Raw genomic sequence first — 57,671 nt, 5'->3', positions numbered from 1 at the left:
CCCAATAACTATTGCCATCAGAAGGATGCCGATAAGCACTCTTGCTTTCCATAGCTCTTTTTTGCGTTTTTTAAAACGCTCATAAGCTGCTGATGATTCTTTTTGTGCTTTTTCTAATAATGAATTCACCAACGGGTTCTCTGAATCGTTGAATGATAATACTGTAACTAGCTCATTATGAGGATAAAAAGCATCTAACCGGTGTAATGCGTCCTTTTCACGGACATGTTTCCACCAAATAAAGAATATAGTTGCAATGAGTACAGCAATGCCAACTACAATGGCAACCTCATCATAATGCGGAAAAACAAACAGCCTAGAAACAATTAGGATCACCGTACTCATACTAAGCCCAAGTAAAATTCCAAATTGCAATCTCGGCAGCATGTATTCAAAATTTAAGCTTCTTTTTGCTTTCCGCACAAATTGCCTTAATATTTTCCTCTGATCCATTATTGCTTCTCCTATCTGTTCGTTTTCATATTAGCGCGCAGCTTACGAATTGCTATTGCTAAGCAGCCTACTGTTATTAATAAATAAAAAATCAAATAAACAACCCAAATAGGGAAAGATATGCCGACTAAAGAATCAATAGTATTCGTTATTTCAGGATAAAGGATTGACAGCATCAATGCCCCTGGATTTATGCTAACCCAGAAATAAGTAATAGGTGAAAACGGCATTAAATTCTGTGTTCCAGCATATCCAGTCGCCATTTGATCCATTGAAACACCGATAAAGAAGAAGAAAGCTGTAATGCCTCCTAAAAATATCATTGCCCCATAAGTTGCAATCATCGATACAATTGTTTTCTTTGTAATAGTTGAGAACATAATTCCGATACTACCAATTGCAATCAAAGTTACTAGGTAGAAAAGGAAAATTGTTACGTATTGAGAAGGTGATACACCACCAAATAAAAATACAAGACTATATAGCGGCAACCCTGCAACTAACATTAGAATTAAAAACACTACAGATGATACGAGTTTTCCTACAATTATTTGTGTAGAGCTTTGTGTTGTAGTTAATAATATATTTAGTGTTTGCTTTTCTCGTTCCGTACTAATAGCACCCGCTGTTAAACCCGGTGTTATAAACATAACAAGAGCCATCTGAAGTACACTTAGAACAGAAAACATTGTAAAGCTGTCACTTGGTCTAAAAAAGGCTGTTCCTGAAAATTGCGTATAAATCATTAAAAAGCCTACGACGAAAATACATAAAACAGCCAAATAAAACATTAACCCTGAAAAGCTTTTAAAGGCGCGGAAACGCAATTTTAATTCTTTCATTAATACCGGGTTTGAAAAACGATTCATCATTTAACATCCGCTCCTTTCGTAATCGCCATAAAGACATCCTCTAAATCCTTTTCTTCCTCTGTTAATGAATAGATTGGAATGTCTGCTAGCATCGCTTTACGTAGAAGGTTCACCTGGTCCTCTGTAGTACCCCGATAATTAAAGGCGATTTCACCTTTTTCATCTGCAACTTCTATGGAAGAAATATGTGGATTTTCCTCAAAAAATACACGTGCCTTTTCCAATTGATGCACCACTTTTACAATAATTCGTTTTTCGCCCTGCAATTGTTCTTGAATTGTTTGTACATTACCATGGGCAATCAATTTTCCATTATCAATAACACCAATTTCATCACACATTTCTGCAAGCTCTGGTAGAATATGCGATGAAATCAAAATAGTTTTGCCCATCGATTTTAAATGCTTAAGTATATCTCGCATTTCCACTCTGGCACGTGGATCTAAACCTGATGCAGGTTCATCTAAAATTAATACCTTCGGATCATGAATGAGAGAACGCGCTAGGCATAGGCGCTGCTTCATTCCCCGGGAAAGTAAATCTACGTATTCATAACGTTTATGCGTCAAGTTAACAAGCTCCAATAACTGTGGGATTAATACTTGTCGTTCTGAATAAGATATTCCATAACTTGCACCATAAAAATCTAAATATTCATCTGCTTTTAATTGGTCATAGACACCGAAAAAGTCTGGCATATAACCGAGCTGTTTGCGGACCTCTTTAGGTTCCCGCACCACGCTTTTACCGTTAATGAACGCATCTCCTGAAGTAGGAGAAAGAAGAGTGGCCAATATTGAAAAGGTTGTAGATTTTCCAGCACCGTTTGCCCCTACAAAACCGAACACAACCCCCTCATCTAACGATAAATTCAAATTATCTAAAGCTGTAAAAGAACCGTACTTTTTTGTTAGTCCTTGAATTTCAATCATCATTATTTTGCCACCCCCTTAATTTCAACATCAGGCAGTCTGACTTGAGTGCCCATATCATTATTCGTTAAACGTACAAGCACTTTCAACTGGCCATCCTCTGAAATATATTGATCCAAATTTGTTGTAAATGATTTATTGTTTTCACTGATTTCTTCATATTGAGACGTATTTATATTCCAAATAGCCATTTCAATACGATTAGAATCCTTATTTGAAATATTAATTTCTGTCCAAGATGACTCTTCTAGAAGTTCTTCAGGTAGATAAACCAAATAATCATATTCTCCTTTGTCTAAATACCATTCATTAGTCGCTTCATTGATTAATTCCATATAACCCGATGACACTGGCTCTACATATTCTTGTAATGCATCTTTATCTAATGTAAATTCCCCTGATAGTTCCATACTAGGTTTAAATGTTTGAATTAAATATGCTACAGGCGATACTTCCGCATTCCCGTCTAGTTCAATTCCTACAAGGGCTTCTTCTGTCCAGGCAACAATTGCAGGTAGACGTTCGCCTTCTGTTAAGCCTGCTGCACCATACTTTAATTTCTCTAAGCGCATCGGCAGAATGTCTTCTTTTGATTGTGGTGTAGAGTAATTATAGTTTGAAGTGGAAGGCGCTAGAAGGACCGATCCTTTCACCTCTTCTGAGACCTCTAATGTACTATTTGGCTCGATATCTCCTAATTGAATTTCACGTGAACCAGACCAAATTGCCACATCATTTAATTTAAATGGGAAGTTATTTGTTACCGTACCTTCCACTTTTCCATTTGTTAACTTTAATTGAATATCCATATTTCCCGCATCTTTAATTTGTGATTGCCCAACAATCGATTGAACAGACCAATAGTTTAAATTTTGCAGATTAATAGTTGAATTATTTGCATGCTGTTTTACGTAGGACTTCTCGTGCAATACAGCAGTGGATTCACCCATATAGTTTCTATTGCGTGTTGCAACAGCAGTTGTATTTTCATCTGTTGTAAAAGTAAAGTCGCCACTACGGTTAGTTAGGATCGTTTCAATATAGTTACCCGACAAATTGGTACCTTCCACTTTATAAAAAGCAGATTGCTGTATTTGTGATTGCATTAAACGATCTTTTGCCCCGAAAATAAACATACATAGTGATAAAGAAATCGAAACAACTGGAATTAGCCACCATGCATGCTCCCGTTTATCCATCCGTTTTAAAACAAGATAAAGAATTGGGCCAATAAATAAGATATAAATAATAACGATAATAACTAGCACTGTTGTTGAAACTTCAAAGGAAGGAAACAACTCATTGACGCTGCCAACCTCATAAGGTAAATAATCGTTATAGTTGCCATAGTAAGCTCCATACGATGGCATTTGCAGTGTTTGTAAGCTTAAAATGTTGGTCATTAACTTTGAGTATCCATCCATTGCAGATAAAGGCTGGTCTCCCAAAGAAAACGTTGTTTGAATAATACGACCGCTTCCTAGCTCTGTTGCTGATGCAAGAATTGTTTCACCATCTGCCAAGATTCGAACACTGTCCTCTTTTTCCTGAGCTCGATATACTTCAATTCCTTGTGTAAAGATTCCGTCATTTGATAATGTTCTTAAGCTTTCTTTAGATACTCCTACCCTCTCTGTCGAAAGCGATAACGGTAGATGCTCTTTAAAAATTCCAGATGAAGCCTCTACTTGATCTGATGCACCAATTAAAAGTGTTCCACCTTGTTCAACCCAGCTTAAAATTGCTTTTTGTTGCTCTTCTGAAAAATCCGCTAAACTTATTTCATCTACTGCTAAAACATTCGCAATTTCCAACCCTTTAGCATCTGAAGGAAATTCAAAATCTTTAATTTGATTTAAATGGAAAACTTCAACATTGTATGTAGCATTTTGTCTTAAACGTAAAAATGCGGCTAAACGGTCGCTATTTTCAGTTAATGTATAGATAAATGTTGATTCCATCTCATAAAATTGCGGTCTTACTGATTTATCTCCAGAAAAACCAATAGCTTTCCCTTCCTCAATGCCGCCTTCATAGAAGTAAAATAAATTTGGTTGTTGAACTCCTGAGTACATAAAATCATCTGAAAGTCCATTTAAGTAAAGCTGAACGGTTTTCGTTTCACCTTCTGCAATATCAAGTGGATACACTAGTCCGGATCCAACTGCATAGGATTCAGCCGCATCAATGACTAAGTCTCCCGAAAACGCCGATCCATTATTAGTAATTGTCAGCTTTAATGGCAACGGTGTATAATACTTTACTTTATTTGATATTCCGACTTCGGCTTTTACGTCTAGCTTTGGTGCTGCACTGGCAGTTTCAATATGAATAAAACAGCCGATAAAAGCTATTAAAAAAGCAATGATTAAATTTCTTTTAAACAAAATCTCAACCCCTTCAAATTTCCGCTTTATAATTGGTACGTTTTTATGCCAATTAAGTTCCAATTTTACCAAATAATAAGGATTTCTTCAGAAAGTGTTCGTGCTGTTCGTATAAAGCTTCTAAACAAAGATGTTGAACAAGGTTTTTAACATCACTATCTTCTTTATAACTTTTAATAAAAAAGAATACACATTTTGATTGGCACAAAAGATTTTACCATAAAAAACCAAGTTTAAAGAGCAATACTTTACTTAATCAAAAATTGCTGTAACAATTTTTCGTGGGAGAAAATCCAATAATAATCCAAAATCTAAAACTGAATAGTATACCGCATTTTAAAGTGGATGAAATTTGAAAGCAAAAATTCTTTAGTTTTAAAAAGAGAAAAAAATCGGCTTATGTAAACTAAGGGGGTGATTATTTTAGTAAAAAACCGCCTAGCTATTATTAATGTATAGGGGAAAGACTAGCTTATTCTCGGAGGTATGTAGGGAAGAATTAGTTCAATTGTTTTAATTTATATCTCAAAAATGCTAAAGTACCTTACTAAAAATTTTAAAGACAAATATTAAATTAAAACTCAAAGTTTAAAACAACCAAAATTAATTATAAAAAAAGTGACCGCAAAAGCCGTTTATTCAACGACCTTTTGCGGTCACCATTATTACTTTAATGCCCTTTCAAGGCAATTTTATATGCACAATTAAAGCCGTGCACCTTTCTTCGACAGCCGCACATAAGCGTTACTCTTGTCGCCAGCTCAGGTTAGGCTACCCCGCGGCACATGGGTGAAACCACTTAATGCTGCTTCCTTCCGGACCTGACATGGTTCATGGGTACCCATTGCGCAGGACCCAACCGTCAACACTACGTGCAAGAGGCAGGCCAAACATACGGACAGCCTCAGAAAGGACTTCAGTCTCGCTAGAGCGGATTGCGAGTTACAGGGCACCGCTACCTCCCCACCTAGCACGGCATAAACTAGTATACTTTATATAACGGTAAAAATGCAATGTTTAGTTATGGTAATAATGGAAATTAAAAAAAGTCTTTCAAAAATAGAATTTTAGTTAGTCTATTTTAGCTTTTTTATTGACCTACTTTAGATTACATGTTATATTATTTTTTGTCGAAACGGAGGAATACCCAAGTCCGGCTGAAGGGATCGGTCTTGAAAACCGACAGGCGGGTTAAACCGCGCGGGGGTTCGAATCCCTCTTCCTCCGCCATTTTTATTTTAATACATTTAACGCACTCGTTACGTTTATTCTGTAACGTTTTTTTATTTTTAAAAGCTTATTATACAATGCTGAAGGTACTTTAAACAATACTAGTTAAAGCGCGTTTTATTTTCCCTAATAATTCTTATTAGAGATTATAGGTCATAAATAAAAAAATTGAAAAAGTAAATCTACAAATTCAATTAATTCATTAGGAAACTGATAAATATTTTTAAAGCCGCGAAATGTTTTCGCGGCTCTTCTTTTATTTAGCCAATACCTTTGCTAAGTAGGCTCGAATAGATTCTTCTCCGTTTGCAAGTGCTTCTTTTTCTCGTGCTTCATCTTTTGTTAATTTTGCCTCAGCAGCTTCAGCTATTTGCTCAGCTTCCTCCTGCTGTACGACAACGACTCCATCTATATCACCAATAATAAAATCTCCTGGGTGAACTGTTACACCGCCAACTGAAATCGGTACACCTACAACACCGCCACCATGTTTATGTCCTGCAGCAACTGTTGTGCCTAATGAAAACACTGGGTAATCAAGCTTTCGAATTGCTGCAATATCACGAATTACTCCATCTACAACAAAGCCTTGTACACCTAATCCCTTAGCAAGAGAAATAACAAAATCCCCCGCTACCGCTCTGTTTTTATTACCTTTTGCATCAATGACTAATATATCACCTTTTTGCGCTTTACTTATCGCTTCTAGCACTGCACCGTTTTCCCCATCAGGCAATCGAACCGTAACAGCTCGTCCAGCAATTTTAAAATGATCTGAGAGAGGTTTTATACTTGAATCAATATTTGTATGTCCACCTGTTGCATCAGATATTGCTGTTGTTGGTAAAGCAAAAAAACGTTCTTGAATTGTTGCCATATTCACACCCCTTAATTCTTAATATTGTAATAATTTAGATAATATATGAATAATAAAATAAGTTAAATAGGTTTTTATTATTTGATTTATAATTCTCGATTTTCAAGCTTTTATATTACGATTAAAAATAAATGAAATGGTTACAATGTCGTTATAGAAAAGGCTCTTCTACAAAAAAATTATTTTACATTAAAGATGAGGAGTGACATTGATGAAATTCAATCGACTAATTACACAGTACCAGAAAGAAAATGGTGAAATAGGATATAAAATGGCAACATATGATATTGAAGTTATTGCGAAATCAACAGGCGGGCTCGCCCCAACTATTCTTTATTTCCATGATAATCAAGATGTTACAGATGATGTTCGTGCCATTCGGTTTGGGTTAGAATCGCCATATTCATATATAGAAGATTATGATAAATTTCAAAAAATGCTATATAAAAAAGAGCAGCGAGCGGTAAATGATTTGTATGATACAATTAGCATTCGACCTAAAAATATGTCTACTACAAAACAAATATTATGGAGCTTCGGAGTATTGCTTTTAATGACGATTCCATTATTAGTAGCTATTATTTTAAATTAAATTTATTTATACCCCTGTATAGATTTATTTCTCACCTAACAGGGGTATTAATCATTAATGCTTCTTCATTTTATAACTTACATAATTTACATTTATATCTCCAGCTATTATTTGAATAAGTCAGGATACATTTCCTTCGCTAAGATTTCCATCCCCTCAATCATGTTGTATCCATATCCAAACATATAGTTGTAATCTACTGCATAAATTTGTTTGTTTTTGATTGCCTTCATACTAGATAGCTTTGGATTAGAATAAAGGGCTTCTTTTAACTCTTCTGCACTTAAATTATCGTGCGAAGTCCAATCCGGAATGATTAAGACATCTGGATCAGCCTGAATAAGCATTTCAATGTTTGCCTCTCCCGTTGCATCCTTAAATATATTATCTAGCTTCACCATATTAAACACATCATTAAAGAATGTTTCATCTTGGGCTGCGTAAACATTTATTTCATTTGGATCACTTATATGTAAATAAGCAAATGTTCTTTCCTCTTTAATACTTGATAACTTAGTAGTAATAGCTTCTTGTCGTCCCTTCAATTCTTCAATAAATTTTTCTGCTTGATCTTGTACATTAAAGATTTCCCCTAAATTTTCGATATCTTTATAGACAGAATCGTATGTTCCCCCAGGTACAGAAGATTCAAGGACATATGTTTTAACTCCCATTTCATTCAGCGAGTCTACTGTCCCGACTCCCCAATCTTCATTCTCAAACAATCCCCCTCTACCGAAAACTAGATCCGGGTTAGTTCCTAATGTTACTTCTTTTCCAACATAGCCATCACTTAAGATATTTAATTTTGCATATTCTTTTTCTACTGTTTTGTCCGGTGCCCCAAAGTCTGCAGCAACCCCAACAATTTTATCTCCTAAACCTAAACGCAATAATAATTCTGCTGCTGGTCTAGTATTTGCCATAATTCTCTCTGGTGCTTTTTCGAACACCTGATCTTTTTCTTCCCATGTAGTGCTGCCTTCAGCTTTTGTATAATTTTGAATCGTTAGCGGATAATGTTCTTTCGATTTTGAAGCTTCTGTTGAACTCGTATTACTTGTGCCTCCACACGCGGTAAGAATTAAGATTGCTGCTATACTGAAGCCAAACAATAATTTTCTTTTCAATTTCTTTTCCTCCTTATTAAAGTCCAAAGGCAAAGCCTAAATTCTTCGTTACTGGATTGATATATGTTTGACATTTAATTTGATACAATGCTTCAATCGTTTCCGACGTAAGCACCTCGTTGGGTGTACCATGGGCATACACTTCTCCATTTTTAATTGCATAAATATAGTCACAGTAATGTGCGGCCATTTCTAAATCATGTAGAGCTGCCAATACTCCAATATTTAAGCTCTTCACACAAGATAAAATTTCAATTTGATAACGAATATCCAAGTGATTAGTCGGTTCATCCAAAATCATAAATTTAGGCTGTTGTGCAATGGTCCTTGCTAAAATTACTCTTTGCTTCTCACCGCCAGATAACGATAGGAAACTACGATTTTTATAATCAATTAAATTAGTTCTTACTAAAGCTTCCTCCACAATTTGAAAATCCTCCTGGTTATCTGACTCCAACATTTTTTTATGAGGGGTTCTTCCTAACATGACCATTTGCTGTACAGTCAAGTCAAAATTCATTTCATTGAATTGACCTACGACTCCTAAACGCTGTGAAACTTTTTTTTCAGAAGTTTTCAACACATCAACCTCATTTAAAAAGACGCTACCCTTATGAGGAGTTAAGCTTTTATAAATACTTTTCAACAAAGTTGACTTTCCACACCCATTTGGTCCTATTAAACCTACAAATTGTTGTTTTTTTACGTGAATGGACATGTTTTTTATAATTTCTTTTTTTCCAATCCTGATTTCCATTTCTTTTGCAACAAGTTCCATTTTTACCCTCCAAAGTTGTAGCCTTTTTTAACTATCATGTAGATAAATAAAGGTGAGCCAATTACAGATGTAATAATCCCAATAGGCAATTCTACATTATGTATTAATATCCTAGACAAAATATCAGCCCAAATTAAAAATAGACCTCCTAGAAGAAGTGCTCCTGGCACTAATCGTTTATGATCAGCCCCAAAAATGCCTCTTGAAATATGTGGGATTATAAGACCAACAAAGCCAATCATCCCCGCGTAGGCAACCATTGTACCTGTAATAAGGGCTGTAATAACCATATAAAGTTTACGAAAAGCACTTAAGTTAATACCAAGCGTAATCGCGGATTCATCCCCTAGCAGCATCGTGTTCAATACTCGATGTTGAAATAGAAACATGCCGCATCCAAGGAGAACAATAACCGCCATAATAGGCGTTCGATCCCAGCTTGATGATGCTAAGCTTCCCATTGACCAGAAAGTAACGCTTTTTATTCCCTCAGCATTATTGGCAAAAAAGATAATCAGACTCGAGAAAGAACTGCATAATGCTCCAAGTACAACCCCCGATAAAACGAGCTTCACTGATGTTGCCTTGCCGCCTATGCTAGATAAAACTAGAACTGCAATCGAAGCGAAAATGGCACCAACAAATGCTCCGAATGCTACTCCAAACTGAGATAAAAATGCCCCACTTCCAAACCCAACTAAGATAGCAAATGTGGCTCCTAAAGAAGCCCCTGACGAAATACCAAGAATATATGGATCAGCGAGTGGATTTTGTACAACTGCTTGCATAACAGTTCCACAGAGTGAAAGCCCCATCCCTATTAAAAGTGCATAAATAACCCTAGGCATCCTTACTTGTAAAATAATATTAAGATAGGATTCGCTTTCTACTTGATCGAGCGACCCCAATCTACCATTTGTTAAGGAATGCAATAATATATCCATAGTTTGCTTAAAGGGAATATTCACTTGTCCGATTGATACGGAATAAACTGCTGATAAAATAATGGCACCTATTAATAGAAAGATAACAACATAGTAGATGTTACCCGTTCTCCCAATTTCTTTACTTTTCAAGAACACGCCCCCAATTTACAAAACGGATTAGCTAATTGATAATAATTATCATTATCAATGATTTTAGAATATGATCTAAAAAAATACAATAACAATTTTGGAAATAGTATAAATATTTGTAATTAATGTATCAGTCCGGTATTTGCTCAACTTGGTCTTGAGTTCATTCACTTCAAAAATATAAATATAGACTTTTTTCTTTAATCCCATAAGGCAATTAAAGGTACATATAAAAAAGGATGAAACCATTTTGATTTCATCCTTTGTTCTTAATATTTAGTTCATTATTCTATCGTTACTATTCCTCTACTTTACCTTCTACAACTACATCATCCGCAACAATGTTTTCGCCAAATGCTGGTTTTAAAGTTTCATCGTAGGCTTTATGGAAGAATTGTTCCTTACCTAAAGCTTCAAGTTCAGTATTTAGCCATTCAAGTAATTCTGTATTCCCTTTTTTTACAGCAGGTGCAATGTAATCCTGTTCTCCTAGTGTTGGCAATGCAACTGAGAAACCTGGGTTTTCATTAGCCCAACCAAATAATAATGCATTATCTTGAGCCATTGCATCGCCGCGTCCATCTTTTAATGCTTCAAAAGCTTCTGTAATTTGATCATATTTTACAAGTTCAATATCTGGGTGGTTCTTCATAAAATAAGTTTCTGCAGTTGTACCTTTTGGAACTATTAACTTCTTCCCTTTTAATTGTTCTACCGATTCAATTGGCGCTGAATTTGGCGAAACAACGCCAACTGCTACCTTCATGTACGGATTTGCAAAATCAACTTGCTCTTGACGTTCTGGTGTTACAGTAAAATTCGCTAACACAATATCAACTTTATCTGATTTTAATAAATCTACACGTGCTTGAGGTTCTGTTATAACATACTCTATTTTTGACTCATCGCCTAATAAATCCTTTGCAAGACGCTTAGCAAGTACAATATCATACCCTTGATTTTCACCGTTTGAATCAACATAACCAAATGGTGGTTTATCGCTAAATACAGCAACGCGCAATGTACCTCGTTCTTTAATTTCATCAATTGATGAAGTCGTATCTGATTGTGAATCACCGGAATTTGATTCGCTGCTTCCGCAAGCTGCCAAAGCTAGAGTTAAAACAGCTAGAAATAATAATAATAAATAATTTTTCTTCATACTTTTCTCTCCTAAAATTGTAATATATTTAGAAACTGCTGTGCACGTTCAGTTTGTGGATTTGAAAAGAATTGCTGTGCAGGGGCTTTCTCATGTATGCTTCCTTTATCCATAAATATAACTTCATCAGCCACCAATTTAGCGAAGTTCATTTCATGCGTTACAATAAGCATCGTCATGCCTTGATCTGCTAATTGAGCAATTACATCCAATACTTCTCGAACCATCTCTGGGTCTAGTGAGGCTGTTACTTCGTCAAACAGCATAATGTCTGGATTGATGCACAAGGCTCTGACAATAGCAATACGTTGCTTTTGCCCACCAGATAGCTGTCTAGGATAATCATTTGCTCTATCAGCTAAACCGACACGTGCAAGTAATTCTTTTGCTTGTGCTTCAACTTCTTCACGCTGACGTTTTTGCACTTTCAACGGAGATAATAAAATATTCTCCATTACGGTTAAGTTAGGGAATAAATCGTAACTTTGAAAAACCATTCCGATTTTTTGACGTACATCCCGCCATTTAGTGGTTTTACTAATAAGACTTTTGTTTTCTAATAAAATATCTCCACCCTGCACTTCTTCCAAGCCGTTAAGACAACGCAGGAACGTACTTTTTCCACAGCCAGAGGGTCCTAATATTGCAATAACCTTTCCCTTTTCAACCTGTAAATCAACACCATTTAAAACGACTTTATCGCCGTATTTTTTCACGAGACCCTTTACTTGTAAAATAGGAACCTGTTCAGCCATTTTACTTACAACTCCTTAAGTTGCCCATTTTTGCTCCAGCTTTCTTGAAAAACGGGATAATGGGAAACAAATGCAAAAATATAAGAAAAAGATAAAACCATATATCCAAAATGAAACGGTTGGATGCTCTAAATTATTTACATTAATAATTTGCTGACCTACTTTAATAACTTCCACGAACCCAATCATTGTTAAAAGAGCAGTCGTTTTGATCATTCGTGTTATTAAATTAATCATAGGTGGTATGGAACGCTTCGTTGCTTGCGGGATGAGCACGTAGCGATACATTTGAACTACACCGAGCCCAAGCGCCTTGCTTGATTCTACTTGATGCTTTGGCAGTGAAATAATTGCACCACGTACAATATCGCTAATTTCCGCTGCCCCCCATAAGCTAAATACAATAAGTGCAACTAATTCTGAACTTAATTCCAGGCCAAAATTTGCTGGAACAATATAATAAATAACAAATAACCAAACTAGAATTGGGATGATTCGGAACAATTCTAGATAAATTCTAAATGGAATTTGAACTAGCTTATTTTTTGATGTTCTAATAATTCCAATAATGATTCCCATAACGATTGAAATAACAACTGCTATGAGCGCGACACGTAAAGTTTCGAAAAGTCCTTCTAATAATCGAAGGAAATTTGTACCCTCAAACAGGACACTAATTCCCGAATTCAGCATGTCTAACTCTCCTTTCTAGCCAAGTTAAGAACAATGTTAAAGGGAGTAAAATGATTAAGTAACCAATAACAAGCATTAATAACGCTTCATTCGTTTTATAATAGATCCCCATTAGGTTTTTCGTTGTGTTTGTAAGCTCTAAAATTGCAATACCACTAAAAACAGAAGTTTCTTTTATAAGAAAGATACAGTTTGCACCAAATCCAGGAACACTATAGGAAAATGCTTGTGGGATAATGACATAGCGCATTAATTGTAGATTGCTAAGACCAATTGCTTTCCCTGTTTCTATTTGGGATTTGGAAACAGCCTCCATTCCAGCCCGGAAAACTTCAGCCATATAACTCCCACCTAGAAACGTAAGCCCGATAATCCCACAAAGCTCACCACTTAAAGTGATCCCGATTTTCGGCAAGCCATAGTATAAAAAGAATAATTGTATTAATAGCGGTGTGTTGCGAGCAACTTCTAAATACACCTGTACAATTTGATTAAGAACCTTAACCTTGAAATACTGAATAACACTACAAATCATTCCGACTACTATAGCAAACAAGATTCCAATCGCTGCAAGCTTCACCGTTAGCCATAGCGCTGTTTTATAGTGCGGTAAAACCTCTACAAAGTATTGCCAATCTATCGTCAATTTTCCCACCAGCTAACAATTAATTATTTACGAAAAAGTTTTGTCCAGGTTGAAGTGTTTGAACACCCTCGATTTCAACGGTTTCAGGATATTTTAAGCCCAATCCTGTATTAAGACATACGACATGTTCATCTTCTTGTATCCAGCCTTGTTCACGTAAAATTTTTGCAGCTGCAAATGTTGCTGCACCTTCTGGACAAATAAAGTTTCCTTCTAATGCCGCCACTTGTTTTTGTGCTTGTAATAAATCCTCTTCTGAAATTGCAATGGCACAGCCATTCGTTTCATAAACTCCTTCAAGGACTAAGAAATCTCCCAATGCTTTAGGTACATTAATTCCAAATGCACATGTTGTCGAATTTTCAAAGAAAGTAGATTCCTTTTCACCTTTTTTCCATGCCTCTACGATTGGTGCACAGCCTTCAGCTTGAACAGCAACTAAGCGAGGGAATTTTCCTTTTTCAATCCATCCTAATTCCTGCATTTCTAGAATTGCTTTATAAATACCGATGATGCCTACACCACCGCCAGTAGGGTATAAAATAACATCTGGAACTTTCCATCCAAATTGTTCAACAATTTCATAGCCCATCGTCTTTTTACCTTCAATACGGTATGGCTCTTTAAGTGTAGAAGCATCATATACTCCTTGGTTTTGAACCAGGTTAGCTACTACCTTACCTGCATCACTAATTAACCCATTGATTAGATGTAAGTCACCACCAGCAACATATACTTCTTTTCGAGTAATTTGTGGCGCATCTAAAGGCATAACAATCGTTGCCTTAATATTTGCTTTTGCAGCGTATAAGGCCCATGCAGCACCTGCATTGCCATTTGTCGGCATCGCCAGTTGCTTCACACCTAGCTCTTTAGCTTTTGAAATTCCGACACTAGCTCCGCGAGTTTTAAAAGATCCAGTTGGAATAATACCTTCATCTTTGATATATAAATTTTTTAATCCGTACTCTGCTCCTAGTGATAGAAGCTTTTCAAATGGTGTCATACCTTCACCAAGTGTTACTACATTCTCTTCATCATGAACAGGCAGCAACTCGTGATAGCGCCATAAACTATTTGGACGTTTTGCTATATCTTCACGCGTTACATTTGCTTTAACTTTTTCTAAATCATAACGAACTAATAATGGTGAACCACATTTACATAATTGTTGTACTTTATTTTCCTCATATCTTTCACCGCACTTTGGACATTCTAAATGTGAAACATAACTGTAGTCTTTCATTTTTTATCCTCCTAATTAAGAAAAGTGGAAGCGCCCCTGTGCTTCGTCCTTGCAACAGGCAGCAGTCAGATTCTGTAAATCAGAAGACCCGGATAGAAAGTATCCTTTCAGCTTTCTATCGAAGACAGACCGCGACCTAGAGGGACTGTATCTTGCACTAACACTAAAAAATAAAAGACCACAATAATCCCCTTTCTTTTAAAAAAGAGAAAAATTGTAGTCTTTGGTTTTTCCAATCAACTATTATTTATTAAATTAATAATATCTTAATCTCACTTTTCCGATTAGTCAACTATGTTTTTAATGTTTTGAAATTTTTTATTATTTTTTATAACCCTTGAACGAAAAAAGTTAGAAGATGGGAAATCATCAACTAACTTTTTACTTAAAATTAATTTCATTAACTTTTCTTCAAAATGGATAAAATCTCATCAGGCTTTGTAGCGATTTGTAAAATATCTTTTTGCTCCGGTCTAATAAAACCTTCGTCAAACATTTTTTCGAAATGAGCAATGATTGCATCATAAAATCCATTAATATTATATAAAATCACTGGATTACTATGTAAGCCAATCTGTGCCCATGTAAACACTTCGAAATATTCATCCAGTGTACCGCAGCCACCCGGCAACGCAATAAATGCATTTGATAAATCAATCATCTTCTTTTTTCGAACATGCATTGAATCAACAAAATGAATTTCTGTTAAATTCAAATGAGCAATTTCACGCTTTTGTAAATGCTCTGGCATAATTCCAATTACTTTTCCATTATGTTCTAATGCTGCATCTGCAACAGCGCCCATTAGGCCTACATTTGAACCGCCATATACAATACCAATAGAAGCTTTCGCTAATTGTTCCCCTAATTCTTTTGCTTTTTCTATATAGATTTTATCTTTTCCTGTTTGTGAACCGCAGTAAATGGCAACGTTCATTTTTATTCCCCCAAATTAGTTTGATACAATTAAAGAAATGCATATAATAAAATAATTATTCAATGACAACTCTGATTTCGCATTAATCTTACCATTATTTTACGATATGAAAACAAATTTAATAAGGAGTACTTAATATGAAAATTTATCCCTTAGGTGTTGGTGGCGCTTTTACGAAAAGCAATTATCATAATAACTATATCATTCATTTAGACGAAAAATACATGTTAATCGATGCAGGGACTACTTTGCGTTACAGCTTATTTGAAGCTGGATTTAATTATGGTGATATACATTTTGTCTTTATTTCACACCTTCATTTTGACCATGTAGGAGGTCTAGAGGAATTAGTGCTGCAGCGTTATTGGCAGTTTGAAGAGGGCAAGCATGCACCGAAAAAAACAACTGTCATCGTTCATAAAAAATTACTTCCCTCTTTAAGAGCATTATTGCGAAACGGATTAGAAAATCAAGGGCGTACTGTAGATGATTTTTGTAATTTTATTTGTTTAAATGACAACGAAACTTACAAAATTGGAGATTATGCATTTTCGATTTTTGACACAAGTAATGCACATGTTGAAGGTATGCTAAGTTTTGGCTTTAAACTAGCTTGGAAGGATTTAAATATTGTCTTTTCAGGAGATGTAAAGCGATTACAGGATGCGAATCTCCTTGGACAAGTCGATCAAAACACGGCTGCCATATTCCAAGATGTGAGCTTTACTTTTAACGGTGCACATGCGACATTGCAGGAAGTGCTTGACTATTACCCAGAAAATCTTCGTAGAAAAATTTATGCCATGCATTATAACGATGATATAGAGAAATTTATCGATATGATAGAGCAAGCACAAACAAAACTTGTAAGAAAACAGGAAATGATTGAATTTTAATTGAGTAGTTGAATATTTTATAATTAAAATGAGACAATTCTAAATAACGTTTGGTTCTTCTAAAAGGAAGGTCCTACTTTGCGGTTCAAGAATACCTCAAAATGCCCAATCTATTGGCGAGGTAAAAAAATTATGTTAATATCTTTTCTGTGGCTTACCTGATTTTTCAGGGAAAGCGGGTAGGGAGAGGGCTAATTGAATAGTTAGGTAGTAGCATCATGAAAGGAAACTGGTTTAACAAACTGTTTCAACTTGAGCAAAATGCGACAACCATGAAACGTGAAGTATTAGCGGGGATAATCGGATTTTTTACAATCGTTTATATTATTGCCGTAAATTCATTGATTTTATCGGAAGCTGGAATTCCACTAGAAGCAGCTATTATAGCGACAATTGTCTCGTCCGTCGTTGGCTGTTTAATTATGGGATTTTGGGCTAATGTCCCAATTCTTATTGTGCCAGGTATGGGGATTAATGCTTTATTCTCCTATACCATTGTTCAATCTATGGGCATGACTTGGCAGGAAGCATTGGCTGTTGTTTTTGTTTCAGGTTTAATTTTTATGTTTATCGCGTTTTCTCGGTTTTCGACTGTCTTAAGTAATTCAATTCCCCAGTCCTTAAAAGAGGCCATTACAGTGGGGCTTGGACTATTTTTAATGTTAATCGGACTTGAAAAGGGTGGAATTGTTGTCAAGGGGACAAACTCGATTATTGCTCTTGGTGATTTAGGGGAACCCCAAGTAATTGCAACCATTTTAACTTTCCTTATTGCCATTTTCTTGTTTATTCGCAACACTCCAGGTAACTTTTTGATTACTGTGATTGTGGGTACTTTCATTGCATGGCTATTTGGTTTGGTAAACTTCCAACAAACGCAAGAAGAGACATTCTCATTGTCTGATTATATGGGTGTTTTCGGTGCGATGTCATTTGATAGTATCCTATCATTAACTTTTTGGACTGCCGTCTTTTCTCTAACCATGGTACTTGTCTTTGAAAACATTGGACTTGTATCAGGGCATGTATCGTTTATCAATCGTTCGGAAAAATTCCCACGTGCTTTTCAAGCTACTTCCGTGTCGTCCATGCTTTCTGGTTTATTTGGGACAAGTCCAACCGTTTCAGCAGTTGAAAGTACAGCAAGTATGGCAGCAGGCGGAAAGACCGGTTTAACAGCAGTTACAACGGGACTTTTATTTTTACTTTCTGCGTTTTGCATCCCGATTATTAAGCTTATTCCTAATAGTGCGATTGCACCGATATTAATTATTATCGGAGGATTAATGCTACAAAATATCCGTCATTTAAATTTGGAAGACTTAAGTGAAAGCTTTCCGGCCATTTTCATCATTGCTCTAATTCCTTTTACTTACAGTATTGCAGATGGAATTGCAGTAGGTTTTATCCTATATCCAATTTTAAAAATTGCAATTGGTAAGGCGAAAGAAATTACACTTCCAATGTATGTAATCGCTGGTCTATTTCTTTTTAATTTCGTCTTTCATGTTATAAGTTAATATTTTTGAATTTGTTGCTGTTCAGAAAGTTCAATTTCTGGACAGCTTTTTTATTAATAATTTGTTTAGTAGACCTTCTAAAAGGTCCTTTTCTAAACTTTCCTTATTTTATTAACATAGCTTTGCTAAAAAATCCAATACTAACTTTAAGATAAAAGGAGTGATTTGGATTTGGCAGTATGTCCTTTATGCAATTCATTAAAAGTGCTGGAAATTAATTGTCCAAATTGTCATACACGACTTGAAGATTCAGGAAAGGTATCCGACTTTTTAGATCCTTATGGTCATTATAATGATGAGGAAACAGTAAAAATGGGTGATGGCTATCCTAATACTGCAAAGGATCAAATTTGCCCGCACTTAATGGTCTGTAAAGAATGCGGTTATGATGAGGTTAGGTTTATACAAGAGGAATAAGAAAAAGAAGGGGCTGGGACATAAGTGGATTTTTTGTAAGAATTCGCTTTTATCATTAATAATAATTTGATATTTTTTGAAAATTGATTGGAGTGAAGGGGCGAGTGTAGCTGCCGGCTGCGCCTTTCGCTACAGAGCAATGTTTTTCTGTACCGAAAGCGAAGCGTCAGGTACAAAGCTTCCTGCGGGAACAGCCCGTGACTCGAGACCCCGCAGGAGCGTAGCGACGAGGAGGCTCTGGGCCAGCCCTGGATGCGCGTCCCCGGAACGGAAATCAGTTTTCCACTTAGCAAAAAAACGTCATTTTTCTCATCAAGAAAAATGGCGTCTTTTAGTTTTGTCCCAGCCTCTATTTTAACTTAATGAATATTCTTTTCATTATTCTTTTGCGAAATTTGTTTATTAGCCTTTGGTTTTTCATGTTGTTTTGCAATTGTCGTATTCATTTGTAAAGTGGCTGCATCCAAATTATTATTTAATGCTGCCTGGTCATTAACCTCATGTAATCTCTCTTCCTTTTTCAAACACGTTCACTCCAAATCAATTAGGATAATTTATTTTACCCTTGTTTTTTTAGATTAATGCTCGTATATGAAGCATTATCTAGTTTAAGTCTAGTAAGCCACAGAACGTCTAAATACAGCTCACTATACATATAAAAATAAATGTTTTTTTAATCGGATGATTGCTACATGTATCTACATAACTAAAATAGCACGGGAAGTGAATTATTATTTTATTATAGAGGTTATCTCTTTACCTGAAATTCAAACCTCTTATACATTTACATATATGGTAAAATAAGTAGTAACTATATTTATTTTTAGTAGGGATTTATCATGTCTTATTTTAATGACTTAATAGATTTGATATCCGATACTAGTTCTTTGGGAATTATGCTCGAACTTTTGTTGGTTATCATATGTATTTCAACAATAATTTTCATCTTAACTAATAATAGATATATTTCATTGCTTCTTAAGCACCAATTTTCTATATCTTTTCATACTTATTTTTTACACATCACACTTAATGTTTTTAATCCTAACTATCTATACCCACCCTTTAGTCTGATCCATATAATTTGACAAAAAGAGAGGATGTTTAAATGGACTACAAATTGTTTAATAAGAGAATTGAAACAATAGTTGAACGAATACGTGACATAGGTGGAGAAATCTCAGAGTTAACCATTGGACCACCTGCATCACAAGAAAAAATTGAAAAGTGTGAAAGACAATTAGACTTAATTTTACCCAAAAGTTTTAAGAAAGTTCTTTTGGAGTTTTCATCAGAATTTAACTTTCGTTGGTTCTTCCCTGAAAACTACAAACTTGAAGGTGAATTTAGCGAAATTTTTTGTGGAACACCTAGCTGGAGTCTGGATTTTTTAAAACAAATTAATGATGGTAAAAACCTTAGCGTTGAAGGACTTTTTTCAAATCCAGATGATCCGTACGATAAAGTATGGCATAACAAATTAGCTTTCTATGAGGTCGGCGATGGAGACTGCATAGCCTTTGATTTAATAGATCACTGTGATGATGCCCCAGTCGTCTATTTAAGCTATGGAGATGGTGAAGGACATGGTTTTAAATTAGGAGATAATTTCATCGATTTTATAGACAAATGGTCAAGAATTGCTTTTGTCGGTGGTGAAGACTGGCAATGGATTACTTTTACTGAAAATCCTCAGAGCGGTTTTTTACCAGAAAGTAAATCAGCTAATCAATTCAGAAATTTATTAAAGTTAGATATATAATTTTTAAAATACAGCAATCACTTTTTTCGCCAATGATTAGAAAAGTTTAAACAACTTAATGTACATACGATTTTAACAATATCTCCAACTTCGGACATTATATAAAAAGAAGTTGCTCATAGATAATAAACAACCTCTTTTTACTAATATCTATGTATTCAAAAGCTTTCGTATAAAGAGCTGTTTCATGTTATTTAACTAAGCCAATAAATAGATATATAGCTGTTCCCCAAATAAATAAGGCGGAGCATTTGTTGAAAAGTTTCATTAATCCGCCTTTACCATCTAACTTCTTCATAACAGCACCCACGAGCGTTAAACCAAAAAACCAAATCCAAGATACTGCAATACAAGCAACGGTAAATAGTATTTGTTCAACTCCGACATATTTTAATGCACTTGTCCCAATAACACCAACAGTATCTAAAATCGCATGAGGATTTAAAAATGAAACCGATAATGCAAAAATAATTTGCTGCTGGATTGGCAATGCTTTTTTCGTTTCTGTTGTTGGTTCAGATCGCCAAATGGCATAGCCCATGTAAAGTAAAAATAATATTCCGGCAATGATTAGGCCAAGTCGCAGCCATTCAAATTGCAGTACGATAATTGACAACCCAAAGACGGCTAGGAGGATTAACAGTGTATCGCACAGTGCAGCTGTTATAGTCGCAGGAAAAGCTTGAAGTAGTTTAGGCTGTGTAGCTCCTTGTGAAAAAACAAATACATTTTGTACTCCCAAAGGCAAAATAAGGCCAAATGCTAGGATTATCCCATGAAGAATGGCATCCATATTATCAACTCCCTTTTAATTACTATCGTACTATGATACAACTAAAAGAAAACAACCAATTGGATGGTTTTTAATCCATCCAATTTAGGAGAAGATTAAATGAAGTGGAAACCGAGTCGTCTTTCTCATTTAACTATTCAAGAACAAATTGTTGATTGGATAAAATCTCGTATAGAATGTGGGGATTGGACTGTTGGAACAAAGATTCCAACACAGCGCCAACTAGCAGCGCAATTTAATGTGAATAGGAGCACCGTGCAACTTGCAATTGAAGAATTAAAAGCGGATGGTATGCTCGAATCTAAAATGGGTTCTGGTGTATTTGTCGCCAACAATTCTTGGAATGTACTATTGGATAGATCTCAGCCTAACTGGCAGCAGCATATTGAATCAAGTATTTATAAACCAAACTACCGTACGATTCAACTCATTAATGAATATGAGCAATATGACCATGTCATACGTCTAGGAACAGGTGAACTATCGCCAGAACTACTTCCAACAAAGCAAATTGAACAGTCATTAAAAGTAATTTCTCTTGACGCAAAGTCTATCGGCTATTCTTCACCACAAGGAAGTTTAAAACTAAGGGAAATATTATGCAATTATTTAAAAAAACGTGATATCCAAACGTCCCCGGAGAACATCCTTATCGTTTCAGGTGCGCTTCAAGCACTTCAATTAATTGCAATGGGACTATTAGAAGAAGGCTCAGTAGTATTCCATGAACAGCCATCCTATTTAAATTCTGTCCATCCATTTCAGTCGGCAGGAATGCATATGATTCCGGTTTCACGTAATCCAAATTTAAGCGACAACATGAGAACTTTAAAAAGAAAAAGACAATCTTTATATTACTGTGTACCAACATTGCACAATCCAACCGGGTATAACTGGTCATTAGAAGAAAAGAAAAATTTATATAATGTGTGCAATGAGTTGCAAATACCGATTATAGAAGATGATGTATACCACGAACTATTATTTGAACCTACTTCACCAGCCATAAAGTCGTTTGATGCATCAGGACAAGTACTTTATATTGGGAGTGTATCTAAAACACTAAGTCCTGGGTTGCGTATCGGCTGGATTGTAGCTCCTTCACCTGTAATTGAACGGTTAGCTGACATAAAGATGCAAACGGATTATGGTTCCAGTGCCTTTTCCCAAGAAATAGTGGCACATTGGATCTCAACTGGTTTATATGAAAGACACCTAGTTACACTTCGGGAACAATTGAAAAGACGGGCTATATTCGTTGAGAATATACTGGACCAACAATTCAAAGAAATCGCTACTTGGAGAAAGTCAGAGGGTGGTTTCTATATATGGCTAAGATTTAATGAACCTATTGTAAATAAGAGATTATTTCTGGACCTACTTAATCAGAACGTTTTAATTAATCCTGGGTATATTTATGATTCAGGTGATTTACATCATATACGTCTTTCCTATGCCTATGCTTCTTTAGAAGAATTAAATATAGCATTAACTTATTTACTAGAACATGCCCGATAGCTCTAATATAGTACTTTCAAACAAAACAACTAACAATTCCGATGACCATAGCTCCCCAATTAAATTATGAAAGAAGGCTGTCCAAAAAGTAAAAATTTCTGGACAACCTTCTTACATAATCACGTCCTCTGCATAATCACACCTCTTCGCAATTGAAATGCCTTAAGCTTGTGGATTATACATCCCCTCGTCATACCAAAGTAATGGACGCCCTTTTACGTTTAAAGTCTTAATAAATTGAGAAAACTAAGAAATCCTAAGAAGAAATAATTGACTATTAAACATAATCATCATCTCATTCTTTACCTTATCTAACTCTAGAAATTCTCCTCTAATAATTAACTTTCAATATTACATATTTACAGAATAAATTTATAAATGGTGGAAACTATGTAAAATATAAATTCCCTTTGGAATGAGATATGAAGAAGGTCGTAAAATACAAAATTTTAATGCTTAAAGCTGAAGAGATGGTGAAATAGTGAAAAAATTACAAATTGATCGTAGTCAAATGTTTAACGCTTCACTTCTCTTTTTTATAACAACTGCTGTTCAAATTGGCGTAGAAGTCCATGGATTTCAGAGCATCATTTTTAAAGATGCAAAACAAGATGCATGGATATCCATTATTTTAAGTTTTCTTGCTGCACATATTGTGGTTTTTGTTATGTTTAAAACGTTAGAGATGTATGATTCAGATGATATTTATGGGATACATCTAGACGTATTTGGTAAGTATATCGGTAATTTAATTAATTTAATCTTGATTATTTATTGTTTTTTGGTTTATTTTGCCATTATCGAAAATTATACGGAAGTAATTAATACATGGGTATTCCCTTTTTTAAGTCCATCATTTATTACTATTACATTACTCATTCTCGTAATTTATACTTTTACTGGTGGGCTTAGGGTTATGATTGGCATTTGTTTCTTTAGCTACATTCTTCCACTTTGGATTCTAATTGTACTCTTATATCCTTTAGAATATTCTAACGTCAACTACCTTTTGCCAGTATTTGATAATGACTTTATTAGCATACTAAAAGGTGCTTATTCCATGACGTTTACAATCGTAGGATTTGAAGTATTTAACGTGCTTTACCCATACGTTAAGGAAAAAAATAAAGCAAAAAAATATGTTCATTTAGGATTATTATCAACCTTGTCGATTTATCTTTTCGTTATGTTAATTTCCCTAACTTTCTTTAGTGGGGAGCAACTTGAGAGAGCCGTATGGGCAACATTAACTTTGTTTAGTATTGTTCATCTTCCCTTCTTTGAAAGAATTGAACTTCTTACGATTTGTTTTTGGATGCTTATTATTTTACCAAATCTCTGTCTATACGCATGGTCTGCTTACCGTGGCTTAACTCGAATGATTAATATAACCGAAAAAAAGTTTATCATTATTTTCGCAGCCATCGTTTTTATTGGATCTTTGTTTATAAGAACTCGAACACAAGTTGAAGAAATGACTTATCTTTTTGGAGAAATTGCATTCTGTTTAGTATTTGTCTATCCATTCATCTTAAATATAATTGTAAATATCAAAAAATTATTCTCCAAAAAAAAGGCGAAGAAAAGCGGAAGTAATTAATTTCATTAATAAAACATTAGCCATTAGTCAATAGACGCTAACTTCAGCTTTTAGAATATTTAAAAAGAAGGTGCCCAAGAATGCATTAAATAAGCATTTTTAGGCACTTCCTTTATTGTTATTCTGCTAATGAGCGAAGCAGCTTGATTAATGGAGCTTTTGTTTCAAAGCCGATACCTGGAACATCAGGTAAACCAACATAGCCGTTTTCAACAGGAATGTGATCAGCGAAGCCTCCAAATGGTTCAAACACACCCGGGTAAGATTCGTTTCCTCCTAATCCTAAGCCAGCAGCAATATTTAAAGACATTTGATGTCCACCATGTGGAATACAACGGCGTGGAGACCAGCCATATTCCTTTAACATATCTAAAATTCTCATATATTCGACTAAACCATAGCTTAGTGCACAGTCGAATTGTAAATAATCTCGGTCAGATTTCATTCCTCCATAGCGAATGAGGTTGCGGGCATCTTGCATAGAGAATAGATTTTCGCCAGTTGCCATTGGATTTTTATAGTGTTTAGAAAGCTCAGCTTGAAGCTCATAATCTAGTGGATCTCCTGCTTCTTCATACCAAAACAGATTGTAAGGTTCTAGTGCTTCCGCATATTTAATTGCCGTTTCTAAATCGAATCGACCATTTGCGTCAACTGCAAGGGATTGACCTGACGGAACTACTTCTAACACTGCTTCAATTCTTCGAAGATCTTCCTCTAAAGAGTTCCCAATTTTCATCTTAACAACCGAATAGCCTAAATTTAGATATCCTTGCATTTCATTCTGAAGTTCTTTATATCCTTTTCCAGGTTGGTAATAGCCACCTGCTGCGTAAACGAATACTTTGTCATCGGGCTGTTCACCTCTATATCGTTCAGCAAGAAGTTGATATAGCGGCTTTTCTTCAATTTTTGCTATGGCATCCCAAACAGCCATATCGAGAGTCCCCACAGCAACAGACCTTTCTCCATGGCCGCCAGGTTTTTCGCCAGTCATTAAAATATCCCAAATTTTATGAGGATCTAAGTTAGTTCCTTCCTCATTTAAGTAATCGTTAGGCTCGGCCTCTAATAAGCGTGGGATAAAACGTTCACGAAGAATTCCACTTGGTGCGTAGCGGCCATTTGAATTAAAACCATATCCTACTACTCTTTTTCCATTCTTAACTACATCCGTTACGATAGCAACTATGGAAGCCGTCATTTTAGTAAAGTCAATGTATGCATTACTAATGCTAGATTTAATTGGTACGGCTTTCTCTCTAATCTCTAAAATTCTCATAAAATTACCTCCCTAACATATGATTGAAGTTTCCAACTATTGTCTAAAGTTTATATTAACGTATACATTAATGTCAATAATATTATGAAAAAACTTAAAATCATTATAATATTATTAATAACGTATACATTAAACTCGAATACATCTACCTTGAATCGAGTAGAGGAAAAATAAGTTGACTTATTTTCGCCCCTCTCACAACACCGTACGTACGGGTCTCGTATACGGCGTTTCAATTTATATCACAGTGTGAACTTCTAAGTAACGTTCTAAAGCAGAGGGTATTCCCCTCTGCTTTAGTCTTTTATTAGAGATTGCTCTATGAACAACTTTCGATAATCCGATAAATCGATAACCTTTCCTACAGAATGTTAAGCCTTTGGCTTCTTCTTCGGGTATACCTAATTGGATTAGCGACCTTATCTGTCTTCTTGGTACCTTCCATTGTTTCCAAATGATTACCCTTATTCTTGAGCGTAGTTTCTTATCAATTTTACGCATAGCCGTTTTCATGTTTGCAGTTCTAAAATAATTTACCCAACCAAATATTACTTGTTTTAGTTTCAGTATTCGGTAGTCTAACGGAATGCTCCAGTTTCGTTTTGTTAGTTGTCGAAGTTTCCTTTTAAATTTCTGTACTGAAATTGGATGTGGTCGGACTTGATATTTCTTATCTTTTGAATCGTAGTAATATCCAAACCCCAAAAATTTCAAGTCTTTTGGACGAGCGATTTTACTCTTTTCTGTATTGACAATCAACCCTAATTTCTTTTCTATAAATTTCACGACTGATTCCATTACTCTGTTTGCAGCTTTCTCACTCTTCACAAAGATAAGAACGTCATCCGCATATCTCACGAATTGGAGTCCTCTATTTTCTAGTTCCTTGTCCAGTTCATTCAACATTATGTTACTTAGCAGTGGGCTAAGGTTTCCTCCTTGTGGGGTTCCAATCGGTGTTTCTTCATATTTCCCCTTTACCATGACCCCACTGACCAAGTATTTTCTTATTAAAGAAATGACATCTCCATCATCGATTGTTTTGGATATAATTCGCATGAGTTTATCATGGTTGACTGTGTCGAAAAATCTTTCAAGGTCAATGTCCACTATCCAATCATATCCATCGTTCAGAAATTCGAGGCTTTTTATGATTGCCATCTCACAACTTCTATTTGGTCTAAAACCGTAACTGTATTCACTGAACTCTTTTTCAAATATCGGACTGAGTACTTGATGAATTGCCTGTTGAACTACCCTATCCACTACTGTTGGTATTCCCAGTTTGCGCATCTTTCCATTTTCTTTTGGGATTTCCACTCGTAAGGCAGCTTGTGGTTGGTATTTTTTGGTTCTGATGCGCTGACGTAGCTCATCCTTGTTCTCTTTCAGATACTTTTTAAGTTCATCAACCGTTATTCCGTCGACTCCACCTGCACCTTTATTTTTATAGACACGTAAGTAGGCTTCATTCATATTTTGATTGCTTAGAATCTTTTCTAATAGTTGCACACTCGTTTCTCCTTTCCTCTTACGTAGTAAGTAATATCTCCATTTTGGTTATCATTTGAGATACGCTCATACTTTCACCATTAACACATTCGGAGTCCGTTACTTACGCATTTGTGGCGTTGAAACACTATAAATTGTTCAGCCCTTCATGACCAAAGGTCATTACTATGGCTTCTGCTGACTTCTTGCGACTAACCGTTTTCGACTGTAACTATGTACATCCGCAAGACCTCCCAGGGTAAGACAACTATCTTTCCTCTTTTACTCGCCTGATTTACTCTGCAAAGTTACGCACATCTTTTGGACTTTAACTTGTTATGGAGTCTTATCCCTTTGTAGAGCCTTGGTATCAGATTTCTGTTCGTCGAGCCAAGATTTTATTCCACGCTTCCTCCAGCCCTTATCTCGCGATAAGTACCTTGCGCTTCCTTAGTGGTTGGTCGATGTGTACCTCCACAGTGGACTTTCACCACCTAGATAGTTGCCATGCCTGGCACACATAAAAAAAGACATTTTCAAAAAGAAAATGTCTCGGATTGCCCAATAATAGATTTTTTTTTAATAACTAGAGCCGCAATTTGGTCTTTCAAAAAAATCCAAGTATATATTCACATGTTTAATTTATAAGATGACGTTAGCTAGCTCTAAAAGAAATGCTCGTATTTTTTAATAACGATTATTTTTTGACTTTCTTTCTAAAATCGCTAAAATTTCTTCACTGCCCCGTTTGCGGTGCGAATGCATTAAAGTTTGTGCTGCCTTACTATCTCGAGCTTTCATAGCAGCAACAATCGCTCGATGCTCGATAATTGAGCGGGCAGGTAATTCTCTATCATTAATGGTATATACTCTTGCACGATAAAGCTGATCAGAATGGCTATCCATTACACTTTTCAGACGTTCATTTTGGGAATAGTCGATAATTAAATTATGAAATTCATCATCTACATCCGCCCAATCTTTTAGATTACTCTCATATAATAAACTTTCCTGTAAATCAATGAGCGACTCCAATTTTTTTATGCTTGCCTCATCAATATTTAAAGTTGCAAGTTCAGCAGCAACACCATCCAGCGCCTCGGCTATTTGACATATTTGCTGAATACTTTCTTTCATAATTGGTTCAACACTAAATCCTTTTCGAGGAATGAGTCGAATCCATCCATCCATTTCTAAACGAACCAGCGCTTCTCTTACAGGTGTCCTGCTCATATCCAGCATTTCAGTCATTTCGCGCTCTAAAAAAGTCTCCCCAGGAGGCAATTGAAGATTTCTAATCGCTTTTCGAATAATTAAATACGCAAGTTGCGGCAAACGATTTTCATTTATTTTATTTTTATATGATAATAAAATGTTTTTTAACTCTGTTTTAGTAGGCTGCATAGAATTTTGTTCAGTATTATCACTCATCATTTTCACCAATTTTCAATTTTTAATAATTACTTACGTGTCAACTTTAGGAAATATTATAACAAAAATACTTGTTGATTGAATTAAGGAACAAATTAAAATTGCCACCCTATTTATAAGAGTGGCAATTCATATTAAAAACTTATTCTATTTTCTTAAACGTGATGTTTGTTTAAGCATGTAACCAATGCGTTCTACAATACCTTCAATTTGCTCTGGACTTTCCATTAAATCGTAGTCATTTATATCTAAACGCAATACAGGGCATGCGTTAAAGTTGTTAATCCAATCTTCATAACGTTTATGCATTTCAATCCAATAATCTATTGGTGTTTGTTGTTCCATTTCACGGCCGCGCTCTTTAATGCGAGCAATAATATCATCGATAGGACCTTCTAAATACACAAGTAAATCAGGATGTGGGAAGTAAGGTGTCATTACCATGGCATCAAATAAATTCGTATAAGTTTCATAATCAATTGGGCTCATTGTCCCTTTATCATAGTGCATTTTCGCAAAAATGCCTGTATCTTCATATATCGAACGATCCTGAATAAAGCCTCCGCCATACTCAAAAATGCGTTTTTGCTCCTTAAAACGTTCTGCAAGGAAATAAATTTGTAGATGGAAGCTCCATTTTTCAAAGTCATCATAAAATTTATCTAAATATGGGTTTGTATCTACTTTTTCAAAAGATGTGCGGAAATTTAAAGCTTGTGCTAAAGCTTTTGTCATTGTTGACTTCCCCACACCTACTGTTCCAGCAATTGTAATAACCGTGTTTGCTGGAATATTATATTTATCTCTTAAATTCATTCTTGGTATGAACTCCTTTTTGTATTGTTTCTTCTACCATTTTCAGCACTGCTTGCAAATCTTCTTCATTTTTTACGAAATCAATATGATCACCATTTAACTGAATCACTGGGATTTCTGGGTGTAAGACGACAAACTGCTGAAAAAATTCATGGTAATCTGCAGCTAACTGCTCTATGTAATCACGGGTAATCATCTTTTCAAATTCTCTTCCGCGCAAAGCAATTCGCTTCATCAATGTATCGAGGCTTGCATGCAAGTAGATAATCATGTTTGGACGTGGCATATCTGCAGTTAAAATATTATAAATCGCCACGTATTTCTCATACTCAGAAGGTTTTAACGTACGCTTTGCAAAAATTAAATTTTTAAAAATATGATAATCTGCTACAACAGGCGACCCAGTCTCTAAAATATGTTTCTTTATATCCGTTAATTGTTTATATCGGTTACAAAGGAAGAACATTTCTGTTTGAAAGCTCCACTCATCAATATCTTCGTAGAACTTCCCTAGAAACGGGTTTTCATCCACAATTTCTTTTAATAGATGATAGCCGAAAAAGTCAGAAACCGCCTTCGACAAAGACGTCTTCCCTACACCAATCGGACCCTCTACTGTAATAAATGGAACAGACACGAGAAGTCCCTCCTTCAAGTCTAAATTCGTCAATGCTATTCATTTTATCATATGAGCATGTCGAAAAACAGATAAAGAGATTGAAGATAATATAAGTAATTATTATATGACCATACAAAATTTTACTAACCCTGCTTAACTAACTATAAAAGTAAATGTTACAGCATGGTCAAAAAATTCTAGATTATATACAAAGGTCTTAATAATCCATTGGTATACCAAGTCTTTCTTAACTTATTCCATATCCCTCTGTCCCTTTAATACCTCCACTTTTTTCGTTTCAAAAATTTCCCATAAGAGAATTTCAATTAAAATTATGTTGTAATATGTAAGTTAGTAAAAATATCAGAGAGGTGTTTTGATATATACCTCTTTATTCAAATTTGGCCACAAGCTATAGCTGCAGACATTGAGGGATAACTTTCTTTCATGATACACTAGCAGCTAAGGAGAGGTTGCTATGGAGAGCTTAAATAAAGACCTAAAATTTATGAAATATGCCATTGAAGAAGCCCAAAAAGCAGCAAAAATAGGTGAAGTACCAATAGGAGCTGTTATTGTCTACCAAAATAAAATCATAGCTCGTGCCCATAATCTGCGAGAAACCTCACAAAATGCAGTAACTCACGCGGAATTAATGGCCATACAACAAGCTTGTGAAGCTATTGGAAGCTGGCGATTAGAAGAAACGACTTTATATGTTACTTTAGAGCCTTGTCCAATGTGTGCAGGAGCTATTTTGCAGTCAAGAATACCGCGTGTTGTCTATGGTGCTAGAGATATGAAAGCAGGATGTGTGGATTCATTATATCGATTGCTCAACGATGCTCGCTTTAATCATGAATGTGACGTAACAGAAGGTGTATTAGCTGAGGAATGTGGTCAAATGCTGACGGATTTTTTCAAAGATTTACGCGAACGTAAAAAAGCAGAGAAGAAAATGAAAAAACAATTAGAGCAAGGGGAAATTGATGGTGCAGTTTAGCAAATTAAAAAAGACTCTTGAAGGCTTTTTATGTGATTCTTTAAAAGGCCGGATTGAAGTACATGCTGCCGTCTATCGACACTCCCATGACGACAAATCTCGTGTTTGGCTAACTCTAGATAAAGATCAACTATTTAGTGCTGCCGACCTTTCTTTTCATATGGCCCATCATTATCTTTACGAAAACATTAAAGAAGAGCTGAAGCTAAAGCCGATTCCTTATAGTAAAAGTTGGGAAGAAATGTTTAACTCTCCTGAGCGAGCCGTAATAGTAGAAGTCTCTGATCATGTAGAACAACAGTTAATAGAACAAGGAATTATGGAAAGCTGGCATTTATATAAAGCATTCATGGAATACCCGAATCTCTCGATTAATGAAGCGCTGTCGTCAAAAGATTCATTCACTAGAGCATTTGCTTTATTTGATAGACGCGTTGGCAAACGCCGATTGTTAAAAATGGAAACTTTGCAGCATCCGCTAGAACAAAAATTTTATGCTATTCGTTGTAAGGCAGAGGGCTTCTAAAACTATTAAGCTTATTGAAGTAAAAAAAGACCTAAGTTCATTACAATATCGAACTCAGGTCTTTATAATATTTACGTTTACTTAATTGGGGAAAATTGGAATTGGAAGTCTACTTTCACCGCGCTAATCTAATCTTTTCGCCTACCTATGATTAGTTATCAATAGTAAAAGACATTCGGAATGATTCGGAAAGTGGGTTACCACTCATAGAATGAATCTGGTTTGTTACGTATAAATAATAGGTTTGATTTGATTCATAGTACTCTATTGGAATTACTTGTATAGTCTTTGAATTTACCAACTTCACATTCACATTTACTTTGTTTCCATTCATGTCCTGTACATATATAGAACTATTTGTGATAGTAGATGGGTTAATAGAAGTGTTAAATGTGATTGTCCATACCTTATCTTGCATAACTTTCTGAGGTGCTTCCATCTCAATGCCATCAAAATCACTTTCAGGTAATCCAATTATAGTAAATGTACTGAATTTAGAACTCTCAATTTCTAGCCCAACTGGTTCTCCTAAAGCACCATATTTTATGTTTCCTCTTTGTACCACTTTTTCTCCATCACTATGTTCAATAAATACAGCTAAGGACTTTAAAAATTTTTCTCTTTCGAATTGATTGCTTGGCAATGGTATTTCTTTTAATGGGAATGTTAAGATAGCATTTAGATCTTGGTAGTTTGTTTCTATCGTCATCGGTCTACTGAGCACTTTAACTTCCTTATCCCCAGCAATTTCTTTAACTACTTTTGCTTTTAAAGCATTTTCAAATATATCTTGCTGCTCAGTTTCCTCTCGAATTGGGATGATACGGAAGAAAAGATCCTTCTTCTTTCCACTTATACTCTGTATGGATTCTTTAGGTAAGTGAATCGACACATCCTCTGTTTCAATTCTTAACTTAAAATTAGACGTAGATAATTGACCAGTAGATTGCTCAGGTAAAGTAACTAAAACTTCATCGGCAGGGTCACTTGGTAAAGTATGAATTAGAATAGTAATTAAATCTTGTTTTTGTTCTAATGCTCCCATTAATGTCTTATTAAGAATAGTATTATCAAACACAACTTGATCAATTTTTTTGTTACTTTTGATTGTACGAATAATATCCACTTGAGTATAATTAGAATTACTTGTTCCAATTCCTATATAGGCTTTACGCTTTGTCCCACTTGATGAAGATCCTCCTGGTTTGGATGAAGATTGACCATTCTTTGTCCACTTCGCATATAGTATTATATTTCCATTTCCCATTGTGAACGTGTCGTTTGGTGAGTAAGACGTTCCTGTTCCATCTGCTTTCGTATTCCATCCAGTAAACTTATGGTTTGTTTTCACCAATTGTCCAGTATTATCTAGTACTGTAACATCCGTGTATTCGCCGTATCTTTGGTTATCTATTGGAACTGTTCCATTAGTCGCACCATTTCCATCATAGGTTACTGTATACGTCATAGGTGCTACTCTAGTGATACTAATTAAATATGTTTTCGTGCTGTTATCTTGTGCCGTTATAACAATGAAAATATCGTTTTCTCCAACTGTTAATGGAATATCCGCACTTGCTTCTCCACTTTTTACAGTTATGTCGTTTACTTTAATGGTTGCTGTACTATCAGCTGCTGTTGGTGTCATTTTTACACTTGTTACGCTATTAACAACAATCGCTGTATATTCGGTTGTATCTGATGAAAACTCAGGGCTTAGTGTTCCGGACGAAAGGGTTAAATTACTTAAATTTGCATTAACATTTGCTTCCCGTGTGATAGTGATGTTATATGTTTTGGTATCTCCACTTTGTGCAGTTACGACAATCGTTATCTCGTTAGATCCAATGTTTAATTGAATATCCCCACTCGCTTCTCCGCTTGAAATTGGTAAGCCATTCACTGTTACAGATGCCGTACTATCAGCTACTGTTGGTGTCACTTTTACACTTGTTACGCTATTAGCAACAATCGCTGTATATTCGGTTGTATCTGATGAAAACTTAGGGCTTAGTGTTCCGGATGAAAGGGTTATGTTACTTAAATTTATTTTACTACCTCGCGCTCGAGTAATTTTAATTATATATGTTTTAGTATCACCACTTTGAGCTGTTACGGTAACAGGTATTTCGTTATCCCCAACAGTTAAGTGAATTTCAGTACTCGCCTGTCCACTTTCGACAAGTACACCCTTTACTGTAACGGTTGCTGTATTATCAGCTGCTGTTGGTGTCACGTTTATACTTGTTATACTATTTGCAACGCTAGCTGTATATTCTGTTGTACCCGATGAAAATCCAGGGCTTAATGTTCCGGATGAAAGGGTTAAATTGCTTAGATCTGCATTACTACTTAGTGCTCTCGTAACAGTGATTCTATATGTTTTTTTGCTGTTATTTTGTGCTGTTACAACAATGGAAATATCGTTTTCTCCAACTGTTAATGGAATATCCGCACTTACTTCTCCGCTTGAAACTGGTACGCCATTCACTGTTATAAATGCCGTACTATCAGCTACTGTAGGTATCATGCTTATACTTGTTACACTATTTGCAACGTTTGTTGTATATTCTGTTGTACCTGGTGAAAACACAGGGTTTAGTATCCCAGTTGAAAGTTTCAAATTACTTAAATTCGCATTATTATTTAATCCATTTGTTGTGAATGTCTGATTACCTCCATAACTTGTACCTTCAGAGTTCGTTGCATACGCTCTAAAGTGATATGTTGTATTTGGAATTAATTCAGTTAGTTCAGTAGTAAAATTTCCAGTGGTACCTGATGCAGTTTCCTTACTATCACTTGTCGTTGGATTCTCACTTACTGCGTAGACAATCCCTCTCTCTTTAATCGATGCACCACCATCCGATGTAACATCCCCGCCAACAGTCGCACTTGTTTGAGTTAGGTTAGACACAACTTTATCTGTTGTAACAGTTGGAGTTGTAGTTTGACTAGAAGTTGTTACTTGCTTCATCATATATGCCGATTTATTTCCAGCAGCATCTCTAACTATGACATTAAAATAATAGGACGTGGTTGGTGATAAATCAGTAACATTGAATATTGCTAAATCTTTCGAAAAACCACTTCCTAGAGGTTTACCATTCTCCTCTATATTATTAACAGTATCGATGTTATTACTGTTAGATTGATAGATTCGATATTCCAAATCCCCTTGAGGTGTAATATTGTCCTCCGCTTTTGTCCAATCTAATGTTACATCAGTTGGATTTATATTAGTCGTATTAATCGTCCCGTCTGATACAACTGGAGGAATATCATCTGCAGTAGTATTCACATTTGCAATCGTGATGTTTTCAAAATTTAAGTTTGAAGGTGGATAAATGCTATAGAATTTCCAAGTAATTTCTATTGATGCAACATTAGCATGATTAAATTGTGCCCCATCGTTAAACAGGGAACTTAATTGTGTAACCTTTTCTTCATTATCTAATTCATAGTCGGTCAATGAATATATTTCATCATTAATTCTTTTGCCATTGGGATCTTTTAAAACTAAGGAAAGATTAGTAAGTGTAAGTCTAGGCGAATCATGATAGAGACTGATTCCTAAATCTTTAAAAGTAAATGTTTTCCCTCCTGTTTTCTTAATAATAAGCGTCTCCTCAGCACTATCCGCGTAATTTGTTGAATACAATTGTGTTGTCCCTGGATCAACCTTAAAACCATTACTTATGACAAACATCTCAGAAAAGGTCGCAAAACCTGGACCTGCACTGTCGTTTTCCCCTACTGTACCACCAAAATCATAAGTAACTTCACCCGCCCCATCCTCTGCCGCTTGCACTTCAACATTAGCAGGTACATATACAAGTGATGTTATTAAATAAATTAAGATTATCAATATCCGAAAAAAGTATCCGCTTTTTTTTCGTGATCGCCTCAATCCTCTGTACTCATTTTCCATACCATGAAATGGATTCATAATTCACCCCCAAATAATTTTCAGCCTCTAGAAGGATATTCACCATACAAGCAAATAATGTAATTCACCGCTAAAAATGGCTGCATATTATTATGAGGCAGGCTGCCACCTACTGCGCCTAGAGCTTGAGGACTCATAACAGCACTTACTTCAGAGTTATACAGTGGATGTTGCTGTGCCGGTCTCCCTGTCGCTACCGTTTCTGACCATATTCGCCCATTCGGATCACCTGATGTGCCGGGATTCGGTATTGCTTGCGGTGTATGACTATGTGCAGGCATTTCCGACTCTAAAAGTGTTACGGTTTCCGTTCCAACTTTTGCCCCAATGCTTCGTCCTGTCAATCCAGGTCCTATACCCTGTCCTATCGGCGCTGCTCCCATTAAATTCGGTAAGGCAAATGTTGTTTTCCCATCTCCTCCATACTGTGTACCTAATATCGAAAAAAGTGCTGTATTTTGCTGAATGCTCATAAGTTGACCGTTGCAAAATGCCCAGTCCTTTGGAGGGAAATTTCCTGCAAAGATTCTTATTTCACCAGTAAATGCATCTGCCATATTTATTACCTCTTTCTATTTAGTTTCTTGATGGATAGATTCCTTCGATAGCTATACAAAATTGGACTCCTAAAAAAGGCTGCATATTATTATGCGGTTGTCCACCTCCAGCTGGAGTTAATGACGCTGAATTCATATCTACGGTAGGACCTGATGCATATAAGTCATTGTGATTTGCCCATACATTTCCTTGAGGAGAAATTGCTTCTGAGGGGGTTGATGATCCTTGAACTTGATGATGATGAGTAGGCATTTCACTTATTGTTAATGTATGAGTCTCTTCACCTGCACTAACTCCAAGTGGGTATGAGGGGCTAACATGTATAGGCACACGTCCGCGCAAATCTGGTAGAGCAAAAGTTGTAACACCATCTCCTCCATACACATTTCCTAATAGAGAATATAAAGCTTGGTTGGTATTAATAGGAAGCATTTGTCCATTACAAGGTGCCCATCCCTCGGGTGCATAATTAATAGAGAATAATCGAATTTCACCTAAAAATGGTTCTGCCATAAAATAATCCTCCTTATTATTCTTAGTATTAAGGCTGTGGTGGGAAGTTCCCATATAGTGAAATAATGAAAGAAATAGGTAATGAAGGCATCATATTTTCATGCGGTTGATTCCCTCCCATAGACATAACAGCAGTTGAACTCATTGGAACTGTAGGAAGTGGATTTCCACTAGAATTTTTATCATTCGAGTAGTTCGAATATCCACTCGTTACCGCCCATAGCATATTGCTTGGTGACGGCTCATTTCCATTTGCTGATGTAGCGTGAACAGGATGTTTATGATTTGGGATTTGACTTTCGGTTAATGTAATTTTTTCTGTACCACCTGAGACACCTAATGGATATTTTGGACTCACATGAATTGGAATACGTCCTCTTAAATCGGGTAAATTAAAAGTAGTTTGTCCATCTCCACCATATGTCGTTCCTATTAAGGCAAACAGCACCTCATTCTCAGAAATATTTAATGTTTGTCCATTGCAAAATGCCCAACCATTCGGGGCAAAATTCCCTGCAAACATTCGGATCTCCCCTACATATGACTCACTCATTAAAAGACACTCCTTTCCAACATTCGGAAAATTTAAATAATTTAAATTATTTTTGCACCACATCAAATCTCATAGCTAAATAGGGATCTACTTTCTCGATAACATAAAAACCACATCGCTCATACAAGTTTTGAGCAGGATTTCCTTGTAATACATATAGCGTGACATCCATCCTTTCCATAATTGCAACTTTTTGTATAGTTTTAATTATTTCCGTTCCATATCCTTTCCCCCTATACTCCGGTAAAAGTGAAATATCAACCAAATGAATACAATGCCTTTTCTTATCAGTAATCATCCTACCAATGCGTACACCCTCAAGGTAAATCATCTCGTAAGTTGCGTTAGGGAATCGAGTGTGAAAAGAATTTTTTTGTGCATCATACTGCATTTTTAACAAAGACTGGATTTGCTTTTCTGATAAATGTAACAATGTAAATTCCTGAATTCTTGTAGAAACAAACAACTTATACATAAAAGACTCATCCTCAGATGTACAATTCACAACCTTTAAAACCAAAGGCATCACTCTCTTCCTTGTTATCAAGTATAAAGGGTATAACTTTATGGATACTTTACCATAACTTAGTAAATATTTGGTTAAATTTTTTGTTAATAGTTTGGTAATTATTAAAAATTTATACTGAAAACTATTGTTCAATAATCTTATCTTTGGTAAGTGTTTAATCCATTGATGGAGCAGATGCACACCAATAGATTTAGCAAAGTTTTTCCCTAGAACATCACCTTCCAAATATTTTTTTACGATTTCTATTTTTAAATTTCACCATAAAAAATACACCTCCAATTGTTATGTGTGTCTAACAATTGGGGCGCAGTTAACTAAATGAATTCGACTTTTTAACATTTATTTATTTAAATTTCTCCATAAACTTCTCTAAGCGATCCATTCCTTTTTCTAACACTTCTAAAGGTTGTGCAAACGAAAGACGAATATAGCCTTCTCCAGCATCCGAAAATGCACTTCCCGGCACAGTAGCAAGCTCTTGCTCCTTTAATAACGCAATACAAAAATCAAAGGATGTCATTTTTGTATTTTTTATAGATGGGAAAATATAAAATGCTCCTTGAGGTTTTACAACATCAATCCCCATTTCAATAAGGCGTTTATATACGTAATTTCTACGTTCCTGATACTCTTTTTTCATTTCAATAGGATCATTTAATCCATTTGTCAACGCTTCAAGAGCTGCATATTGGCTAATGCTCGTTGCACAACTAATATAATAGCCGTTTAATTTCGTCATTTCCTTTGTTATATAGCTAGGTGCAAGAGTATAGCCAATTCTCCACCCTGTCATTGAGTGAGATTTTGAAACTCCATTAATTACGATCGATTTTTCTCTCATTCCTTCATAGGAAGCAATGGATTTATGCGTTTTTTCGTAGATGAGCTCGCTATAGATTTCATCTGAAATGATAAATATTTCTTTATCTTTCATTAATAACGCTATTTTTTCTAATTCCTTTTCATCAATAACCGAACCGATTGGATTGCTTGGAGAAGGAAGGATAATACATCTTGTTTTTTCTGTTAAATGCTTCTCTATTAACCCAGCTGTTAAAACAAAATCTGTTTCCGCTGTATCAACACAAACTGGAACCGCACCACAAAGCTCGATTAGTGGGATATAACCCGGATAAGCTGGGGCAGATAAGATTACTTCACAGCCTTCATCTAAAATTGTTCTTAATGCAATCGTTAACGCTCCGGATGCACCATGTGTCACGATAACTTCATCTTGTGGGTTATAACATAGTCCGTAATTTTCTTCATAAAATTTTGTGATAGCTCTACGTAATTCTAAAATACCTGCATTCGGAGTATAGGATGTATAGTTTTGATCAATTGCATCCTTTGCCCTTTCTTTCACATGCATAGGTGTCGGAAAGTCTGGTTGGCCAATTGTTAGATTAATAGCATTTGGATAATCAACGAGCATATTGGTAAACTTGCGAATGCCAGAAAGCTCAATTTTCTTTAAATTTTTATAAATTAAATGTTCCACTATATTGGCTCCTTCTCATATACTTCAGTATTATCGAAATATTTCATTTAGTTTATTATAAAACATTATCGAAACTAAGGGCCCACAATTTAATCCCCGAAGATTTCTCGAAGGAACCTTTCTCGATTCTCTAGAAAATATCTCGTAATTTTATAGTGGTCCGTCTCTTCAAATTCAACCTCGGATATTGTCCCCTCATCAAAACTAAAGATTGTAGCATCCGGGTAACCTAGAAGAATCGGTGAATGTGTAGCAATAATAAATTGGCTATTTCCCTCTGATGCTAGGTCATGTATAATTTTTAAAAACGAGAGTTGTCTTTGCGGTGATAGTGCAGCCTCCGGTTCATCCAATAAATAAATTGATTTTCCTCTAAAGCGATTTAAAAATAGCGATAAAAACGATTCTCCATGGGATTGCTCATGTAAAGAGCTGCCGCCATAAGCGTTATAGACACGTATATCCTCCGCTCCTATTTCATCAATATGTGTAGCAAAATTATAAAAGGATTCTGCTCTAAGAAAGAATCCATCGGTTACTTTTGGCAGCCATGACAGCCGAATAAATTCCCCAAGTGAGGAATTAGAAAATGGCACATTATAATAGTTGTTGCGTCCGCCGCCTGCTGTATTAAAGCCACATTTATCTGCAATTGCTTCCAGCAATGTAGACTTTCCCGAACCATTTTCACCTACGAAAAAGGTTACATTGTTGTCGAAATTCAATTGATGCAAATTTTTTATAGAAGGGATTGAGAATGGGTATTTCTTATATGTTGGAATCAATTCATGCTGAAGTTCAACTCTTTTTAAAAACATTATTTCACAACCTCTGTTTTTTCCAATATTGTAACATTCATCTGGTTATTTTTGTTTTAACTAAACTATAATTCTAAAAGTCTTTTGAATTTCGCCCTATCTTAACTATTGAAGGCTACAGTAAACGAAGCCTCTGTTTTTTCTTTTACTTCATCTACCGTAACCCCATCTGCTGTTTCAATCAATACCATTCCTTCATCTGTAAAATCAAATACCGCCAGGTCAGTTATTAGACGATGTACAACGCTTTTTCCTGTTAAAGGTAATGTACAGGATTTTTTTATTTTCGATTCACCATGCTTGGATACATGCTCCATAATGACAATAACTTTTTTAGCTCCTACAACTAGATCCATGGCGCCACCCATTCCTTTTACCATCTTTCCTGGGATCATCCAGTTTGCTAAATCTCCCTTTTCAGAAACTTCCATGGCTCCCAAAATAGCTAAATCAATATGTCCTCCACGAATCATAGCAAAGGATTCGGCGCTATCAAAAAATACAGCACCTAAAACAGCAGTCACTGTTTCCTTCCCTGCATTTATTAAATCTGCATCTACCACATCCTCCGTTGGATATGGTCCAATGCCAAGCATGCCATTTTCCGATTGTAATAACACATTTACATTGGGAGGAATCTCATTTGCTACAAGTGTAGGCATACCAATACCTAAATTTACATTCATGCCGTCTTTTACTTCCTTAACTGCTCTTTGAACAATTCGCTGTCTCGCACTTTGCATGATTATACCCCCTTTGTTTGGATTGTTAATCGTTCAATTCGTTTTTCATAATTTTGACCAAGGATAACACGCTGCACATAGACACTAGGAGTATGAATTTCATCAGGATCTAATTCTCCAACTTCCACAATCTCCTCAACTTCTGCAATGGTAATTTTTCCTGCTGTTGCTGCTATAGGATTGAAATTTCGAGCTGTTTTTCGATATACAAGATTGCCTAGCTTATCTGCCTTCCAAGCTTTTACTAAAGCAAAATCTCCTATAATCGCCTTTTCAAGTAAATATTCTTTCCCATCAAAAGTTCTTGTCTCTTTTCCTTCAGCGATTGGCGTTCCAACTCCTGTTGGTGTATAAAAAGCGGGAATTCCAGCACCACCAGCTCTAATACGTTCAGCTAACGTTCCTTGAGGAGTTAACTCAACTTCTAACTCTCCGCTTAAAAATTGTTGTTCAAAAATTTTATTTTCTCCAACATAAGATGCAATGATCTTTTTTATTTGCTTGTTTGCAAGAAGCAGACCGAGTCCCCAATCATCAACACCACAATTATTACTAACTATCGTTAAATTTTTAGTCCCTCTTTTTTGCAATGCTGCAATACTCTTTTCTGGAATGCCGCTTAATCCAAAACCGCCAACAACTAATGTAGCACCATCATGAATATCAGAAACTGCTTCCTCAAATGATGTCCATACCTTCTCATTTGCCATATATGTCTACCTCCTAGTACTAATAAAATAGGCAATTAACCTTGTCCTATTAATATGTATGTTTTTAATCCCTCTCTTAAAACGTATAGTCAATCTTTTAAACTCTTATGAGGACTAAATTTCTCTATTAACGAAATAAATGCATCATTCAAAACATACTATTCTCTTGAAAATACTTTTTCGGTATCTTTCAAAAATAAAACGAAGGGAGAGATTGGAACAATGAAATTTTTAACTAAGCTTTCAAATATGATAATGGAAAAATGTTTACCTGATCCTTATATTTTTGTAGCAATCTTAACCGTTTTAGTTTTATTATTAGGCGTCGTTTTAACGCCTTCATCCCCATTAGATATGGTTGTGTATTGGGGAGACGGCTTCTGGGGATTATTATCCTTTACAATGCAAATGGTCGTCGTATTAGCGGCAGGTCATATCTTAGCAAATAGTCCCGTTTTCAAACGGTTTTTGTCATCTATGGCTAGTAAAATTAAGAAGCCAAGCAGTGCAATCATGATTGTTACATTTGTATCTCTTGTTGCATGTTGGATTAACTGGGGCTTTGGATTAGTTATTGGGGCTTTATTTGCAAAAGAAATAGCACGTCATGTAAAAAAAGTTGATTATCGTTTATTAATCGCTAGTGCCTATTCAGGGTTTATTATTTGGCATGGAGGACTTGCGGGATCTATCCCACTTTCTATAGCAACTGAAGGACATCCATTTGAAGAGCTTATGGGCGGTGTTATTCCTACTTCAACTACCATTTTCTCACCTTATAACTTATTTATCGTCATCGTTATCGGATTTACATTGCCATTATTTAATCGATGGATGATGCCAAAAGAGGAGGATGTGGTAGAAGTAGACCCAAGTTTATTAATAGAAGAGGAGCAAAAATTTCCCCCAGCAGAAAGAACATTTGCTTCTTGGACAGAAAGAAGTTCTTTATTAACAATATTAATTGGACTTATTGGCATTTCATATTTAATTTATCATTTTACGACAAAAGGTTTTGCTCTCGATTTAAATATCGTCAATACGATTTTTATTATTTTAGGTATCATTTTACATGGAACACCGCAGCGTTTTTTAGCAGCGGCTCAGCAAGCGATAAAAACAACAAGCGGCATCGTATTCCAATTCCCATTCTACGCGGGAATTATGGGCATGATGACAACCTCTGGGCTAGCATTTGTATTTTCACAATGGTTCATAAGTATTTCAAATGACTTTACATTCTATTTATTTACGTTTTATTCTGCTGGTCTTGTAAACTTCTTTGTTCCATCAGGTGGAGGGCAATGGGCAGTTCAAGCACCTATTATGCTAGAAGCTGCAAACGTTATTAATGCAGATACTGCAAAAACAGCTATGGCAATTGCATGGGGCGATGCTTGGACAAATATGATTCAACCGTTCTGGGCATTGCCAGCACTAGCCATTGCCGGATTAAAAGCAAAAGATATTATGGGATTCTGCTTATTCGTTCTTATTTTTACTGGAATTATTATTAGCGTTGGACTTTTATTCCTCTGATAACTTGGATTTTAAAATATACTTTAAATTATGTATGTCGAACTTCTGGGGTAGTTTTCTTTACATGAAAATACTTCCACTCCAGCATAGATAATGCGATTGTCTGCTTTACCTTTCGTCGCAGAAATGGGATGTTTCATATGAAACATCCTCTTTTTCTGTAACTTTTCCCTTTTTGAAAAGTCAAATTTAGAAAGGAAGGTGAACAATATGAAGAAACTACTTTTTACCATGATGATCACTTTATTATGTATTTCTTTAATAGGCTGTGGAACTAAAGATGATACCTCAAGTTCGAAAATCCTAAGTAACGCAGAGTTTAATGAAGATGATTACTATGAATTAGTACAACCGAATAACACTCTCGGATTTCAATTGTTATCAACGGCACCTAAAGATAATGAGGGTAATTTATTCATTTCCCCAACAAGTTTGTTGATGGCATTAGCAATGGTTTATAACGGGGCAGACGGAAAAACAAAAGAAGAAATGGCTAAAATTTTAGGCCAGCAAACTGACCAAGTAAATAAAGCAAATGCTTCTTTAATAAACAGGCTATTACAAACTTCCGATAATGTAGAATTGGCAATTGCAAATTCTATTTGGTTAAACGAAAATTATCAATTCCAAGATGATTTTAAAATCAATGTGCAAGATTATTTTAATGCTGAAATTAATGAGATAAATGTAACCGATAATGAGTCAGTTACGAAGATAAATAATTGGGTAAAAAAAGAGACGAATGGAAAAATAAATAAAATTGTACAAGATCCGTTAGACCCCGATTTAGTGTCCATCTTACTGAATGCCATTTATTTTAAAGGAGACTGGAAATACGAATTTGATAAAAATCAAACTAGTGAAGATACATTTTATGGACAAACTAAGTCAGCTTCATTTATGAAGCTTGAGGAGGAGCTGTCGTATCTTGAAAATAATTTATTTCAAGCGGTATCACTTCCTTATGGAGATGGAACATTAAGTATGAAAGTATTCTTACCAAAGAAAAATGTTAGTTTAAAGGAAGTAGAAGATGAACTTACACAAGAAAATTGGCAAAAATGGAGCTCGCAGTTTACTAAAAAAGAAGGGACTCTTCTACTTCCTAAATTTAAGCTAGAGTATGAGATTGAATTGAATGATGCTTTAAAAATGCTCGGGATGCCAACTGCATTTGAAAAAGATGCTGATTTCTCAAACATGATACAAGAAAGCGTCCCACTATGGATTAGCAAAGTGAAGCAAAAAACATACATTGATGTTAATGAAAAAGGAACAGAAGCAGCTGCAGCAACATCAATAGAGGTGGTAACAGAATCTGCAATTATCTCTGATTCATTTTATATGAATGTAAACCATCCCTTCATTTTTTCAATTGTAGATGATGAAACGGGGATGATTTTATTCCTCGGTTCTATTTCAAGTCCAAAAAATTAAATAAACCGAGCTAGGTCTACAAAAAGTAGATGTTGCTCGGTTTTTTTTAATTAAAACAAAATTTACTTTGGTGCAATTACTTCTTTTCCACCCATATATGGTCTTAAAACTTCTGGAATCACAACAGAGCCATCTTGTTGTTGGTAATTTTCTAAAATCGCTGCAACTGTACGGCCAATTGCAAGCCCAGAACCATTTAATGTGTGTACATATTCAGGTTTTGCTCCTTGTTCACGACGGAATCGTATGTTGGCACGACGAGCTTGGAAATCCTCAAAGTTTGAACATGAAGAGATTTCACGGTACATATTTTGCGTCGGCATCCAAACTTCTAAATCGTATTTTTTCGCTGCAGTAAAACCAAGATCAGCTGTACACATTAGTAGTTTTCGATATGGTAAACCTAATAATTGAAGTACTTTTTCAGCATGACTAGTTAATTTTTCTAATTCATCATAAGAATCTTCAGGTTTTACAAAACGAACTAATTCTACTTTATTGAATTGGTGTTGGCGAATAAGTCCGCGCGTATCACGGCCAGCAGAACCTGCTTCTGAACGGAAACATGCACTGTATGCAGCAAAACCTTTTGGTAAAATATCACCGTCAATAATTTCATCACGGAAGAAGTTTGTTACAGGTACTTCTGCAGTTGGAATCATGAAATAGTCAGTGTCTACTAATTTGAATACATCTTCTTCAAATTTAGGCAGCTGACCTGTACCTGTTAAGCTATCACGGTTTACGATGACAGGTGGCAGCATTTCTTCATATCCATGTTCCTCTGCATGTAAATCCATCATAAAGCTCATTAAAGCACGTTCAAGTCGTGCACCTAAACCACGATAAAATACGAAACGGCTACCTGTTACTTTACCAGCACGTTCAAAATCTACAATTTCTAAATCTGTTGCTAAATCCCAATGAGGTTTTGCTTCAAAATCAAAGTTTGGCAACTCTCCCCATTTTAGTACCTCTACATTATCATCTTCCGTAGTACCTACGGGAACTGATTCATGAGGAATATTTGGCAGACGCATCATCATATATTCAAACTTTTCTTCTACTTCACGCAGTTCAGAGTCCAGTTCTTTAATTTCTTCTCCAACTTGACGCATGCGGGCGATTACTTCATCTGCATTTTCTTTATTTCGTTTCATGACAGAAATTTGTTCAGATACTTTATTGCGTTCAGCCTTTAATACTTCAGTTTTTGCTATTAACTCGCGGCGTTTTGCATCCAATTCTTCAAATTCGTCTAAATTTCCTAGATCCTCGTTACGTGTGAGAAGGATTTTTTTTACTTCTTCAAAATTATCACGGACACGCTTAATATCTAACATGTTAATTCCTCCATTATTTTGATTATCGATTATAAAAAGTAAATTTTTCTCTATTTTTATAGAAAAAAATAAAAAAAGCCCTCATCCCTATAAAGGGACGAGAGCTACCCGCGTTGCCACCCTAATTGATTAGACCTACATCTAATCCACTTATCAAATAACGGCTTTTCAACCGGCCTGAGCCTACTGCGAATTCAGCTCGGCAACTCAAGGACGGATTCACAAGTGCTTTTATCAGCTTCCACCACCCGCTGACTCTCTTAAAAAAACGTGCTTGTTACTACTTCCTATCATCGACGTTAACATATATTATGCCTCATTTATTTTCAGTACGAGGCCATTTCTTTCAAGTCGCAATGAAGCAACAGAAAAAAGAAATAAATTTACCCATAGAGTACTATATGCCGTCCAATTTTGCAAGTGAAGTGTGATTGAATTGTTGTATCATATCAACGAAGTATTTAATTATTCGAACATCTTCAGTTAACTCTGGGTGAAATGAACATCCTAAAAAATGACGATCACGAGCGAGTACAATTCGATTATCAAAAGTAGCTAAAATCTCAACATTTTGCCCTACAGAAACAATATGTGGAGCTCGAATAAAAACTGCTGGAATGTTCCGACCAATATTTTTTATAGAAAGCTCTACTTCAAAGCTATCAACCTGTCTTCCATATGAATTCCTCTCAACAACAACATCCATTAAACCAAGGTGAGGTGATTCACATCCTACTACTTTACCTGCTAGTAATATTAAACCAGCACAAGTCCCGAAAACAGGCATTCCTTCCTTAGCTAATGTTCTAATTGGCTCTAACAAATTGTTTTGATCTAATAATTTTCTTATTGCAGTACTTTCCCCGCCAGGTAAAATAAGTCCATTCAAACCTTTTAAATCTTCTGTACTTTTTACAGCAACTGCAACACAACCAACCTTCTGTATTTGTTGAATATGCTCTCTAACCGAACCCTGTAATGCCAACACCCCTATTTTTAACATTACCAACCACGCTCCTGCATCCGTTCACTATCATGGAGTTCAGCTATATCAATTCCTTTCATAGGTGTACCAAGTTCTTTAGAAATTTCTGCAATCAATTTATAGTCTTTGTAATGTGTTGTTGCTTCAACAATAGCACGAGCAAATTTCTCTGGATTTTCTGATTTAAAAATACCTGACCCTACAAATACACCGTCCGCGCCAAGCTCCATCATTAAAGCCGCATCTGCTGGTGTAGCAACACCACCGGCCGCAAAGTTTACAACAGGTAGACGGCCTAATTTTTTAATTTCGACTAGAACTTCATAAGGTGCACCTAGCAGCTTTGCTTCCGTCATTAATTCATCACTATTCATATTAACTACTCGACGAACCTGTGCATTTACTTTGCGAATATGACGAACTGCTTCTACAATATTACCTGTTCCTGGCTCGCCTTTGGTACGCAGCATTGAAGCACCTTCTCCAATACGTCTAGCAGCTTCTCCAAGATCGCGGCATCCACAAACAAACGGTACTGTATAATCGCTTTTTAATAAATGGAATTCTTCATCAGCAGGTGTCAGTACTTCACTCTCATCAATATAATCCACACCCATTGCTTCTAAAACTCGCGCCTCCACAATATGACCGATTCGCGCCTTTGCCATGACAGGAATAGTCACAGCATTCATCACTTCTTCTACGATTCGAGGATCTGCCATACGTGCTACTCCTCCTGCTTTTCGTATATCTGATGGTACTCTTTCTAATGCCATAACGGCAACTGCACCAGCAGCCTCTGCAATTTTTGCTTGTTCGGCATTTATGACGTCCATAATGACTCCGCCCTTTTGCATTTCTGCCATTCCACGTTTAACTCTTTCTGTACCCACTAATTTCATTTTAAAAAACCTCCCCAACATTTATTGATTTTTAGTATAATGAAAATTGACCATATAGAAAGAGTCAATATCACAAAAAATAATAAGGTCAGTTAGGAGTGAGTCAAATGGACATGCTCATTTTTGAACTTGAAAAAAATAGCACAAAACCCTTATACGAACAGCTTTATTTAGGAATAAAAAATGCAATTATTAATAAACAAATCGAAGTAGGAACTAAATTGCCTTCAAAAAGGAAATTAGCCGATTTTTTAAATATAAGCCAAACAACAATTGAAATTGCATATGGTCAATTACTTGCAGAAGGCTATATTGCATCTAGGCCACGTGTAGGTTTTTTTGTTGAAGAAATCGATGAACTTCCATATGTTGAAAAGGAACAAGTAAATCAAACATTTGTAAAACATGAAGCAAAACATTTTGTTTACGATTTTCACCCAGGGAAAATCGATACTGAATCATTTCCATTCTCTATTTGGAGGAAATACGCAAAAGAACTTTTTGATAATAGCTCAAAGGAATTTTTACAAATTGGGGAACCTCAGGGTGAATATGCATTACGTTTAGAAATTGCAAAATATTTATATCAATCCCGTGGAATAGTATGTAAACCTGAACAAATCGTCATTGGATCTGGGACTGAACATTTACTTCCGATGATTTTACGTTTAATTGAAACGGATTCCAAGTTTGCACTCGAAAATCCTGGATACTCTGCGATTCCACGTATTCATTTACAAAACAAAGCTATCCCTATTTCAGTAGATGAGGACGGTTTAATTGTAGATGAGTTAGAAAAAACAGATGCTAATATCGTATATATCACTCCATCTCACCAATTCCCTACTGGCGCCGTTTTATCCGCTGCGAGAAGAACTCAATTATTAAAATGGGCAGCCAAAAGCGCTAACCGGTACATTATTGAAGATGATTATGATAGTGAATTTCGTTATATTGGAAAGCCAATTCCTGCACTTCAAGGTATGGACCAAAATAATAAAGTGATTTATATGAGCACCTTTACAAAATCATTAATGCCTTCCTTGCGCGTTGCTTATTTTGTATTGCCGCCAACTCTTTTACAAAAATATAAAGAAATTTTTAGCTATTATTCAGCTACTGTTCCAAGATTTGATCAGCATATTTTAGCTAGCTTCATGAAGGATGGACATTTTTCAAAACATTTGAATCGAATGCGGAAAATTTATCGAAAAAAACATGATAAGCTTACTCATACGTTGTCCACCTATTATCCTTATATAAAAATTAAAGGTGATCATGCTGGAATGCACATATTAATTTCTATACCAATAGAAAAAAGTGAACAGGATTTAAAAATACAGGCAGCCCTTTCTAATATTGCAGTTTATTCAGTATCGGACTATGTATTAAAGCCGATAGAGGTAGAGTGGCCAACTTTTTTACTCGGATTCGGTGGTATTCCTTTAGAACAAATAGAACCTGCTATCCACCAATTAATGTCTTGCTGGGGTGTAAGAAAAGCATAATTTTTTCTAGTTTCGTGCTATCACAGATCATTCCCTATTAGAAGATACACGATTCATTATGCGAGTTTTAAAGAATAGTCAACATTAACACCAAAAGGGCTTCCTAAATAAATAAGCATTCAGCCAAGATTAATTTTGATCTCAGAATTCGGAAAAACAAACGGAGCTGTCTCTTTAACTTTGAGACGCTCCGTTTTTCTATTGATTTATTAATTCTATATTATAATTTTCAAACCATCGATCAATTTGAATTAAATAAGCAAGCAATTGTGGACCAGCCATTAATTGACCAAACCAAGGCACTTTAAATGAGGCTCCTCCAGTTTGAATAAGTTGGTCTAATTGCTCTTTTTCAAATAGCTCATGTAAAATCGATTCTTTTCTTTGCGTTAAACCTTTTAATACTTCCTTAACTCCCTCTGTGTATAAAGGATGATATGTTTTCGGATACGGGTTCTTTTTACGATATAGTACTTCTTCCGGCAACAATCCTTCTGTCGCCTTTCTCAAAAGTCCCTTCTCCATATTTCCCACATTTTTCATTTCCCAAGGAATATTCCAAACATATTCAACGATACGGTGATCTGCAAATGGTACACGAACTTCTAAGCTTCCACCCATACTCATCCGGTCTTTTCTCTCTAACAATGTTTGCATAAAATAACGCATATTTAAATAAAATAATTCACGTTGTTTTGCTGCTTTCGGGTCCTCTCCTTCAAGCTTCGGTGAATCTTTAATTGCTTCTTCAAATGCATGCTTCATAAATTCTTTTAATTGAAGACGAGATTGCCATTCTTTTCGCAAAAAACCTTCTCTTTCATCAATTGAACGTATCCAAGGAAATAAAGTGTAGTCTTTGTGGAACCATGGATAACCACCGAAAACTTCATCCGCACATTCACCCGATAAAGCAACTGTAAATCCTTCCTTTATTACCTGACAGGCAACTAACAACGAACTATCGATATCAACCATTCCAGGTAAATCTCTAATCATCATTGCTTCTTCTAAGAAATCGATTAATTGTTGTTGAGAGATAATGATGTCCGTATGTTTAGTATTAAATTTGTCACACATTTTATCTATCCAGTAGCGATCTTGACTCGTCTGAAAATCATTTTTTTCAAAGAACTGCTCGTTTCCTTCGTAATCTATAGAATAGGTGTGTAATATTTGACCTTCCCCATTATACGTATTTGCAGCAATTGCCGTAATGATACTTGAGTCTAGCCCACCTGATAAAAAGGTGCAAAGCGGTACATCTGACACAAGCTGACGTTTTATCGAATCTGTCACTAAAAAGCGAACATGTTCAACAGTTTCTTCAAATGAATGTTCATGCTTTTCACTTTTCACATTCCAATAACGCCATTTTTTCAACCCGTCTTTGGAAAATTTCAATGCACTGCCAGGCTCTAACTCTTCTATCCCTTTTAATACACCATTACCTGGTACTCTTGAGGGCCCTATACTTAATAGAGCAGCTAATCCTTGGCGGTCAATTTGTGGTTTTACACTTGGGTGCGCAAGAATTGCTTTAATTTCCGAGCCAAATAAAAAAGAACCTTCACTTAAAGAGAAAAAGAAAGGTTTAACCCCTAATCGATCGCGAAAAGCATAAAACGCCTCTTCTTGTTCATCCCAGACAGCAAATGCAAAAATTCCATTTAAGTAATCAACACATTGCTCTTTCCATTCAATAAATGAAGCAAGCAATACTTCTGTATCAGATTGGGTTGTAAATATATACCCTCTTTTCAAAAGCTGTTGACGCAGTTCCTCTGTATTATAAAGCTCTCCATTGTAAACCATGACAAACGACTTGTTTTGATGCATTTTTGTCATTGGCTGCTTTCCACCAATTAAGTCTATTACAGCTAATCGACGATGCCCTAACAGAGCATGTGTGCTGCACCAAACATTGCCATCGTCAGGCCCTCTCTTTTTTAGTGTTTCTGTCATTCCTTCGACAATTTCTTTGCGATTCTCTATTGATTGTGTAAAATCAATCCATCCTGTTATGCCGCACACTTTTTTCACGCCCCTTCACCTACTAGCATATGAAAGTCTCGTGCAAACTTATTTTGTCCTAGAAAAAAAAGAGTGTGATTGATAAGATGCCTCAAATTCTTTTTGAGACAATCTAATCTTCACACTCATTTACTAATTTAATTATTTAAACAATCCACCGACAAATCCAGTAATGCCACCCCATACGTCTCCAAAGAAGTTGCCGATGCCTTGGAAGAATAGAGAGATAGCTCCTGCACGTTCAACTTTATCAGTTGTTACAACATCTGCCGAGAAATCTTTTCCGTCAATAAAACCATAGTCAGTGCCTTCAGTACGCTCAAGTACTACTTTACCAACTACTGTTCCTTTTTTAATATCAGCTTCTAATGTATCTTTTTCTAATACTAATTTCGGCTTATATAAATCCTTTTCATTTGTTTTTACCATAAATGAAATTGGTTCTTTTACTGCGATATCTACACTATCTTCTTTCCCTTTTGTAACCGAAACTGTCTCATTACCTTCAAACACATAATTTGCTGGAATAATCTCTTGTTTTGAGAACTGGCCAAAACCATAGTCTAATAGCTTGGCCATTGCATCAAAACGAGCAGTTTTATCACTGTCTTTTCCAGAAGAATCAACAGCATTCATTACAACTCCAATTAAACGTGTACCATTACGTTCTGCTGTACCAGTAAAACATGATCCAGCAAGATTCGTTGTACCTGTTTTTAACCCATCGACACCTTCATACTCTGCGACTAAGCCTGGTAACATCCAGTTCCAGTTAGCCATATTAATTGCATCATCCGTACCTTCTCGGAAGACCTTTTTAGGAATACTTGAAGTCTCTAAAACTTCCGGATGATCTTTTAATAGATGATAGGCTAATTTAGCAACAGAACGTGCTGGCATAATATTTTCATCTTCTGGACCTGTACCAGCTGGATGCATGCCAAATAAATCAGAATTATTTAACCCAGTTGAGTTTACAAATTTATATCCTTCAAGACCAATTTCTTCTGCCTTTTTATTCATGAGCTTTAAGAATTCTGTTTCCGTTCCAGCAATTGTTTCTGCAATTGCAACAGTTGCTGCATTTGCAGAATAAATAGCCATCGCTTCATATAACTCACGAATTGTATATGTACCATCCTCGCGAAGTGGAACATTACTTAATGCACGGTCATGTGACATTCGGTATGTATACTCATTAACACGATATTCTTGATCCCAAGAAATCTTACCTGCTTTAATTGCATCTAATAGAATGTATTCAGTCATCATTTTTGACATACTTGCAATTCCTAAAGATGTATCAGCATTTTTTTCATATAATATTTTTCCTGTATCTGCATCAATTAATATTGCAGCATCTACAAGTAAACCTAAATCTGTTTCAGCGCTTGTACTAACAGGCTTAGCAACAAATAAGCTAATCAACAGAATAGGAATCATCATTAAGCTTAACCAAGATGTTTTCCTTGTTGTTTTCACAAAAAAATACCTCCAATATAATTTTTACTGTTCTTTCGCCATTTTATCATAGATTGTGCAAGAAAAGTGTTACGTTTAGATAAAAAAAACTCTTTTAACGTCTAATTATGACGTTAAAAGAGTGAAAAAGTTGCTACTTTTTTGCTAAGTTTTGAGCTTATGCTTTTCTTATTGAATTGAATAGTTAGGTGCTTCTTTTGTAATTTGTACATCATGTGGATGTGATTCACGAAGACCAGCACCAGTCATACGTATGAATTGAGAATTTTCACGTAAGTGTTGAAGATTTGGTGCTCCGCAGTAGCCCATACCTGCACGAATACCACCAACTAATTGGTCGATTGTATCTGCCAATGGCCCTTTGTATGGAAGTCTTCCTTCAATACCTTCTGGAACAAGCTTTTTCGCATCTTCTTGGAAGTAACGATCTTTTGATCCTTGTTCCATCGCTCCTAAAGAGCCCATGCCTCGGTACACTTTAAAACGTCGACCTTGGAATATTTCTGTTTCTCCTGGTGATTCAGATGTCCCTGCAAGTAATGAACCAAGCATTACAACATGTCCACCCGCTGCTAGAGCTTTTACAATATCTCCGGAATATTTAATACCACCATCTGCAATAATCGCTTTACCCATTTCACGAGCAACTGTTGCACAATCATAAATTGCTGTAATTTGAGGTACACCAACACCTGCAACAACACGAGTTGTACAAATTGAACCTGGGCCAATACCAACTTTTACAACATCCGCACCTGCTTCATACAAAGCACGTGTAGCTTCACCAGTTGCAACGTTTCCTGCAATAATCTCTAATTCCGGATATGTTGCACGAATTTCTTTAATTGTATTGATAACACCCTGAGAGTGACCATGTGCTGTATCGATTACAATAATATCTACTTGTGCTTCAACTAGTTTTTCAACACGTTGCATTGTATCTTTTGAAACACCTACTGCTGCACCAACAAGTAAACGGCCAAGACTATCTTTAGCAGCATTTGGGAATTCAATTACTTTTTCTATATCTTTAATTGTTATTAAACCTGTTAATTTACCATTTTCATCAACAATTGGTAATTTCTCAATTTTATACTGTTGAAGAATTTTTTCAGCTTCTTCTAAAGTTGTACCAACAGGAGCTGTAATTAACTCTTCTTTTGTCATAACATCTTCAATTTTTAATGAGTAATCAGAAATAAATCGTAGGTCACGATTTGTAATAATCCCTACTAATGTTTGCTCTTCCTCATTATTAACAATCGGCACACCCGAAATGCGATATTTCCCCATTAAATGTTCAGCATCAAATACTTGATGTGTTGGTGTTAAGAAAAATGGATTCGTAATTACACCATTTTCAGACCGCTTAACTTTTTCAACTTCTTCAGCTTGTTCTTCAATGCTCATGTTTTTATGGATAATCCCAATTCCACCTTGACGAGCCATTGCAATAGCCATTTTTGATTCAGTTACAGTATCCATACCTGCACTAACAATAGGAATATTTAGTTTGATCTTTGGTGTAAGTTGTGTTGATAAATCCACAGCCTTAGGTAATACTTCTGAATGTGCTGGTACTAATAAAACATCATCAAAGGTTAAGCCTTCTTTGGCAAATTTCGTTTCCCACATTTCGTAATGCCTCCTAGTTCTAAAAGAATATTAATTGTAAGATTATCAACATGAATTGTAAGTGTCAAGATTCTTAAAAAAGAAAGATAATTCCGACTATTAGAACTGTATTTTTCTATTAAAAACCCCAGTTATAAATAGTTTATTTTAGTAAATTTACTAAAACGAATGAAATTCTATACTATCTGTTTTTAGTTTTAGTTGATACTTTATCTTCCCCAGAGATTTAATGTTTTTTCATATATTTTATAATAAATTCTTCTTCTTTTATGCAAAATATTCCTATTGATATGAAATCATTTTATAAAAAGGGAACTGCCAAAGATTTTTTTACTTTTTATTTTCTCAGAACGTTTTTAATAGACACCATAATGTAAGAAAGCTTAACAAAAGGGGCTTACAATCAGAAGTACTCATCTATATTGTATTTCCTTACAATGTCCTACTCTCACAGGGGTGCCCACAACTACCATCAGCGCTATCTCGAAACGCAATAACACATCGGATTCCTGCGTCAACTTCGTCAGTGCGGTTCACGAACTTTGTACGCTGCGCTCCTCTCTTCCTCTCTTCCTCGTTTCCTTTCTTTCCTTGGTCCTCATACTTCTCGAATCTTACTGTTTAAATTATTTTTACTTATCGCGCCGAACTCGCCTTCGGCTTTTGGTAGTTGGGGGCTTTATTTTTACATAAAAAAAAACCGCTGAATCTCAGCGGTTTCATTTGCGAAGCGACGTCCTACCCTCACAGGGATATCCACCAACTACCATCGGCGCTATCTGCGAAGTGTGATGACACGGCGGAAATCTTCGTCATCTTCGTCGGTACGATGCTCGTGTACATTGTACACTCCGCTTCGTGCCTCCTCGATTCCTTGTTTTCCTTGGTCCTCACACTTCTCGAATCCTACTGTTTAAATTATCTTTACTTAATCGCGCCGACCTAACCTTCGATTCTTGGTAGTTGGGGGCTTATTTTCTACATAAAAAAAACCGCTGAATCTCAGCGGTTTCATTTGCGAAGCGATGTCCTACTCTCACAGGGGGAAGCCCCCAACTACCATCGGCGCTAAAGAGCTTAACTTCCGTGTTCGGTATGGGAACGGGTGTGACCTCTTTGCCATCATCACTTCACTTGCACATGGATGTGCTGGCTTCGCCGTTGCAACAGGATGTTGCGCTCTTAGGCGAAGTTCCTTTATTAAATTGAGAGTTCGTTCTCTCAAAACTGGATAAAGACATTGAATGCGTTCAAAATTTTGGTTAAGTCCTCGATCGATTAGTATTCGTCAGCTCCATGTGTCGCCACACTTCCACCTCGAACCTATCTACCTCATCGTCTTTGAGGGATCTTACTTACTTGCGTAATGGGAAATCTCATCTTGAGGGGGGCTTCATGCTTAGATGCTTTCAGCACTTATCCCGTCCACACATAGCTACCCAGCGATGCCTTTGGCAAGACAACTGGTACACCAGCGGTGTGTCCATCCCGGTCCTCTCGTACTAAGGACAGCTCCTCTCAAATTTCCTACGCCCACGACGGATAGGGACCGAACTGTCTCACGACGTTCTGAACCCAGCTCGCGTACCGCTTTAATGGGCGAACAGCCCAACCCTTGGGACCGACTACAGCCCCAGGATGCGATGAGCCGACATCGAGGTGCCAAACCTCCCCGTCGATGTGGACTCTTGGGGGAGATAAGCCTGTTATCCCCGGGGTAGCTTTTATCCGTTGAGCGATGGCCCTTCCATGCGGAACCACCGGATCACTAAGCCCGTCTTTCGACCCTGCTCGACTTGTAGGTCTCGCAGTCAAGCTCCCTTGTGCCTTTACACTCTACGAATGATTTCCAACCATTCTGAGGGAACCTTTGGGCGCCTCCGTTACCTTTTAGGAGGCGACCGCCCCAGTCAAACTGTCCACCTGACACTGTCTCCTACCCCGCTAAGGGGTATGGGTTAGAATTTCAACACAACCAGGGTAGTATCCCACCGACGCCTCCCTCGAAGCTGGCGCTCCGAGTTCTCTGGCTCCTACCTATCCTGTACAAGTTGTGCCAAAATTCAATATCAAGCTACAGTAAAGCTCCACGGGGTCTTTCCGTCCTGTCGCGGGTAACCTGCATCTTCACAGGTACTATAATTTCACCGAGTCTCTCGTTGAGACAGTGCCCAGATCGTTACGCCTTTCGTGCGGGTCGGAACTTACCCGACAAGGAATTTCGCTACCTTAGGACCGTTATAGTTACGGCCGCCGTTTACTGGGGCTTCAATTCAGAGCTTCGTGATGCCACTAACCCCTCCTCTTAACCTTCCAGCACCGGGCAGGCGTCAGCCCCTATACGTCACCTTACGGTTTTGCAGAGACCTGTGTTTTTGCTAAACAGTCGCCTGGGCCTATTCACTGCGGCTCTCTCACGAGAGCACCCCTTCTCCCGAAGTTACGGGGTCATTTTGCCGAGTTCCTTAACGAGAGTTCTCTCGCACACCTTAGGATTCTCTCCTCGACTACCTGTGTCGGTTTGCGGTACGGGCACCTCCCGCCTCGCTAGAGGCTTTTCTTGGCAGCGTGAAATCAGGTACTTCGCTCATACGAACTCCCCATCACAGCTTGGCGTATTAGGAAGCGGATTTGCCTACTTCCACGCCTTACTGCTTGGGCGCGCATAACCAACAGCGCGCTTACCCTATCCTACTGCGTCCCCCCATTACTCAAACGGCGGGGAGGTGGTACAGGAATATCAACCTGTTGTCCATCGTCTACGCCTGTCGGCCTCGACTTAGGTCCCGACTAACCCTGAGCGGACGAGCCTTCCTCAGGAAACCTTAGTCATACGGTGGATGGGATTCTCACCCATCTTTCGCTACTCATACCGGCATTCTCACTTCTAAGCGCTCCACCAGTCCTTCCGGTCTGACTTCAACGCACTTAGAACGCTCTCCTACCACGTGCATCAAGATGCACATCCACAGCTTCGGTGAATCGTTTAGCCCCGATACATTTTCGGCGCAGCGTCACTCGACCAGTGAGCTATTACGCACTCTTTAAATGATGGCTGCTTCTAAGCCAACATCCTGGTTGTCTAAGCAACGCCACATCCTTTTCCACTTAACGATTACTTTGGGACCTTAGCTGGTGGTCTGGGCTGTTTCCCTTTTGACTACGGATCTTATCACTCGCAGTCTGACTCCCGTGTATAAATATCTGGCATTCGGAGTTTGTCTGAATTCGGTAAAGCGAGATGCCCCCCTAGTCCAAACAGTGCTCTACCTCCAGTATTCTTAATCACGAGGCTAGCCCTAAAGCTATTTCGGAGAGAACCAGCTATCTCCAAGTTCGATTGGAATTTCTCCGCTACCCACACCTCATCCCCGCACTTTTCAACGTGCGTGGGTTCGGGCCTCCAGTGAGTGTTACCTCACCTTCACCCTGGACATGGGTAGATCACCTGGTTTCGGGTCTACGACCACGTACTCATTCGCCCTATTCAGA

General features: G+C 36.4%; 48 protein-coding genes, 1 tRNA gene, 2 rRNA genes, 1 other RNA gene and 1 other annotated feature (2 of these 53 only partly in view). Of the genes, 13 read left to right on the top strand and 39 right to left on the bottom strand.

Annotated features, from left to right (window positions below; translation table 11 throughout):
- The 5 genes from MKY04_RS00315 to ffs all read right to left on the bottom strand — a co-directional run.
- Positions 1-453, bottom strand: the start of a protein-coding gene (locus MKY04_RS00315) for a hypothetical protein (protein ID WP_346235161.1). Its footprint begins 999 nt before the window's first position; 453 of the gene's 1,452 nt are visible here — the first part of the coding sequence; the start codon lies at positions 451-453; the stop codon falls past the left edge of the window.
- An 11-nt stretch (positions 454-464) separates the two neighbouring features.
- Positions 465-1,325 carry an ABC transporter permease gene (locus MKY04_RS00310; RefSeq protein ID WP_126295710.1) on the bottom strand — a complete coding sequence of 287 codons (861 nt, stop codon included), beginning with the start codon at positions 1,323-1,325 and terminating at the stop codon, positions 465-467.
- Positions 1,322-2,257, bottom strand: coding sequence for an ABC transporter ATP-binding protein (locus MKY04_RS00305; RefSeq protein WP_126295712.1), 936 nt, complete (start codon positions 2,255-2,257; stop codon positions 1,322-1,324). Before MKY04_RS00305 ends, MKY04_RS00310 begins: the two co-directional genes overlap by 4 nt.
- Positions 2,258-2,259: 2 nt before the next feature.
- Positions 2,260-4,644 (bottom strand): hypothetical protein, encoded by a 2,385-nt coding sequence (locus MKY04_RS00300; RefSeq protein ID WP_126295711.1) that lies wholly within the window; start codon positions 4,642-4,644, stop codon positions 2,260-2,262.
- Between the two features lie 710 nt (positions 4,645-5,354).
- An RNA gene (gene ffs, locus MKY04_RS00295) (signal recognition particle sRNA large type) lies at positions 5,355-5,620 on the bottom strand.
- 161 nt (positions 5,621-5,781) lie between these two features.
- Between ffs and MKY04_RS00290 the strand changes: the two genes are divergently transcribed.
- A tRNA-Ser gene (locus MKY04_RS00290) sits at positions 5,782-5,874 on the top strand.
- A 256-nt stretch (positions 5,875-6,130) separates the two neighbouring features.
- Here the strand turns inward: MKY04_RS00290 and MKY04_RS00285 are convergent.
- Positions 6,131-6,751: an RraA family protein gene (locus MKY04_RS00285; protein WP_346235160.1), complete on the bottom strand. Its 621-nt coding sequence runs from the start codon at positions 6,749-6,751 to the stop codon at positions 6,131-6,133.
- Between the two features lie 211 nt (positions 6,752-6,962).
- Between MKY04_RS00285 and MKY04_RS00280 the strand changes: the two genes are divergently transcribed.
- Positions 6,963-7,343 (top strand): sodium:proton antiporter, encoded by a 381-nt coding sequence (locus MKY04_RS00280; protein WP_126295747.1) that lies wholly within the window; start codon positions 6,963-6,965, stop codon positions 7,341-7,343.
- A gap of 107 nt (positions 7,344-7,450) precedes the next feature.
- On the opposite strand, the gene MKY04_RS00275 is transcribed toward MKY04_RS00280, so the two are convergent.
- From MKY04_RS00275 to MKY04_RS00235, 9 genes are all read right to left on the bottom strand, one after another.
- A complete protein-coding gene (locus MKY04_RS00275; protein ID WP_346235159.1) occupies positions 7,451-8,473 on the bottom strand; it encodes an ABC transporter substrate-binding protein in 1,023 nt (340 codons plus the stop codon).
- 16 nt (positions 8,474-8,489) lie between these two features.
- The gene (locus tag MKY04_RS00270; RefSeq protein ID WP_346235158.1) at positions 8,490-9,251 is read right to left on the bottom strand and encodes an ABC transporter ATP-binding protein; all 762 of its coding nucleotides are present in this window, start codon (positions 9,249-9,251) and stop codon (positions 8,490-8,492) included.
- A gap of 2 nt (positions 9,252-9,253) precedes the next feature.
- On the bottom strand, positions 9,254-10,327 hold the full coding sequence (locus tag MKY04_RS00265; RefSeq protein WP_126295744.1) for a FecCD family ABC transporter permease: 1,074 nt from the start codon (positions 10,325-10,327) through the stop codon (positions 9,254-9,256).
- A gap of 298 nt (positions 10,328-10,625) precedes the next feature.
- On the bottom strand, positions 10,626-11,489 hold the full coding sequence (locus tag MKY04_RS00260) for a cysteine ABC transporter substrate-binding protein (protein ID WP_126295743.1): 864 nt from the start codon (positions 11,487-11,489) through the stop codon (positions 10,626-10,628).
- An 11-nt stretch (positions 11,490-11,500) separates the two neighbouring features.
- Positions 11,501-12,244, bottom strand: coding sequence for an amino acid ABC transporter ATP-binding protein (locus tag MKY04_RS00255; protein WP_126295742.1), 744 nt, complete (start codon positions 12,242-12,244; stop codon positions 11,501-11,503).
- Between the two features lie 15 nt (positions 12,245-12,259).
- Positions 12,260-12,937, bottom strand: coding sequence for an amino acid ABC transporter permease (locus MKY04_RS00250; RefSeq protein ID WP_126295741.1), 678 nt, complete (start codon positions 12,935-12,937; stop codon positions 12,260-12,262).
- Positions 12,918-13,592 (bottom strand): amino acid ABC transporter permease, encoded by a 675-nt coding sequence (locus MKY04_RS00245; RefSeq protein WP_425462054.1) that lies wholly within the window; start codon positions 13,590-13,592, stop codon positions 12,918-12,920. The genes MKY04_RS00250 and MKY04_RS00245 overlap by 20 nt, the downstream gene beginning before the upstream one ends.
- A gap of 10 nt (positions 13,593-13,602) precedes the next feature.
- Complete coding sequence (locus MKY04_RS00240; RefSeq protein WP_126295739.1) at positions 13,603-14,829, bottom strand: threonine synthase; 1,227 nt, start codon at positions 14,827-14,829, stop codon at positions 13,603-13,605.
- 400 nt (positions 14,830-15,229) lie between these two features.
- Positions 15,230-15,766 (bottom strand): TIGR00730 family Rossman fold protein, encoded by a 537-nt coding sequence (locus MKY04_RS00235; RefSeq protein ID WP_185807803.1) that lies wholly within the window; start codon positions 15,764-15,766, stop codon positions 15,230-15,232.
- Between the two features lie 137 nt (positions 15,767-15,903).
- On the opposite strand from MKY04_RS00235, the gene MKY04_RS00230 reads away from it, so the two are divergent.
- The 3 genes from MKY04_RS00230 (at position 15,904) to MKY04_RS00220 (ending at position 18,599) form a co-directional block, all read left to right on the top strand.
- Positions 15,904-16,662, top strand: coding sequence for an MBL fold metallo-hydrolase (locus MKY04_RS00230; RefSeq protein ID WP_346235157.1), 759 nt, complete (start codon positions 15,904-15,906; stop codon positions 16,660-16,662).
- A gap of 218 nt (positions 16,663-16,880) precedes the next feature.
- Positions 16,881-18,182, top strand: coding sequence for an NCS2 family permease (locus MKY04_RS00225; RefSeq protein WP_346235156.1), 1,302 nt, complete (start codon positions 16,881-16,883; stop codon positions 18,180-18,182).
- Positions 18,183-18,353: 171 nt separating this feature from the next.
- Positions 18,354-18,599 carry a hypothetical protein gene (locus MKY04_RS00220; protein ID WP_126295736.1) on the top strand — a complete coding sequence of 82 codons (246 nt, stop codon included), beginning with the start codon at positions 18,354-18,356 and terminating at the stop codon, positions 18,597-18,599.
- A gap of 359 nt (positions 18,600-18,958) precedes the next feature.
- On the opposite strand, the gene MKY04_RS00215 is transcribed toward MKY04_RS00220, so the two are convergent.
- A complete protein-coding gene (locus MKY04_RS00215) occupies positions 18,959-19,123 on the bottom strand; it encodes a hypothetical protein (RefSeq protein WP_185807802.1) in 165 nt (54 codons plus the stop codon).
- A 584-nt stretch (positions 19,124-19,707) separates the two neighbouring features.
- Here MKY04_RS00215 and MKY04_RS00210 point away from each other — a divergent pair.
- Positions 19,708-20,361 carry an SMI1/KNR4 family protein gene (locus MKY04_RS00210; RefSeq protein WP_126295735.1) on the top strand — a complete coding sequence of 218 codons (654 nt, stop codon included), beginning with the start codon at positions 19,708-19,710 and terminating at the stop codon, positions 20,359-20,361.
- Between the two features lie 190 nt (positions 20,362-20,551).
- Here the strand turns inward: MKY04_RS00210 and MKY04_RS00205 are convergent, their stop codons facing one another.
- Positions 20,552-21,154, bottom strand: a complete 603-nt coding sequence (locus MKY04_RS00205; protein WP_126295734.1) for a LysE/ArgO family amino acid transporter — start codon at positions 21,152-21,154, stop codon at positions 20,552-20,554.
- A gap of 99 nt (positions 21,155-21,253) precedes the next feature.
- On the opposite strand from MKY04_RS00205, the gene MKY04_RS00200 reads away from it, so the two are divergent.
- Both MKY04_RS00200 and MKY04_RS00195 read left to right on the top strand, forming a co-directional pair.
- Positions 21,254-22,672, top strand: coding sequence for a PLP-dependent aminotransferase family protein (locus tag MKY04_RS00200; RefSeq protein ID WP_126295733.1), 1,419 nt, complete (start codon positions 21,254-21,256; stop codon positions 22,670-22,672).
- Positions 22,673-23,153: 481 nt separating this feature from the next.
- Complete coding sequence (locus MKY04_RS00195) at positions 23,154-24,272, top strand: GerAB/ArcD/ProY family transporter (RefSeq protein ID WP_246020451.1); 1,119 nt, start codon at positions 23,154-23,156, stop codon at positions 24,270-24,272.
- Between the two features lie 118 nt (positions 24,273-24,390).
- Here the strand turns inward: MKY04_RS00195 and MKY04_RS00190 are convergent, their stop codons facing one another.
- The 5 genes from MKY04_RS00190 to MKY04_RS00170 all read right to left on the bottom strand — a co-directional run bounded on the left by MKY04_RS00190 (position 24,391) and on the right by MKY04_RS00170 (position 29,929).
- Positions 24,391-25,554, bottom strand: coding sequence for a mandelate racemase/muconate lactonizing enzyme family protein (locus tag MKY04_RS00190; RefSeq protein WP_126295732.1), 1,164 nt, complete (start codon positions 25,552-25,554; stop codon positions 24,391-24,393).
- Positions 25,555-25,791: 237 nt separating this feature from the next.
- On the bottom strand, positions 25,792-27,066 hold the full coding sequence (gene ltrA, locus MKY04_RS00185; RefSeq protein WP_346235040.1) for a group II intron reverse transcriptase/maturase: 1,275 nt from the start codon (positions 27,064-27,066) through the stop codon (positions 25,792-25,794).
- Between the two features lie 666 nt (positions 27,067-27,732).
- A complete protein-coding gene (locus MKY04_RS00180) occupies positions 27,733-28,476 on the bottom strand; it encodes a GntR family transcriptional regulator (protein WP_346235155.1) in 744 nt (247 codons plus the stop codon).
- A 147-nt stretch (positions 28,477-28,623) separates the two neighbouring features.
- Positions 28,624-29,292: a deoxynucleoside kinase gene (locus MKY04_RS00175; protein ID WP_126295302.1), complete on the bottom strand. Its 669-nt coding sequence runs from the start codon at positions 29,290-29,292 to the stop codon at positions 28,624-28,626.
- The gene (locus tag MKY04_RS00170) at positions 29,276-29,929 is read right to left on the bottom strand and encodes a deoxynucleoside kinase (protein ID WP_126295303.1); all 654 of its coding nucleotides are present in this window, start codon (positions 29,927-29,929) and stop codon (positions 29,276-29,278) included. The genes MKY04_RS00175 and MKY04_RS00170 overlap by 17 nt, the downstream gene beginning before the upstream one ends.
- 460 nt (positions 29,930-30,389) lie before the next feature.
- Here MKY04_RS00170 and tadA point away from each other — a divergent pair, with 460 nt between their 5' ends.
- Both tadA and MKY04_RS00160 read left to right on the top strand, forming a co-directional pair.
- Entirely contained in the window at positions 30,390-30,914 is a 525-nt protein-coding gene (tadA, locus tag MKY04_RS00165) for a tRNA adenosine(34) deaminase TadA (protein ID WP_346235154.1), read from the top strand.
- The gene (locus MKY04_RS00160; RefSeq protein WP_346235153.1) at positions 30,901-31,440 is read left to right on the top strand and encodes an SF0329 family protein; all 540 of its coding nucleotides are present in this window, start codon (positions 30,901-30,903) and stop codon (positions 31,438-31,440) included. The genes tadA and MKY04_RS00160 overlap by 14 nt, the downstream gene beginning before the upstream one ends.
- A 151-nt stretch (positions 31,441-31,591) precedes the next feature.
- Here MKY04_RS00160 and MKY04_RS00155 read toward each other — a convergent pair whose 3' ends face one another.
- The 9 genes from MKY04_RS00155 to MKY04_RS00115 form a co-directional block, all read right to left on the bottom strand.
- Complete coding sequence (locus MKY04_RS00155; RefSeq protein WP_126295306.1) at positions 31,592-35,389, bottom strand: cadherin-like beta sandwich domain-containing protein; 3,798 nt, start codon at positions 35,387-35,389, stop codon at positions 31,592-31,594.
- A gap of 20 nt (positions 35,390-35,409) precedes the next feature.
- Positions 35,410-35,946 (bottom strand): phage tail protein, encoded by a 537-nt coding sequence (locus MKY04_RS00150; protein ID WP_126295307.1) that lies wholly within the window; start codon positions 35,944-35,946, stop codon positions 35,410-35,412.
- A 19-nt stretch (positions 35,947-35,965) separates the two neighbouring features.
- Positions 35,966-36,460, bottom strand: coding sequence for a phage tail protein (locus MKY04_RS00145; protein ID WP_126295308.1), 495 nt, complete (start codon positions 36,458-36,460; stop codon positions 35,966-35,968).
- 28 nt (positions 36,461-36,488) lie between these two features.
- Positions 36,489-37,013, bottom strand: a complete 525-nt coding sequence (locus MKY04_RS00140) for a phage tail protein (protein WP_126295309.1) — start codon at positions 37,011-37,013, stop codon at positions 36,489-36,491.
- A gap of 46 nt (positions 37,014-37,059) precedes the next feature.
- Positions 37,060-37,488, bottom strand: a complete 429-nt coding sequence (locus MKY04_RS00135; protein ID WP_346235152.1) for a GNAT family N-acetyltransferase — start codon at positions 37,486-37,488, stop codon at positions 37,060-37,062.
- A gap of 397 nt (positions 37,489-37,885) precedes the next feature.
- Positions 37,886-39,043 (bottom strand): aminotransferase A, encoded by a 1,158-nt coding sequence (locus tag MKY04_RS00130; protein ID WP_126295310.1) that lies wholly within the window; start codon positions 39,041-39,043, stop codon positions 37,886-37,888.
- A gap of 89 nt (positions 39,044-39,132) precedes the next feature.
- Positions 39,133-39,861 carry an AAA family ATPase gene (locus MKY04_RS00125; RefSeq protein WP_126295311.1) on the bottom strand — a complete coding sequence of 243 codons (729 nt, stop codon included), beginning with the start codon at positions 39,859-39,861 and terminating at the stop codon, positions 39,133-39,135.
- A gap of 101 nt (positions 39,862-39,962) precedes the next feature.
- Positions 39,963-40,604, bottom strand: a complete 642-nt coding sequence (locus tag MKY04_RS00120) for a 3-oxoacid CoA-transferase subunit B (RefSeq protein ID WP_346235151.1) — start codon at positions 40,602-40,604, stop codon at positions 39,963-39,965.
- 2 nt (positions 40,605-40,606) lie between these two features.
- A complete protein-coding gene (locus MKY04_RS00115; protein WP_346235150.1) occupies positions 40,607-41,314 on the bottom strand; it encodes a CoA transferase subunit A in 708 nt (235 codons plus the stop codon).
- 222 nt (positions 41,315-41,536) lie between these two features.
- Here MKY04_RS00115 and MKY04_RS00110 point away from each other — a divergent pair, with 222 nt between their 5' ends.
- Both MKY04_RS00110 and MKY04_RS00105 read left to right on the top strand, forming a co-directional pair.
- Positions 41,537-42,853, top strand: coding sequence for a short-chain fatty acid transporter (locus MKY04_RS00110; protein WP_346235149.1), 1,317 nt, complete (start codon positions 41,537-41,539; stop codon positions 42,851-42,853).
- Positions 42,854-43,063: 210 nt separating this feature from the next.
- Positions 43,064-44,290, top strand: coding sequence for a serpin family protein (locus MKY04_RS00105; protein WP_126295315.1), 1,227 nt, complete (start codon positions 43,064-43,066; stop codon positions 44,288-44,290).
- Positions 44,291-44,352: 62 nt separating this feature from the next.
- On the opposite strand, the gene serS is transcribed toward MKY04_RS00105, so the two are convergent.
- The 3 genes from serS to pdxS all read right to left on the bottom strand — a co-directional run bounded on the left by serS (position 44,353) and on the right by pdxS (position 47,520).
- The gene (gene serS, locus MKY04_RS00100; protein ID WP_126295316.1) at positions 44,353-45,633 is read right to left on the bottom strand and encodes a serine--tRNA ligase; all 1,281 of its coding nucleotides are present in this window, start codon (positions 45,631-45,633) and stop codon (positions 44,353-44,355) included.
- A gap of 90 nt (positions 45,634-45,723) precedes the next feature.
- Positions 45,724-45,936: a binding site (T-box leader), on the bottom strand.
- Between the two features lie 94 nt (positions 45,937-46,030).
- The gene (pdxT, locus tag MKY04_RS00095; protein WP_126295317.1) at positions 46,031-46,636 is read right to left on the bottom strand and encodes a pyridoxal 5'-phosphate synthase glutaminase subunit PdxT; all 606 of its coding nucleotides are present in this window, start codon (positions 46,634-46,636) and stop codon (positions 46,031-46,033) included.
- Positions 46,636-47,520 carry a pyridoxal 5'-phosphate synthase lyase subunit PdxS gene (pdxS, locus tag MKY04_RS00090; RefSeq protein ID WP_126295318.1) on the bottom strand — a complete coding sequence of 295 codons (885 nt, stop codon included), beginning with the start codon at positions 47,518-47,520 and terminating at the stop codon, positions 46,636-46,638. The genes pdxT and pdxS overlap by 1 nt, the downstream gene beginning before the upstream one ends.
- 107 nt (positions 47,521-47,627) lie before the next feature.
- On the opposite strand from pdxS, the gene MKY04_RS00085 reads away from it, so the two are divergent.
- The gene (locus MKY04_RS00085) at positions 47,628-49,028 is read left to right on the top strand and encodes a PLP-dependent aminotransferase family protein (RefSeq protein ID WP_185807775.1); all 1,401 of its coding nucleotides are present in this window, start codon (positions 47,628-47,630) and stop codon (positions 49,026-49,028) included.
- A 198-nt stretch (positions 49,029-49,226) separates the two neighbouring features.
- Here MKY04_RS00085 and asnB read toward each other — a convergent pair whose 3' ends face one another.
- The 5 genes from asnB to MKY04_RS00060 form a co-directional block, all read right to left on the bottom strand.
- Entirely contained in the window at positions 49,227-51,062 is a 1,836-nt protein-coding gene (asnB, locus tag MKY04_RS00080; protein WP_126295324.1) for an asparagine synthase (glutamine-hydrolyzing), read from the bottom strand.
- A 141-nt stretch (positions 51,063-51,203) separates the two neighbouring features.
- On the bottom strand, positions 51,204-52,508 hold the full coding sequence (locus tag MKY04_RS00075; protein ID WP_185807776.1) for a D-alanyl-D-alanine carboxypeptidase family protein: 1,305 nt from the start codon (positions 52,506-52,508) through the stop codon (positions 51,204-51,206).
- A 204-nt stretch (positions 52,509-52,712) separates the two neighbouring features.
- Positions 52,713-54,179, bottom strand: coding sequence for an IMP dehydrogenase (gene guaB, locus MKY04_RS00070; protein WP_126295320.1), 1,467 nt, complete (start codon positions 54,177-54,179; stop codon positions 52,713-52,715).
- A 1,017-nt stretch (positions 54,180-55,196) separates the two neighbouring features.
- Positions 55,197-55,312, bottom strand: a 5S ribosomal RNA gene (rrf, locus tag MKY04_RS00065).
- A gap of 125 nt (positions 55,313-55,437) precedes the next feature.
- Positions 55,438-57,671, bottom strand: a 23S ribosomal RNA gene (locus MKY04_RS00060); it runs 686 nt beyond the window's last position.

This window comes from Lysinibacillus telephonicus, assembly GCF_039654155.1.
Taxonomy (GTDB): Bacteria; Bacillota; Bacilli; order Bacillales_A; family Planococcaceae; genus Ureibacillus; species Ureibacillus telephonicus.
This window is presented reverse-complemented; position numbering and strand designations above follow the sequence as displayed.

Coding starts and splice junctions, on each gene's coding strand:
- MKY04_RS00145 (WP_126295308.1), bottom strand. CDS start 36,460: ATGGCAGAACCATTTTTAGGTGAAATTCGATTATTCTCTATTAATTAT.
- MKY04_RS00285 (WP_346235160.1), bottom strand. CDS start 6,751: ATGGCAACAATTCAAGAACGTTTTTTTGCTTTACCAACAACAGCAATA.
- MKY04_RS00240 (WP_126295739.1), bottom strand. CDS start 14,829: ATGAAAGACTACAGTTATGTTTCACATTTAGAATGTCCAAAGTGCGGT.
- MKY04_RS00125 (WP_126295311.1), bottom strand. CDS start 39,861: ATGTTTTTAAAAAGAGTTGAACTTCAGCATGAATTGATTCCAACATAT.
- MKY04_RS00270 (WP_346235158.1), bottom strand. CDS start 9,251: ATGGAACTTGTTGCAAAAGAAATGGAAATCAGGATTGGAAAAAAAGAA.
- MKY04_RS00155 (WP_126295306.1), bottom strand. CDS start 35,389: ATGAATCCATTTCATGGTATGGAAAATGAGTACAGAGGATTGAGGCGA.
- MKY04_RS00115 (WP_346235150.1), bottom strand. CDS start 41,314: ATGGCAAATGAGAAGGTATGGACATCATTTGAGGAAGCAGTTTCTGAT.
- MKY04_RS00175 (WP_126295302.1), bottom strand. CDS start 29,292: ATGAATTTAAGAGATAAATATAATATTCCAGCAAACACGGTTATTACA.
- MKY04_RS00250 (WP_126295741.1), bottom strand. CDS start 12,937: ATGCTGAATTCGGGAATTAGTGTCCTGTTTGAGGGTACAAATTTCCTT.
- MKY04_RS00150 (WP_126295307.1), bottom strand. CDS start 35,946: ATGGCAGATGCATTTACTGGTGAAATAAGAATCTTTGCAGGAAATTTC.
- MKY04_RS00230 (WP_346235157.1), top strand. CDS start 15,904: ATGAAAATTTATCCCTTAGGTGTTGGTGGCGCTTTTACGAAAAGCAAT.
- MKY04_RS00180 (WP_346235155.1), bottom strand. CDS start 28,476: ATGAGTGATAATACTGAACAAAATTCTATGCAGCCTACTAAAACAGAG.
- MKY04_RS00235 (WP_185807803.1), bottom strand. CDS start 15,766: ATGAACGTTGCCATTTACTGCGGTTCACAAACAGGAAAAGATAAAATC.
- MKY04_RS00260 (WP_126295743.1), bottom strand. CDS start 11,489: ATGAAGAAAAATTATTTATTATTATTATTTCTAGCTGTTTTAACTCTA.
- MKY04_RS00225 (WP_346235156.1), top strand. CDS start 16,881: ATGAAAGGAAACTGGTTTAACAAACTGTTTCAACTTGAGCAAAATGCG.
- MKY04_RS00110 (WP_346235149.1), top strand. CDS start 41,537: ATGAAATTTTTAACTAAGCTTTCAAATATGATAATGGAAAAATGTTTA.
- MKY04_RS00200 (WP_126295733.1), top strand. CDS start 21,254: ATGAAGTGGAAACCGAGTCGTCTTTCTCATTTAACTATTCAAGAACAA.
- MKY04_RS00075 (WP_185807776.1), bottom strand. CDS start 52,508: ATGATGATTCCTATTCTGTTGATTAGCTTATTTGTTGCTAAGCCTGTT.
- MKY04_RS00255 (WP_126295742.1), bottom strand. CDS start 12,244: ATGGCTGAACAGGTTCCTATTTTACAAGTAAAGGGTCTCGTGAAAAAA.
- MKY04_RS00190 (WP_126295732.1), bottom strand. CDS start 25,554: ATGAGAATTTTAGAGATTAGAGAGAAAGCCGTACCAATTAAATCTAGC.
- MKY04_RS00210 (WP_126295735.1), top strand. CDS start 19,708: ATGGACTACAAATTGTTTAATAAGAGAATTGAAACAATAGTTGAACGA.
- pdxS (WP_126295318.1), bottom strand. CDS start 47,520: ATGAAATTAGTGGGTACAGAAAGAGTTAAACGTGGAATGGCAGAAATG.
- MKY04_RS00135 (WP_346235152.1), bottom strand. CDS start 37,488: ATGTATAAGTTGTTTGTTTCTACAAGAATTCAGGAATTTACATTGTTA.
- MKY04_RS00280 (WP_126295747.1), top strand. CDS start 6,963: ATGAAATTCAATCGACTAATTACACAGTACCAGAAAGAAAATGGTGAA.
- MKY04_RS00310 (WP_126295710.1), bottom strand. CDS start 1,325: ATGATGAATCGTTTTTCAAACCCGGTATTAATGAAAGAATTAAAATTG.
- pdxT (WP_126295317.1), bottom strand. CDS start 46,636: ATGTTAAAAATAGGGGTGTTGGCATTACAGGGTTCGGTTAGAGAGCAT.
- MKY04_RS00140 (WP_126295309.1), bottom strand. CDS start 37,013: ATGAGTGAGTCATATGTAGGGGAGATCCGAATGTTTGCAGGGAATTTT.
- tadA (WP_346235154.1), top strand. CDS start 30,390: ATGGAGAGCTTAAATAAAGACCTAAAATTTATGAAATATGCCATTGAA.
- serS (WP_126295316.1), bottom strand. CDS start 45,633: ATGTTAGATATTAAGCGTGTCCGTGATAATTTTGAAGAAGTAAAAAAA.
- MKY04_RS00120 (WP_346235151.1), bottom strand. CDS start 40,604: ATGCAAAGTGCGAGACAGCGAATTGTTCAAAGAGCAGTTAAGGAAGTA.
- MKY04_RS00085 (WP_185807775.1), top strand. CDS start 47,628: ATGGACATGCTCATTTTTGAACTTGAAAAAAATAGCACAAAACCCTTA.
- MKY04_RS00105 (WP_126295315.1), top strand. CDS start 43,064: ATGAAGAAACTACTTTTTACCATGATGATCACTTTATTATGTATTTCT.
- MKY04_RS00160 (WP_346235153.1), top strand. CDS start 30,901: ATGGTGCAGTTTAGCAAATTAAAAAAGACTCTTGAAGGCTTTTTATGT.
- MKY04_RS00305 (WP_126295712.1), bottom strand. CDS start 2,257: ATGATTGAAATTCAAGGACTAACAAAAAAGTACGGTTCTTTTACAGCT.
- guaB (WP_126295320.1), bottom strand. CDS start 54,179: ATGTGGGAAACGAAATTTGCCAAAGAAGGCTTAACCTTTGATGATGTT.
- MKY04_RS00205 (WP_126295734.1), bottom strand. CDS start 21,154: ATGGATGCCATTCTTCATGGGATAATCCTAGCATTTGGCCTTATTTTG.